Here is a 55029-nt window from a genome sequence, read left to right on the forward strand (position 1 = left end):
GTACTGCAGGGGGGACCCTGTGGGAGAGTAGGACGCCGCCGAACTCCTTTTACGGGAAAGCCCCGTGCCCTTGTGGCACGGGGCTTTTCTGCGTTTACCCCTCTTTGTTCTCAGGCGGGGCGACCAGGTGGGTGTCGTAGGCGATCTTGTCCAGGAGCGGCATGCGGTCGACGCTACGGAGCGGGCCCGTGGCGGGCGTCGGACCGGGGCGGGAGGTGGCGGGGCGTGTAACCGGGGTGCGACGCGCGGGTGTTCGGGATGCCCGGGGCCGTGAATTTTGTTTGCGCAGGTCAGGAGGGAGAGGCAGGATCGGCGGATGGAACATGTGATTCGAGCCGTGCGCGCCGATGAATGGTCCCTGGTCAAGGAGTTGCGGCTGGCGGCGCTGCAGGACCCGGCTGCGCCGGTGGCCTTTCTGGAGACGTATGCGCAGGGCGTGGTCCAGCCCGACGCTTTCTGGCAGGACCGGGCGCTCGGGGGGTCCGAGGCCGGGAGCGGTGAAGTGCGGCAGTTCGTCGCAATCGCGCCCGACGGGCGGTGGGACGGCACCGTCACCGTGCTGATCGAGCGGCCGGACGCGGAGGCGCGGTTCGGGGAGGCAGCCGACGTCTATCAGGCGCATGTGGTCGGTGTGTTCGTACGGCCCGAGGCGCGGGGCGAGGGCCTGGCCGAGGAGTTGTTCCGGGCCGGGACGGACTGGGCGTGGTCGCTGGGGGAGCCGCGGATCGAGCGGGTGCGGCTGTATGTGCACGAGGACAATCCGCGGGCTGCGGCGTTTTATCGGCGGGTCGGGTTTGTGGCTACCGGGCAGTCGGTGCCTGTGCCGGGTGACCCGTCTGCTCGGGAGCTCGAGTACGCGGTGAAGCGGCCGTAGGAGGACCGGGGTCGTCCGCGTCCGGTGTGTTCTGTCCTAGGTCGCCGGACGGGCTCTAATGTGTCGGGCTTGTGAGGTCTTGGGGCCAGCGGGCGCGGGCCTGTTCCTGGGAGCGGAGGAGGGCCAGGGTCGGAAGGCCCGCCGCCGGGCCGGCCGACAGCAGTTCCGGGAGCCGGGGGAGGGGCGCCACCGCGGCGATGTCGTCGAGTACGAGCGTCATTGGTGGGTCGAGCCGACCGTCGGTTGACCGTGCGGCCATGCGACGGCCGTGCTCGACCACGTGTGAGGCGAGTGCCGTGAGCAGGGGCATTGCTCCTGGGGCGGAGCGGGGATCCTCGATCGGTTCACCCACCACATAAAGGGTGCCCCCTTCGCCCGCGAAAGATGCCAGCGCGAGCGTATCGGCCCGGTTCGGTGTGCAGGCCTCGCGGATGTGGACCGAGGAGAGCGCGGCGAAGGCCCGTACCGTCAATTCCTGTGCCATCTCACGGCGTTCGACGTGCGCGGTGAGAGCGGACTCCAGCAGGCCTGCGAGTCCGGAGGCCGCTTTGGGGTGCGTACGGAGCAGGCGCACCGGCTCGTGGGCGTTGCCGCCGAGGGCCCAGCGGTGGACCTGGCGGAAGGGCCTGCCGTCGATGGCGGCGGCGTGCAGCCAGCACTGCAGGAGCGTTTCCGCGGTGTCGGCCGTCGTCGCGTCGATGCGGGCCTGCGGCCGGACCGGGGCCAGGAGCGCGGTGGAGCGGGCGGAGGCCGTGTCGGGCTGCTCGCAGCCGGCCGTGGGGGACCAGTGGAGGCGGGCCGGGGTGTCGCAGAGGTGGCCCGGGTCGTAGACGAGGACCGGGCCGAGCTTGGCGCGGGCGTCCTTCGTTTCGGCCCAGACGGTCGGGTCGGAAGTGACGACGAGCGCGGGCCCGTCGGCCTCCTGGATCGCCTGGACGACGGTGGGGCGGCGGGTGGCGGCCGACCCGTAGACGACGCGGGGGGCGCGGGTGGAGGGGAGGAGAACGGTCTCTGCCGGTGTGTGCTCCGTGGGAAGAGGGGTGGGGGCAGGTTCCGGGGCTGGGGGTGTCGGTCGGGAGGGCGTGGCTGCCGCGTGCTGGGGCGTCGGTTGTGGTTGCGGGTGTGAGTGCGGCTCCGGCTGTGGCTGCGGTGGGTTCTGGGTCTCGGGCCGGCGTTGCGGTGGGTTCTGGGTCTCGGGCCGGGCTTGCTGCTGAGACCGTACGGGCCCGTCCACGCCCACGTCCGCGTACCGTCCGCTGCGCTGCCGGGCCCGTACTGCCCGCCAGCGGGCCACCACTCCCAGCACGAACACCGTCAGCACCAGCACCACCATCAGTTCGCCGATGAACAGGCCCCAGAACAGCCCGTACCCGGAGAGTTCGCCCGCCGGGGTGTTCGGCCAGGCGGCCGGGAGGTCGTGCGGTGTGGTGGTGAGTTGACGTATGGCCAGGGGGGTCTCGGTGAGGGTGACCCCCTCGGGCCAGGCGCCGTGCGCGAACAGCCCGGCCAGGCCGGTGGCCGTCCACGCCAGGAGTGTCAGCCCGAGCAGGAAGGCCAGCAGGCCGATCAGCAGGCCGTCCGGGATGCCTCCGCTGCCGCCGGTACGTTCCTCGCCGCGCCCCGTCATGTCAGGCCACCGTTGACTCGGACGACTCGTTCAGTCGTTGTTGGTGCTCGATCCGTGCCGCGCGCTGTTCCGCCTCCAGGTCGGCGGCGCGTACGTCCTCCGGGAGGAGTTCGACCGCGGAGGACTCGGTCATCGCGCGGTCGGTGAAGACCAGGGGGCGTTCCGCTTCGGTGATCAGGTGTTTGACCACCTGGACGTTGCCGTTGACGTCCCAGACGGCGATGCCGGGGGTGAGGGTCGGGATGATCTCGACCGCCCATCGGGGCAGGCCGAGCACACGTCCCGTCGCTCTGGCCTCGTCGGCCTTCTGGGCGTAGATCGTGCGAGTGGACGCCATCTTGAGGATCGCCGCGGCCTCGCGGGCCGCCGCCCCGTCGACGACGTCGCTGAGGTGGTGGACGACGGCCACGAACGACAGGCCCAGCCGTCGGCCGAACTTCAGCAGGCGCTGGAAGAGCTGGGCCACGAAGGGTGAGTTGATGATGTGCCAGGCCTCTTCGACCAGGAAGATGCGTTTCTTCCGGTCGGGCCTGATCCAGGTGTGCTCCAGCCAGACGCCGACGATCGCCATCAGGATCGGCATCGCGATCGAGTTCCGGTCGATGTGCGAGAGGTCGAAGACGATCAGTGGGGCGTCGAGGTCGATGCCGAAGCTCGTCGGTCCGTCGAACATGCCGCGCAGGTCACCGTCGACCAGTCGGTCCAGGACGAGGGCGACGTCCAGGCCCCAGGCCCGTACGTCATCTATGTCGACGTTCATCGCCTCGGCGGACTCGGGTTCCGGGTGGCGCAGCTGGTCGACGATGTCGGTCAGGACCGGCTGGCGGTCGGTGATGGTCTCGTTCACGTACGCGTGGGCGACCTTCAGCGCGAAGCCGGACCGTTCGTCCAGACCGTGCCCCATCGCGACCTCGATGATCGTACGGAGCAGGGCGAGCTGGCCGGTCGTGGTGATCGCGGGGTCGAGCGGGTTGAGCCGGATGCCGCCGTTGAGCGCGGAGGTCGGGTCGAGGCGGATCGGGGTGAGGCCGAGCTCCTGGGCGATGAGGTTCCATTCGCCGACGCCGTCCTCGCCCTGGGCGTCCAGGACGACGACCTGGCGGTCGCGGAAGCGGAGCTGGCGGAGCACGTACGTCTTCTCCAGTGCGGACTTGCCGTTGCCGGACTCGCCGAGCACCAGCCAGTGCGGGGCGGGGAGCTGCTGTCCGTACAGCTGGAACGGGTCGTAGATGTAGCCCTTGCCGGAGTACACCTCGCGGCCGATGATCACGCCGGAGTCGCCGAGGCCGGGGGCCGCGGTGGGCAGGTAGACGGCCTGGGCCTGTCCGGTCGACGTACGGACCGGCAGCCTCGTCGTCTCCACCTTCCCGAAGAGGAAGGCGGTGAAGGCGTCCGACAGCGCGGACAGCGGATCTCGCATGGCGTGACCGACCTCCCTCTCGTTTCTCTCGGATATGTGCGGGCTAGCGACGGATGCCGGTGGCGAACGGCAGGGTGTTCACGAAGGCGCGGTGGTGCTCGCGGTCGCACCACTCCAGCTTGAGATACGACTTTCCGGCCGAGGCCCGGATCGTCCGTTTGTCGCGGGCGAGGGATTCCGGCGATCGCGACGACACGGTGATGTACCCCACCAGGTTCACTCCGGCCGCGCCGCTCGCGAGATCTTCACCCCGCTGGTCGAGCCGGCCGTGCGCGGCGAGGTCGCGCGGGTCGACGGTGCGGTTCATCTTGGCCTGACGGCTGGCTTCCGCCTCGTCGTTGGTCTTCTCGGTGAGCATCCGCTCGATGGCGACCTCGGTGGGTTCGAGGTCCATGCAGACCGCGACCGTACGGATCACATCGGGTGTGTGGACGAGGAGCGGGGCCAGGAAGTTGACGCCGACGGGCGTCATCGGCCACTCCTTCACCCAGGCCGTGGAGTGGCACCAGGGCGCGCGGGTCGCCGACTCGCGGGTCTTGGCCTGGAGGAACGTCGGTTCGACCGCGTCCAGTTCGGCCGGCCAGGCGTTGCGCTTGGTCATGGCCTGGATGTGGTCGATGGGGTGGTCAGGGTCGTACATCGAGTGCACGAGCGAGGCGAGGCGGCTCTGGCCGAGCGGCTGACGGACCCGGATGTCCGCCTCGGCGAGGCGGGCGCAGATGTCGGTGAGTTCGCGTGCCATGACGACGGCGAGGCCCGCGTCCCGGTCGAGCTTGCGTCCGGTCGCGGGGCGGGCCGCGCGGGCCATGGCGTTGGCCTCGGCGGCCAGCTCGCGGGTGTAGTGCATGCAGGCGACGAGGTAGGCGCGGTGCTGCTCGCTGGAGGTGGAGACCATGGACTGGAGCTGGTCGTAGGACTCCTGCAGCCAGCCCGGGGACGTCTTGTCGCCGCGCTGGGCGACGTCCTTGGCGTGGGCGTCGGGGTCGGCGGGGAGGGTGCGGGCCAGCATCTGAATGCGGGTCACGAAGCCGTCGCCGTTGGCGACATGCTTCAGCAGCGTGCCGAACCGGTCGACGAGGGCTTCCTGGTCCTCGCTGTCGCGCAGCCCGACGCCGGGGCCCTCGATCTCGATCGCGGCGGTGACGGTGCGGCGGTCGGCGTGCAGGAGTACGGCGATCTCGTCCGGACCGAAGGGGGCCGCGAGCCAGTTGATCCGGCCGATGCCGGGGGGCGGCCCGATCTCGACCTCGCGCCCGTCGGCGCCGACGCCCGCTTCCATGGCGGCGGAGCGGTAGGTCGTGCCGCGGCGCAGGGTGCGCTTGTAGCTGCGGTTGATCTCGAACCATTTGTAGAGGGTGCGGTGCTTGTACGGGAGGTACACGATCGCGAGGGCGAGGAGGGGGAAGCCCGCGAGCAGCACGATCCGCGGGGCCAGGTAGGGGACGAGCAGCCCGCTCATCATGCCGAGGAACGCACCGGCGATGATCAGCGCGATCTCGCCGGTCTCGCGGTTCTTGCCGACGATCGCGTTCGGCCGGGCCCGGCCGATGAGATACGTACGGCGGGGCGCGATCGTGTGGGACTGAGTCGTCAACGCCCTCCACCTCCCGTGCTGTTGTTACCTGAACTGCCTGATCCGCCACCTCGGGGGGAGCGGCTGCCGTGGGGGGTGCCGGAGGTCGGCGCCGATCCGCTGCGGGGCGAGGGTGCGGCGGGGACGGATCCGCCGCCGGCTCCGCTTCCGCCGCCGGAGTTGCGGGAGCTGTGCGCGGCGACACCGCCGCTGATCGGGTTGGCGGGCCGCCCCCCGCCGCTGCCGCTGTCGCCGCCGTTCTGGCCGCTGCGGCCGCTGTGGGTCTTGATGCCCTGGGAGACGAGAGCGGCAGGGGAGCTGATCATCGCGGCGGCCTGGGAGCCGTCGGTGGCCTGTTTGCGGTTGGTGCGGGCGCCCTGGATCTCGTCGCCGAAGCCGGGGACGAACCGGTAGATCATCGCGGAGGCGAAGATCGCGAGCAGGATGATGGCGAGACCGGACACGACGGCGGAGAACGCGTCCGGCCCGTCGTCCTCGGAGAGCGCGCCGGCCAGCGCGAGCACGACGACGATGACCGGCTTCACCATGATCACCGCGATCATGATGCCTGCCCAGCGGCGGACGTGGCCCCACATGTTCTTGTCGACGAGCCCCGCGTAGACGACGGTGCCGAGGAGGGCGCCGACGTAGAGCAGGGCGGCCCGGATGACGAGCTCCAGCCAGAGGATGCCCGCGGCGAGGATCGACACGAGCGAGACGACGATCAGCATGATCGGTCCGCCGCCGATGTCGGAGCCCTTCTTGAGCGCTTCGGCGAACGACCCGAAGAAGACGTCCGTCTGCCCGCCCGAGGATGTGGCGATGACTTCGGTGACGCTGTCGGTCGCGGAGACGACCGTGTAGAGGATGAGCGGGGTGAACGCCGAGGCGAGGACCGTCAGCCACAGGAACCCGATGGCCTCGGAGATCGCGGTGGTCAGCGGCACGCCACGGATCGCGCGCTTGGCCACGGCGAGCAGCCACAGGACGAGCGTCAGGATGGTGGAGGCGGCGAAGACGATCGCGTACTGCTGGAGGAACTTGGTGTTCGTGAAGTCGACGTTGGCGGTGCTCTGCACGGCCTCGCTGAGCTTGCCGACGATCCATGCGGCGGCGTCGGCGCAGCCGCGGGCGAGGGAGGAGAGGGGGTCCAGGGAGCTGTCGAGGGTGGGGGAGGGGCCGGTTTTGGGGGCGCCTGCGTCGCCGTTCTCGCAGTAGTCCTTGGCGGGGCCGACGATGAGGTCGCACTTGTCCTTGTCGGACGGTGTGGCCGAGGGGGTGGGCGTCGGTGCTGCTGCAGCACGAGTCGCCAGGATTACGGTGGTTGCCTGGACACTTGCCAGGACCGCACCGACCTTGAGTACGAGACGTGAACTAGCGGGCATAGGTGAACCCTCCGTACTCCTCGACTGCCTCGGCGATCTCGTCGGCGTTGGAGGCCGTACGGTCGGTGTTGACCGGTGCTGGTCCCTCCTTCTGGGAGAAGCTGTCGACCTTCCAGTCGTTGCCCTCCCACTGGAGTTTCAGCGTCATGGTGAACCAGTCGCTACTCACCGGGTTGGTGGAGCTGACACCGGCCGTGCCGAAGACCCCTGTGCACCAGACTTCCACGGTGGTAGAGGCGCCCGAGGACTCAGTCACTTTGGTTCCGACCGGAGCAGTCCGCGAGACATAGGTCATGCCAGCAGCTGCGTTGCCGTTCTCGTCAAGGCCGATCTTGCCGAGGAAGTCCTTGTTGTACGCCTGATTGAACTTGGCTTCGAGCTCGTCGACTCTGGCGGGGATGAAGATCTGGCGTACGATCTCGGCGCGCCTGGTCGGCTTGAGGATATCCGCAGAAACGAGCGCTACGGAGTAGTTCGCCGCAGCGCTCTGCGCACCCTGGTCGTCGTGGGCGAAGCCCGACGCGATGGTGCCGTTCTTGACGTCAACAGGCTTCGTCCCCGTAGCCGCCGTAGGCGCCGGCCCCGCCTTGCTCGCCCCGTTCTCCGGGCCGCCGCCCGTCTCTCCGCCTCCTCCGCCCATGTTCGCGAACGCGATAGCCGCGATCAGGAGGACGACCACGCCGACCACCGTGACGAGGGAGCGGGAGCTGCGGGCGGGGCGGCGCGGGGTGCCGTAGCTCTCGCCCTCGCCGTCGGGAAGGCGGGTACGGGTCTGGCGCGTACCGCCGATGGTGCTGTATCCATCGTCCGTATGACCTGAACCGCTGCCGTAGCCGTTCTCGTCGCCGAGACTCATGCCGCGTACGCTCCCTCAACCGTTTTCTGAACCGGGCAGTACGACGGTAGCCGTGCGGGTTTCCGCGTGGGCGCGGTGTGGTGACTCGACATCAGGGAGACGCAACCTCTGCCGGTGGGCGCGACGGGCGGATGGTGTGGGGGTGGGCGGGACTGCCCCTGGCGTGGGATGACGGCCGGTCAGACGGCCATCCCGTAGACGATGGTGAACAGAGTTCCCAGCGATCCAATGATGAACACACCGGTTAGACCGGCGACGATCAGCCCCTTGCCCTGCTCCGCGCTGAACGTGTCGCGCAGTGCCGTGGCGCCGATACGCTGCTTTGCCGCACCCCAGACCGCGATGCCGAGGCAGAGCAGGATGGCGATGGCCATCACCACCTCGATCATTACGCGGGCCTCGTTGCCCAAGGTCCCGAACGGGCCCCAGTTTGGGGCGATTCCGCCGATGATGGTGGTGATGTCGCCCTTTTCAGCTGCCAGGATCATGTAAGTCACCGCCCCTGTTGGGTAGTTCATTGCCCCTGCCACACGACATGGGTCGCTCTCTATCTTCGCTGATGAAACTGCTTTCGTGCGACGGCTTGACGGCCCTCTTTACTCGGATCTCGCACGTTTGACCGGTCCGACCGCCCTGACCTGCGGATCGAATCGGTGTATGACCGAATACGTATGGTTACTCTGTGTATCACGGGGGGTGACCCCGGGCAATGACTGTCATCCCGCCACCCTGGCCGAGACTCTCGCGCAGGGTCTGGTCAGCGCAGGGCCAGGTCAGAGCAAGGGGTGGCGTGGGGCGGGTGGCCGTGGAGGTGTCGTCCAGGTCGGCGGCGGCCTGAAATCGCACCAGGTGCCGTCGAAGGGAAACGTTCCGGCCTCGGCGAGCCGTGCGACCGAGGCGCCCTCGTTCCGGATGGCTGACGCTTCGTCGGCCGTCCAGTAGGCCGGGTGCCCGGTCTTCTCGGCGAAGGATTGCTCGTCCTTCCACTGCCAGGTCCGGTCCGGTGCCACATTGATGTCGAGTTCGTGGTCGGTGATGTCGATGTCGTCGCCGTGGTGGACCCGGTGCTCCAGATTTACGTACCAGCCACGGAACTTCTGTCTTCGGCCGAAGAGCCAGAGCACCGAGTGCGCGGCACCGGCCGGCTGGTAGAAGAGCGCGCTGCCCATCGGCCACCGGTCGGCGACCACCGGAAAGCCGTCGGCCGGGCGCTCGTGCGGGGCGATGTCCCGCAGGTGCGCCCCGCGCGGAAGTTTCGTACGCCACATCGGCGTGCCAGTCTCCATCCACACCAGCTGGCCCGCGTCGGTGCGCTCGACGAGGCGTACGGGCACCGAGGCGCTCAGGTGGCCGCCGATGAAGAAGTTCCAGTGGAGTATCCGGCCCGGCTTGTCGTTCATGCCGTTGACCATGCCCGGGGCGGGCCGGTCGGACACGTGGCCGAATATGCCGATGATGGCGGATGGGCGACTGATGACGGCGGGCGGGCGATCGACGGTGGCGTGCGGGCGACTGCCCCTGCCTTGGCCGCGCACCGGCCCGATGTGCTGACGCTCGTCGCGAACTTGGAGCTTGGGGCCGGACCGGGAGAGGCGATGTTCGGGCGGTTCAGGCCGATGCCGCCGTGCCTTGGTCGCCGTCTAGTTCTGCGAAGTGGTCGAACTCGCCAGCCATGACGCCCTTGGTGAAGGCGTCCCATTTCGTCTGGGTAGTCGTGACGATGTTGGTGGGGTCGCCGGTCTCGCGGAGGTATACGAGTTCGTCCGGGCCAAAGGCGATCTCGATCCAGGGGCCGGGGCCTTCCTCGCCCTCGGGAGCGGCGCGGATCCAGGTCAGGTTGGTGGGGACGTCAGCCATGGGGGTGGCTCTCCTTGAGGGTGCGTACGAGGGCGGCCCAGGCGGCGGGTGTGGTGCGGAGTATCGCGCCGGTGGGGTCGCCGGACTCGGTGAGGCAGACCGTGCCGGGGGCGGGGGCGGCTATGTGTACGCAGGAGTTGCCCTGGGCGCAGTACGAGGCCTTCTGCCAGGCGGGAGCAGGCATGGTGGGTTCCTTCACAGGTCGCGGGCGATGTTGCGGATGAAGTTCCTGGATTTGTCGCGGTCCAGCGCGGTGGCTTCCATGCGGCTGAGCAGCACCCGGTACTTCTCCAACTGGGCCTCGGCGTCGAGGAAAACGGGGCCGTGGGACTGATCCAGGTTGACGGTGTCGAGCTGCGGAACCGGTCCGAGGAAGTAGTAGATCGACTGACCTGACCCGGCAAAGGTTCCCGCGGAGAATGGGATCACCTGGAGAGTGATGTGCTCGCGTTCGCTCATGTCGAGAAGATGCTGAAGCTGTTTGCGGGTCACCGCCGGACCGCCGAACTGCATGCGCAGCGCGGCCTCATGGACAACGGCCTGGTGCGGCGTGGGTGATTCTTTGAAGAGCACGGCTTGTCGTTTGATACGGAACGAGATGCGGTGCTCGATGTCGGGAGGCGACAGTTCCGGCACGTCCTGGCGGAAGACTTCGCGTGCGTATTCCGCAGTCTGGAGGAGGCCGGGGATGTGAACGGTGACGGCCGTTCGCAGCCGGCGGGCGTGGTGCTCGATCTCCGCCAGGTCGAGGAGCGGCGTGGGCAGAATCTCTCGGTACTCCTCCCACCAGCCGCGTGTGCGTTCGGAGGTCATGTGCCCCAGCGCGGCAACCACGTCCTTGTCGGCGCAGTCGTATTGGCTGGCCAGAGCGCGTAGGCGTGCCAGGCTCACGCCGATTCGTCCGGCCTCCATGTTGCTGATCTGGTTCTGCTTCACGCCCAGGAGTTGACCGGCCTGGGTCGCAGTGAGTCCTGCGCGCTCGCGGAGTTTGCGCAGCTCACTTCCGAACCGAAGTTGACGACCCGTTGGATGGCTTCTCACGGGTTTATTCGCCTCCTTGAGCGGCTGGTCACCCACAAGGGTGTCAGATTATTGATTCACCAAGAATCGGTTAACACGTTAGCTGTGGGTCGCTACCTTGGATGTCAGGCCACCCGCCCGGAAGTACCCCGCTCGACGGAGCGGCCTCGTCACCGGGTATCCGAAAGCCCACGATTCAACTTCCCTCCGTGAACGGAGACTTCCATGGTCAGTGCCACGGTATCCCCGCCCTGGACGTACACCCTCCAACTCCCGCAGGATCCCCGCGCCCCCGGCGTCGCCCGCGCCACCCTCCGCACCATCCTGCGCGTCCACGGCATGCGCGAACTCACCGAGACCGCTGAACTGTTGGCGAGCGAGCTGGTCACCAACGCCTATCTGCACTCCTCGGGGGCGTACTCCCTGCGCCTGCGCGACGCCGGCCGCAGTCGTATCCGGCTGAGCGTCTGGGACACCAACCCGCACATTCCCGCCCCCTTCCAATGGAGTGCCGAAGCCCCGGAGGAGCTCGCCGAACGGGGGCGGGGGCTGTACCTCGTCACCCTCTACGCGGAGAGCTGGGGCGCTTACCCCATGCGCGGCGGACTGCCGGGGCAGGGCGGGAAGCTGCTCTGGGTGGAGTGTGCGGCGAAGGGGGAGGGCGAGGGGGAGTGCGGGCCGGGCGACAGATGTACGGGACCGGCATAGCCTCGTTGCATGGTGCGGAGCGAGGCGAAGGACGTGGCCGGGTATCTGGCCGAGGTGCCCGAGGAGCGCAGGGACGCCCTGACGAGGCTGCGGGAGTTGTGCCGGGCGGAGCTGGCCGGGTTCGACGAGGTCATGGCGTACGGGATGCCCGCGTACGAGCGCAACGGCACCGCGGAGATCGCGTTCGCCTCGCAGAAGCAGTACATCTCCTTCTACCTGATGCGCAGCGACGTGCGTGAGGCCTTCGCGGAGCGGCTGGCGGGGCAGGACATGGGGAAGGGCTGCCTGCGCTTTCGTAAGACGGAGGCGATCGACTACGAACTGGTGCGGGATCTGCTCCGGGCGACGGCCACGGCGGCGGCGGGGCCGGGTGCAGTCTGCTGAGCGGGTGCGCCATCACGCCCTTGACCGACGGAAATTGCATGGCGGTGCGTCGCGTGATCGCGTAGGAAGCTGCCATGAGTACCTCCACGCCTGTACCCTCGGTCGCTGCCCAAAACCCCGTCGACCGGCGAACCTTCGTCCGCGCCACGCTCGACCTGGGGGACGTGCTGTTGCGCCCGTGGTCACGGGAGGCCGACGAGCTGGATGCGATGCTCGACGGCCTGATAGCCGCCGCCGCGGACCCGCTGATCTCCCGCTGGAACCCCTTTCCGGCAGCTGATCGCACCGAGGCCATGGCGTGGCTGGAGATGCGCGAGGGCGGCTGGGACCGCGGTGCCGCCGCCACCTTTGCCGTACTGGGCGCGGCCGACGGCGCCCTGCTGGGCGCCGTCAGTCTGAGCTGGGTCGACCGCGCGGACGGCCTCGCAATGATCGGCTACTGGACACTCCCGGCCGCTCGTGGACGGAGCGTGGCCACCAGAGCGACCGGAGCGGTGACCAGTTGGGCCTTCGAGACGGCTGATGCCCGCCGGATCGAGATCGCCCACGCCACCGGCAACGAGGCCTCCTGCCGGGTGGCCCACCGCTGCGGCTACCTTCCCGAGGGCACACTGCGCGACTCCCACCGCTACGGCGACGGCGCGTACCACGACGAGCACCTGCACGCCCGCCTGGCCGCCGACCCGGAACCGGCCGACGTCGTGGCCTGACCACCGCGCGAGAGCATGCGGCGACGATCACTGCACAGGCCCAGGAATCAGCTCCTGAGGCACGCTCCTGGGTGAAGAACGCCACGTCGTTGTCGAAGGCGGCCACGAGATGGCCGTCGGAAACGGCGAGTGTGCGGCAACGATTCGCCAGCCGGATCGCCGTGGGCGCCGCGGTGGGTGCCGCGGTGGGCGTCGCCGTGGGTGCCGCGGTGGGACGCATCAGATCCCAGATCCGTACGGTGTTGTCGTGGGCGCAGGTGACGGCGACGGGGTGTCCGGCGACCAGGGTGCAGGCCACCGCCCCCACTTCGCGGGCATGACGGTGAGGATGTTGTCCATGGCCGGCGAGACACCGCTGCCGGTCCCAGTGCGGCTGGGCGGTAGCCCGTTCGAGTGAACTGCACGACCTGATGTTCCGGGCCTGTGGGGGTGTCGCGCCTTGAGGCGGGTGTGGGCACGGCGTGTCGCCAGCAAGCGATTTGGCACAGTGCCGCTCCACGAGCAAGGACGGAGCGGGGTGACCGTAATGGCAGTGGTGGGACAGCCGGGCGGCCGTCAGCGGCTGAGCGATCTGGCGGGCGGCGACGGGGACGTACTGAAGCACAGCAACGGGGTCTGGACGCGGGCCGCCCGGGGTGCGGAAGGAATGGTCACGCACCTCGGCCCGGTGAAGTCGGAACTGGAGACCGCGCATCAGGACCTGCTCGCGGGGACTGCCGGTCTGACCGCGCTGGCGGAGTTGGGGACCGTACGGGAGTCGTGGGAGCGACGGTTCGATGCCGCGCGGAGGGAGTGCGGGGCCCTGGCCGGGAAACTGCGGGCCGTCGCCCGGGCCCAGAGCGAGACGGACGAGACCGTGAGGGCGTCGTTCGCGCCGGTGGCGTCGACGGGTCGGGACGGGGTGCGATGACCCTCACCTGGGCGCAGTTACGGGACCTGAAGTGCGGCGAACTGGAAGGCGCGGCCGACGGGTGGGGGAAGGCGAGCAACCGCGCCGACGCGGGCCGGGACCGGATCGAGGCGCAACTCCTGAACGGTTTGCGCGGTACGCAGCGGGGCGCGGCGGCGGACGCGGCCGTCGTGCGTCTCAAACAGCTGAGCCGGAACCTGAGTTACGTCTACACGGAGTGCGGCCTGCTCCGTACGACGCTGAACAGCCTGGCCCATGAGCTGCGCATCCAGCAACGAGCGTTGCGGGAGGCGCTGGACGATGCGGAGGCCCTGAAGTTCACCGTGCACACGGACGGTTCGGTGACGTATCCGGCGGCGGGCGAGGGCCTGATCGACGGAAAGCCGCTGCCTGGCGGGACGGCGTCGGTGGGCGCGATGCCGGGCCTCCTGCCGCCCTCGGGACTGGTCGCGCCCAACCCGAACGTGGCGAAGGCGCAGGACATCGCGGACCGTGTGGCGAAGGCCGTACGGACGGCGGCCGAGATCGACTGGCGGTACGCCCGCATTCTGCGCAGGCTGAGGGCCCAGGAGGGCTTGAAGGTCCCCGACACCACGTGGACCGACGCGGCGGGCGACGCGACCGCGGTACGGGACGCGGCACGCGGCTACCTGAAAGACGACATCCCCCGCGATGCCTCGCCGGCCGAGCGGAAGGCCTGGTGGGCCGGGCTGACGGACGAACAGCGCGAGGAGTACCTGGCGGTGTACCCGGACCAGATCGGCAACTTGGACGGCATTCCGGCTGTGGTGAGGGACGCGGCGAACCGGGACAACCTGCAGCTGTTGATGGGAAAGCTGGAGGGGCGGGGCGACGCGAAGGCGGAGACGCAATTGGCGGGGCTGCGGGAGATCGACCGGCAGTTGCGGGAGGGGCGGCAGCCTCCGATGTTTCTGCTCGGCATTGGGGATGAGGGGAATGGGCGGGCGATCGTCTCGTTCGGGAATCCGGATATGGCTAGGAATGTTTCGGCTTATGTGCCGGGGTTGAATACTTCCCTGGATGAAGACTTTGCAAAAAATGATCTCAAGCGTGCCTGGGATACGGCGAAGGGTTCATCCAAGTACTCTCACTCAAGTGCGGCGATCGTCTGGCTCGGATATGACGCGCCACAGACGCCGGATGGACTGGCTAGCCTATCTGTTATGGGCAACGAAAGGGCTGAGAAGGGTGGGAACGCCTTCAACGGATTCATGGCTGGTCTCTCAGCAACCAACGAGACAGGAGACCCGCACCTGACGGCAATCGGGCACTCGTATGGTTCGCGCACAGTGGGGGCTGCAACGCAGTATGACGGTGGGATCCCTGGGGTTGACGACATCATTCTAGTTGGCAGTCCGGGGGTAGGGGTGGATCGGGCCGAGGACCTTGGCGTCGGCAAGGAGCACGTCTTTGTCGGTGCCGCCGAAAATGACGTGGTGACCAAACTTCCGTCCAAGCAGCAGAGCGCTGTGGGTGCGGTGGGGCTGATTGCCGGTGGGTCGAAGGTCGCTCGTGCAGCGGGAGATTTTGCCGATCAGGGAGACGACGACCTTTGGTTCGGCAAGGACCCGGCGAGTCAAGCATTTGGTGCGAGACGGTTCCATGTGAATGAAGGGCCGCCGCTGGTCAGTGGTGACAGCTTCTCTCTCGATGCCCACTCTCATTACTTTGACCCGGAGAGAGACGCTGTATCGGCAGACAGCATCGCGTTGATTGCCACAGGGAGATCTCGTGAGATCAAAATGGAGGAGCCTCGTTGAGGCATCAGTTTCGCGTGCTGGTATTAGCGATGGTGTTCTGTGCGCCACTATCTGGTTGCGCAAATAGCTTTACTTCATCGGATCGGGGGGAGCGAATCGACATGGATATGCAAGGTGCGGCAGAGCGTGCTGACCGGATTCTTGATGCAGTGCTGAAGGAGATCAAGCCAGAAGTCCAGTGGGCGCACGGGCCGACTAGTACTGGAAGTTGTGATGTGTCTCGCATGCGAGTAGTGATGACCGTTGTTTCTGAAGAGCGCAGGGGTAGCTTCCTCGGTGTGGTGGATCGCTTCTGGCGCAAGAGCGGATACAGGATCAAGGCCGTGAACAAAGATGTGGATGTCCCGGCGATCTACGCGCAAACGAAGGACGGTTTCGGTGTCAGCCTCAGTATCGGCGGCAAAGGCCAAGCCTTCTTCGAAGTCGACAGCCCCTGCGTGAAGGAGTCGGAAGTCGCCGAATCCACCACCCCACCGAACGGCCCCGCCTACGAAGGCGTCTACCCCCTTCCCCGCCCCAACGTCCGTTCCGACTTCTGGTCCGCCGGAGCTCCCTGACGTCGCGTCATCGTCCCCAATGACCCATATCAGGCCAGTCGGTGGGGGTAGGGGACAGGCTGTCCACCTGGGACTTTGAGTCCTGCATTGGGCCCTGGGGCCCATGCCGCGCCCGGTGTGGGTGTGGTCGCATGAAGAGACCGGTTGAACTGTCGCTGCGCCCACTCACCAAGCTGGGAGACTCGTCGTGTCTGGCATACGAGAATTAGCGGTTCCGGGTGGCGCCGATATGAGTGCTGCCGAAGTCCCTTCGGGCAGACAGTCGTTGTCGCGCCCTCTGCAGGCGGTGCTGATTCTCGTCCGGCTGCTCTTCGTCGTCACCGTCGTGGGTGTGATCGACGCGCTGGTCGTGGCCTCGTCCGTCGACGCGGTAGACGGCCGCCTGTTGGGCATGCTGCTGTACGCGGCACTGCCCGGCGTCACCGGATTCGTGCTGTCGCTGTACATGCGGACCGGTGGCGTCTGGATCTGGCGCGGGCTCCTCGCCGTACACGCCTGGCTCACCCTCGGCGCCCTGGCGGTGCTGGGTGAGGACACCGGCGGGCAGGGCGTGGCGCAACTGGTGATGCCGGTGGTCGTCGTCGTCCTGCTGCTCCGGTCCGGCTCGCGCGAATGGTTCGGGCTCAGTCCTGAACAGCGCGCCGAGCACCGTCCGTTCAGCATCGCGCGGATGATCAAGTGGCGTAGGGACGCCGGTCAGACCGCGATGGAATACCTGGGCATGATCCTCGTGGTCGTGGCCCTCATCGGTGGGCTCGTGGCGACGGGGATCGGTGGGCAGCTGACCGGGGAGATCCGGAACGCGATCTGCCAACTGACTGGAAGCGCCTGCCCCGCACCCGATGTCGACGTGGTCGCCGGCGAGGGCACGGATGCGGGTAGCGGCGGCACATCGACCGGGGGCGGATCCGATTCCGCCGGCGGTGCGGGCTCCGAGGGCTCGACCGTGACCGGGGGCACGGGATCCGGCGGCTCGGACACATCCGGCGGGTCCACCGCGTCCGGAGGATCTGACGCATCCGGCGGGTCCGACTCGGGCAGCTCCGCTGCGTCCGGCGGGTCCGACTCAGGCGGCTCCGCTGCGTCCGGCGGCTCGGATTCCGGTGGCTCCGCCGCATCCGGCGGCTCAGGCGGCACCGACACCGGCGGCACCGACACCGGCGGCACCGACACCGGCGGCACCGACACCGGCGGCACCGACAACTCTTCCGGCGACGATTCCTCTACGCAGGTCGACGCGGGTAGACGAAGCCCGGACGACAACTCCTCCCGTCCCTCGGACGGCAACTTCCTCACCGGAGTCGTCGGCGACGACGGCCTGTGGGGCGACGTCAGCGGCGTAGTCGATACGGTCCTTCACCCCGTCGACAGCGCCAAGGACATTGCCGACCAGATCGCCCAGGCCGCCCGGGGCGCGAGCGACAAGTGGAACAAGGGCGACTACGTTGCCGCCGCCTGGGACATGACCAAGGCATCCGGCGGGGGCGGCGGCGCGGTGGCCGGGCTGCCGGGCTCCGGTAGCCGCGTCGAGGGGGCGGTACGGGACGCGCAGCGCGACTACCTCAACGACCGAATTCCGGACCATGCGACTGCGGCCCAACGCAGGGACTGGTGGAACGGGCTGACGCAGCAACAACGCGATCAGTACCTGGAGCTGTCCCCGGACAAGATCGGCAATCTGGACGGCATCCCGGTGGCGGACAGGGACGCGGCCAACCGGAAGAACCTCCCGGACCTGATTTCGAAGCTGGAGGGGAAGACCGACTCCAAGTCGAAGGATCAGCTGGCGGCGTTGAAGGAGATCGACCGGCAGCTGCAGGAGGGGAGCCAGCCGCCGATGTACCTGATCGGCATCAGCGACGAGGGGAACGGGCGGGCCATCGTCTCCTACGGGAACCCCGACACCTCGGAGAACGTGTCGGCCTATGTGCCGGGGCTGAACACCTCCCTCGACGAGGAATTCGCGAAGAACGATCTCAAGCGTGCCCGTGACACGGCGATCGGCGCCCAGGGTTACGACCAGTCCACCGCGTCGATCGTCTGGCTCGGATACGACGCACCGCAGACGCCGGACGGGCTGCACAGCCTGGCGGTCGCGGGCACCGGCCGGGCGAAGAAGGGCGGTGCGGCGTACAGCGACTTCATGGGCGGCATCGCGGCCACCAACCAGAACAAGGACCCGCACATCACGGCCATCGGGCACTCCTACGGTTCACGCACCGTGGGCGCCGCGACGCAGCGAGACGGCGGCATTCCGGGGGTGGACGACATCATCCTGGTCGGCAGTCCGGGGGTGGGCGTGGACCGCGCCGTGGACCTCGGCGTCGGCAGCGGTCATGTCTTCGTCGGTGCCGCGGCCAACGATCCGGTGACTCAGCTCCCGTCCAAGACTCAGGCCGCCGTGGGTACGATCGGGATGATTCTGGGAGGGCCCGCCGGTGCATACTTCGCCGGAGACCTGGCCGACCCGGGCGACGACGACCTCTGGTTCGGCAAGGACCCGGCCAGCAAGGCCTTCGGGGCCACGCGGTTCCCGGTCGCCCCGGGCCAGCCCCTGATCAGCACCGACGGGGTGAGCTTCGATGCGCACTCCAACTACTTCGATCCGGTACGAGACGCTATGTCGGCGGACAGCATCGCTCTGATCGTGTCGGGCCACTCCGACAGGCTCAAGATGGAGGAACAGCGATGAAGCGAAGGTTCCAGATCGTTGCGGTGGCCCTGGCTGTCGGCTTCACCCTCTCCGGCTGCGGCAACGAAGACGCACGATCGAGCGGCAGCGAGAGCGTCGGCACCACCAAGAGCGCCGAGAGCACCAAGGATGGCGGCATGAACATGCAGGAGGCCGCCGAAACGTCCGACGGCATGCTCGACGCCGTGCTGAAGGAGATCGATCCCGAGGTGCAGTGGGCGCACGGCCCGACAACGACGGGCAGTTGCGATGTGACGCGCAGGCGTGCCGTGATGACCATCGTGTCGGCGGAGCGTCGGCAGAGCTTCCTGGACCAGGTCGAGAAGTTCTGGCTCAAGAGCGATTACCGCATCAAGGCGAAGAACAAGGACAAGGAGTTCCCGGCGGTCTACGCACAGACGAAGGCCGGCTTCGGCATCAGTGTGAGTTTCCGCGGCAAGGGGCAGGCGTTCTTCGAAGCGGACAGCCCCTGCGTGAAGGAGTCGAAGGTCGCCGACCCCGCCTCCAAGCCGAACGGGCCGTCCTACGAAGGGGTCTACCCCCTCCCGCGCCCGAACGTGCATTCCGACTACTGGTCCACCGGGGCCTCCTGATGGGCGGTCAGTGCGCCGGAATGGCCGATCAATGACCCTGACGATCCGGATGATTCGTACACACCCGCGAAACCGCTCATGAAACCGGCCCCGATGGGGGATGGTTGAGGGGTGCGTAAATTCTGGATGGTTGGTGGCATCGCTGTCGGCGTGGCCATGTGCTTCGTGGCGTTGCTCGTCGTCGGTACGTACTCCGCCGCTGCCGGACTCGTCGGTTCCGGCAGCAGCGGAGCCGTCGCGCTGGCGAAGGGGGCCGTGCCCGCGAAGTTCCAGCCCCTGGTGCAGAAGTGGGGCAACCTCTGCCCCGCGATCAATCCCGCTCTCCTGGCCGCTCAGCTGTACCAGGAGAGCGGGTGGAACCCCCGGGCCGTGAGTTCCGCCGCCGCTCAGGGCATCGCCCAGTTCATCCCGAGCACCTGGGCCGGACACGGGATCGACGGCGACAAGGACGGTGACCGGGACGTATGGGATCCGGCCGATGCGATTCCGTCCGCCGCCTCGTACGACTGTGAACTGGCCGGGTACGTGAAGAAGGTGCCGGGAGATCAGACGGACAACATGCTGGCCGCGTACAACGCCGGCGCGTACCGGGTGATTCGGTCCGGTGGGGTCCCGGACATCGCGGAGACGCAGAACTACGTCACCATCATCCGGTCCCTGGAGAAGAGCTTCGCCCGCCCCGTCGGACGGGTGCAGCCCTCGCAGCAGGCGGCCGGGGCGATCTACTTCGCGCAGAAGAAGCTCGGTACGAAGTACCTGTGGGGCGGCAACGGCACGCCCGAGCAGGGCGGGCGGTTCGACTGTTCAGGACTGACCCAGGCCGCGTACCGCACCGTGGACATCGAACTGCCCAGGGTGGCGAACGATCAGTACAACGCCGGACCGCACCCCTCGCGGGACGAGTTGCTCCCCGGCGACCTGGTGTTCTTTTCGGACGATCTCACCAACTCGCGGGCGATCCGTCATGTGGGGCTGTACGTCGGGGGCGGGTACATGATCAACGCGCCGTACACAGGGGCCGTGATCAGGTTCGACAAGATTGATACGCCCGACTACTTCGGTGCGACGCGCGTGACCAAGGACGGGGCCGCAGCCCTTCCGACCACCCAGCCGTCGTCATGACGCGAGGGCGGTGGTGGCCGGAACTCTCCGTGAAGCCTGGGCCCTGAGCTGCGACGATGAGTCACTCTTCGATAACGTCATGGTGATCATTCGGTGGAGAGTGGAACGCACGCCCGGGGCACGTCGTTCTCTGGGTGGGCGGCCCGCACGGGCAGAGCAGCCACGCAGTACCGATTCACGCGGCAGTGATCCGCGCAGTGATCGAACCGACACGGGGGTTCGTCAAAGCGGGGCACATGGGTGTGCCCCGCGGCAGCAGACAAGGCAAGGGGCCGCAGCAGATGGCTGGACTCGCACTGGATGGGTCGAACCCCGATGTCAGCCTGCTCTACGACATCAATGGGCTGGCGAAGTCCGCTCCCACCTGGTTCGACCGGGTCATGGAGTTCGTCGGTGAGTACGGGATCATGCTCGGCATGGTCCTGGTGGTCCTGTGGTGCTGGTGGAGCGTGCGCCGGCGCGGCACGGTCGAGGATTCGGTGACGGCGGTGGCCGGGATCGTCTGGGCACCGCTCGCCGCCGGAATCGCGTTGCTGATCAACATCCCGATCCGCGGATTCGTGGAGCGGCCGCGCCCGTTCCGGGACCACGAGGGGCTGGATGTCCTGGTGGACGGGAAGAACGACTTCTCCTTCGTGAGCGACCACGCCACGATGGCGATGGCTCTGGGCGTCGGGCTCTTCGTGGTCAACCGGAAGTTCGGCTTCGCCGCGATCGCTCTCGCCCTGCTGGAAGGCTTCTGCCGGATCTACATGGGCGTCCATTATCCGACCGACGTCATCGGTGGATTCGCGCTCGGCACGGCAGTCGCTCTGCTGCTCGCCCCGCTGGCGATGATGCTGCTGACCCCGTTGGTGGCGTGTGTCTCCCGTTCGGACCGGCTCGGGTGGCTCGTACGGTCGCGTCGGCCGGTGCCGCCGGCCATGTCCGGCGAGCGGGCCGGGGCGTTCGGGATTCCCGAGCCGCGGCCGGGGACGGGCGGCGGGGGCGGAGAGAAGGACCTGGCGGCGTAGAAGGCGGGCGGGACCAGCGGTGGCCGGGTCCGGGGCCGGCGCCGGGGTCCGTGGTCGTGTGCGGCGCCGTGACCATACGCAACAGTCCTGACCGTGCGTCAGAAGGCCTGCGGGAAAACGAAGAGGCGCCCGGGGTCGTACTGCTTCTTCGGACGGCTGGGAGGGGTCAGGGCGCCGAGTGGTGTTCCGCGGCGTCCGTGCGGGCCCGGTCCCGGGAGCGGCGGGCCGGACCGGACCAGCCGCAGCTGCAGCGGGCGGTGCAGAACGAGCCGCGTTCCACCGTCGTGGGTTCGTGCCCGGGGGACGTGGAGGTGGGGGGAGCCGACAGGACCTCATCGGTGCGTTGGACATACACCCGTCCACCGTACTGGCAGGGCCACCCGGCGGTGTGGCGTACGGGAGCGGCGTGACGGGGGACACGGGCCGTCGTTATGCGGAACGGATGGGGGGCTCGGGCAAGAGCGGTACGTCGTTGGGGGTTGGCAGGCGATGGTGGTGCAGCAGCGCAGGTCCGGAGGCGGGACGCGAGCTGTCTGCGCCCTTGCCGTGGTGGGCGTGATGGTGGCGACCGCCGGATGCTCGGGCGGCGGTGGTGGCGGCGGCGACCGTGCCATGGCCGATGAACGGGGCGGGGCCGATGAACGGAGCGGGGCCGGCTCCCTCGACGCGGTCCGCCGCGCGGCGGCGGTACTCGCGGGGACGGTGGCCGGGACCGGAACGGGGACGGTGACGGGAGCCGCCACCCCCGCTGCCGGATCCCGGTCCGTCGCCGGAAGCGCCGAGGTGCGTACATCGATGGAGACCGCGGCGGGCGGGACGCGGGTGACGATCAGGGGCCGGGGGACGTATGACTTCCGCCACCGGATGGGCCGCCTCACGGTCGTGTTGCCCAAGGACGCCGCCGGTGAGGACGAGCACCGTCCCATCACCGAACTGCTGGCCCCCGGCGCGCTCTACATGATGAACCGCGGCGCCGGAGTGCCCGCGGACAAGTGGGTCAGGGTCGACACGACGACCCTGGAGGACGGCAATCTGGTCACCGGCGGGGTGACCGATCCGATGGCCGCCGCCGAACTGCTGCGTGGTGCGCAGCAGGTGACGTACGTGGGAAAGATCGTGCTCGCGGGGGTGGCCGTGCGGCACTACCGGGGGACCTCGGACATCGGGCGGGCGGCGCGCGAGGCCTCGCCGGAATCGCGTGGGGCACTGGCCGCGGCGGCAAAGGGGTTCCGCACGGACACGGTGCCGTTCGACGCGTATCTGGACGAGCAGGGGCGGCTGCGCAAGGTGCGCCACCGGTTCAGCTTCGCCAACGAGGGGTCGGCGGTGGAGGTGGTGTCGACGCTGCTGCTGTTCGGATTCGGGGTGCCGGTCTCCGTGCGGCTGCCGGACGACCGTGACATCTACACCGGCAGGATCCAGCAGGGACAGACAGAGACGGCCGGGCGGTATACGGGCGGGGGCGAAGGGACGTAGGCATGCCGGTGGACGCGAAATGGTCCGTCCGTGCCATGCGCGGCGTGTGGCCCGCTCCCTACGCTAGGAAGTCGGCGACGGCAGTGAGAGGTGAGTGACGTGGTGACGCTCGGCACGCGGACCGTATCTGACCATGTGGCCCTCGCCGAGATCGAGCTCTGCGGTGAGCTGATGATCGCCGCGTCGGCCGCGATCGGGGAACGGCTCAGCGCGGACCGTATCGACGAGGTACTGAACGTCCGGGTGATCGCCGAACGGAACACCGTCCCCCGGCAGGCCGACCGCCGGGGGTGAGCGCGGGCCTTCGCCCCACGTCAGGCATCTCCCGGGTCAGGCATCCCCCGCATCAGGCATCCCCCGGATCGGATAGGCCCCGCATCGGATAACCCTGGTATCAGGTACGGAGCAGACGGGCGATGGCCTTCGTCGCCTCCTCGACCTTCGCGTCGACCTCCTCGCCGCCCTTGACCGCCGCGTCGGCGACGCAGTGCCGCAGGTGCTCCTCCAGAAGTTGGAGCGCGAAGGACTGGAGCGCCTTCGTGGACGCCGAGACCTGGGTGAGTATGTCGATGCAGTAGACGTCCTCGTCGACCATGCGCTGCAGACCGCGGATCTGGCCCTCGATCCGGCGCAGCCGCTTGAGGTGCTCGGCCTTCTGGTGGTGGTAGCCGTGTACACCCCGGTCGTGGTCGGTGACGACCGGTTCCGGCGCCGCAGTGGCGGCGACGGTTCCGGCGGCGGTTCCGGCGGCCTCGGTGGTCATTGCTGCCTCCCGTTTTCCCTTTGCCCTGGCGTTTATATATACCCCTGGTGGGTATATCCTAACTAATTCTGCCGAACCGTGACCTGGGGCCCGTGCTGATCGCTGTGCCCGATGCGCGACACTGAAGAAATGCCGGTTAGCCGTGGCCGGATGATGCGCCTAGCATCAGCCCGACCGAACCCAAAGCATCCCGAGGACCCCACGTGCGCTTTCGTCTGACCCCCAGGGAGACGAGCTTCTACGACATGTTCTCCGCATCCGCGGACAACATCGTCACGGGCTCGAAACTCCTGATGGAACTGCTCGGGGCGGACTCTGCCTCCCGAGTCGAGATCGCGGAGCGCATGCGGGCAGCGGAGCACGCGGGGGACGATGCCACCCACGCGATCTTCCACCAGCTGAACTCCTCTTTCATCACGCCGTTCGACCGCGAGGACATATACAACCTCGCATCGTCGCTCGACGACATCATGGACTTCATGGAGGAGGCCGTCGACCTGGTCGTGCTGTACCAGGTCGAGGAACTCCCCAGGGGCGTCGCGCAGCAGATCGAGGTACTGGCCCGGGCGGCCGAACTGACCGCCGAGGCGATGCCGGGTCTGCGGACGATGGACAACCTCACCGAGTACTGGATCGAAGTGAACCGGCTGGAGAATCAAGCCGACCAGATCCACCGCAAGCTGCTCGCACATCTCTTCAATGGCAAGTACGACGCCATAGAGGTGCTGAAGCTCAAGCAGATCGTGGACGTACTGGAAGAGGCAGCCGACGCGTTCGAGCATGTCGCCAATACGGTGGAGACCATCGCGGTCAAGGAGTCCTGAACCACGTGGACACCTTTGCGCTGATCGTGACCATCGGTGTCGCGCTCGGCTTCACTTATACGAACGGTTTCCACGACTCGGCGAATGCCATCGCCACGTCCGTCTCCACCCGTGCACTCACTCCACGTGCGGCGTTGGCGATGGCCGCGGTGATGAACCTGGCCGGTGCGTTCCTCGGCAGCGGTGTCGCCAAGACCGTCAGTGAGGGTCTGATCGCGACCCCCGAGGGCAACAAGGGGATGGGAATCCTCTTCGCCGCGCTCGTCGGCGCGATCATCTGGAACCTCATCACCTGGTACTTCGGGCTGCCGTCCTCGTCCTCGCACGCGCTGTTCGGCGGCATGGTCGGTGCGGCGCTCGCCGGCGGGACGCTGGTGCACTGGGACGGGGTGCTCGACAAGGTCGTCATCCCGATGTTCGTCTCGCCGATCATAGGTCTGGTCGTCGGCTATCTGGTGATGGTCGCGATCATGTGGATTTTCCGGAATGCCAACCCGCACAAGGCCAAGCGCGGCTTCCGGATTGCCCAGACGGTCTCGGCCGCGGGCATGGCGCTCGGTCATGGTCTGCAGGACGCGCAGAAGACGATGGGTGTCGTGGTGATGGCCCTGGTCATCGCCGATATCGAGAGCCCGAACGACCCGATTCCGGTCTGGGTGAAGCTCGTCTGCGCGCTGATGCTCTCGCTGGGGACGTACGCGGGTGGTTGGCGCATCATGCGGACGCTCGGCCGGAAGATCATCGAGCTGGACCCGCCGCAGGGGTTCGCCGCGGAGACGACGGGCGCGGCGATCATGTTCGGCTCGGCGTTCATGTTTCACGCACCGATCTCCACGACGCATGTGATCACCTCCGCGATCATGGGCGCGGGCGCCACGAAGCGGGTGAACGCGGTGCGATGGGGTGTTGCCAAGAACATCATCCTGGGGTGGTTCATCACGATGCCGGCCGCGGGGCTGGTCGCTGCCGCCAGTTATGGGGTTGTGGCGCTGCTGTTCGGGTGACGGGGCGGTACTCACCGGGCGTGCCCGGTGGCCGCATCGTCCACGATCTCCCCATGGCCTCCAGGTCATGGGGACCCCTGGACGGGCTTGATTCGTTTGTACGGGCTTGTTCCGATGTACGGAAATGGGGCCGCCCCCACTCCCTTCGAGGGAGCGGGGGCGGCCCCTTCGCCTTGTGGTGGCACCGCCATGCAGCACCTCAAGGCCATCCTGGGGCTATCCGAATCGGCCCGAGATGTAGTCCTCGGTCGCCTGGACGGACGGGTTGGAGAAGATGCGTTCCGTATCGTCGATCTCCACGAGCTTGCCGGGCTTGCCGACCGCCGCGAGGTTGAAGAACGCCGTGCGGTCCGAGACACGGGCCGCCTGCTGCATGTTGTGCGTCACGATGACGATCGTGAAGCGCTCCTTCAGGTCGCCGATCAGGTCCTCGATGGCGAGGGTGGAGATCGGGTCCAGGGCGGAGCACGGCTCGTCCATCAGCAGCACGTCCGGCTCGACCGCGATCGCTCGGGCGATGCACAGGCGCTGCTGCTGGCCGCCGGAGAGACCCGAGCCGGGCTTGTTCAGCCGGTCCTTGACCTCGTTCCAGAGGTTGGCGCCGCGCAGGGACTTCTCGACGATGTCCGACAGCTCGTTCTTCTTGTGCGAGCCGTTCAGCTTGAGGCCCGCCGCGACATTGTCGAAGATCGACATGGTCGGGAACGGGTTCGGACGCTGGAAGACCATGCCGACCGTCCGGCGCACGGTGACCGGGTCGACGTTCGCCCCGTACAGATTCTCGTCGTCCAGCAGCACCTTGCCCTCGACGCGGCCACCCGGGGTGACCTCGTGCATACGGTTCAGGGTGCGCAGGAAGGTGGACTTGCCGCAGCCGGACGGACCGATGAAGGCGGTCACGGAGCGGGGCTCCACGGTCATCGAGATGTCTTCGATGGCGAGGTGGGAGCCGTAGTAGGCGGACAGACCGCTGACGTCGATGCGCTTGGCCATCTGAATCACTGCTTCTTTCGTGCCGCGGTCAGCGGCCGGTCTTCGGGGCCTTCCAGCGGGCGATGCCGCGGGCCACCAGATTGAGGATCATGACGAAGGCGATCAGGACCAGAGCGGCGGCCCAGGCACGGTCGTACGACGCCTCGCTGCCGATCTTGTACTGCTCCCAGATGTAGAAGGGAAGCGAGGACTGTGCACCTTGGAAGGGGTTGGAGTTGATCAGCTGACTGCCGAAAACCAGCAGCATGATCGGCGCGGTCTCGCCGGCGATCCGGGCGATCGCGAGCATCACACCGGTGGTGATGCCGCCTATCGCGGTGGGGAGGACCACCTTCAGGATGGTGCGCCACTTCGGGATGCCGAGGGCGAGCGATGCCTCGCGGAGCTCGTTCGGGACGAGCTTGAGCATCTCCTCGGTGGAGCGGACCACGACCGGGATCATCAGGATCGACAGGGCCAGCGAACCCATTAGGCCGGACGGCTGAAGTTCCGCCATCAGCATGATCGACAGGATGAAGAGACCGGCGACGATGGACGGGATGCCCGTCATCACATCGACGAAGAACGTGACGGCCTTGGCGAGCGCGCCCTTGCCGTACTCCACCAGGTAGACGGCGGTCAGCAGGCCGATCGGGACGGAGAACAGGGTGGCGAGGCCGACCTGCTCCAGGGTGCCGATCAGCGCGTGGTAGACGCCGCCGCCCGGCTCGATACCGGGGACACCGGCCATGGAGTGGGTCAGGAAGTATCCGTCGAGGACCTTGGCGCCGCGGCTGACCGTCGTCCAGATCAGCGAGAACAGCGGGACGACGGCAAGGATGAAGCACACCCAGACGATGCTGGTGGCGAGCCGGTCCTTGGCCTGGCGCTGGTTCTCGACGACCGTCGTCGTGATGTACGAGATGACGACGAAGAGCAGGGCGGAGAACAGTCCCCACTGGGTGTGGCTGCGCCAGCCCGCCGCCGCGCCGATGCCCACGCCCAGCGCGATCGCGACGGCCGCGAAGGCGAGGGGGGCCCAGCGGGGGAGCGCCCGGCTGCTGAGGTTGGTCTTGGGCGCGGGCGCCATCGGGGTGGGCCGTTCCTGTATGCCGGTGTTGGTTGCCTGGCTCATGCGTTGGCCCCCGAGTATTCCTTGCGGCGGGCGATGATGAGCCGGGCCGCGCCGTTGACCAGAAGGGTGAGGACGAAGAGGACGAGACCGGAGGCGATCAGGGCGTCCCGCCCGAGCTGGTCGGCCTCGTCGAACTTCGCGGCGATGTTCTGGGCGAACGTTCCGCCACCCGGATTGAGCAGATGCCCGGAGATGACGAAGCTCGGCGACAGGACCGTGGCGACGGCCATCGTCTCGCCGAGCGCACGGCCCAGGCCAAGCATCGAGGCGGAGATCACGCCGGAGCGGCCGAAGGGCAGCACCGAGAGGCGGATGACCTCCCAGCGGGTGGCGCCGAGGGCGAGGGCGGCTTCCTCGTTCATCTTCGGGACCTGGAGGAAGACCTCGCGGCTGACGCTGGTCACGATCGGCAGGATCATGATCGCGAGCAGGATGCCGACGGTGAAGAGCGAGCGGGCGACGCCGACCTCGGTCTTGTCGAAGATGTACGTCCAGCCGAAGAACTGGTCGAGCCAGAGGTTCAGGCCCTCCAGGTACGGGACGAGGAAGAGGGCGCCCCAGAGGCCGTACACGATGCTGGGCACTGCGGCGAGCAGATCGACGACGTACGCGAGGGGTGCGGCCAGCTTGCGCGGCGCGTAGTGCGAGATGAACAGGGCGATACCGACAGCGACCGGGACGGCGATGACCATCGCGATGATCGAGCTGACGACTGTGCCGTAGAGGAGGACCGCGACGCCGAAGACCGGCGGGTCGCCGGCCGGGTTCCAGTCGAGGGTGGTGAAGAAGTTGCCTTCGTTCTCGGAGACGGCGAGCGCGGCGCGGTAGGTGAGGAACACGGCGATCGACGCCATGATCACGAGCAGCAGAATGCCTGAGCCCATCGAGAGGCCCAGGAAGATCTTGTCGCCCGCGCGCCCGGTCTTCGGCTTGGCGCGCTTGTCCACCGCCGGAGGTGCCGGCGGCGTGTCTATCGGTGTGGTGGAAGCCATGGTCTTTCCGGTCTGTGTGGGGGAGCGGCGTGGCCCCCCTGGCGGCGGTGCACCGGATGGGTGGTGGCGGGCCGGTCCGGAGGGGTGCACCGGACCGGCCTGCCGGGTGTCGCTGGTGTTGCTTGCGGTGTTACTGGTGGTGCTTGCGTGCGTCGGCGTGCGTGCCTCGGCCGCGTGTCCCGGTTACGAGAGGGAGTCGATGGTCTCGCGGACCTTGGCGTTGATCTCGTCCGGGATCGGCGCGTAGCCGGCGTCGGTGAGGAGCTTCTGGCCCTCGTCACTGGCGGTGTAGTTCAGGAAGGACTTGACCGTGGGCAGCGTCTCGGGCTTGTTGCCCTTGTCGCAGACGACCTCGTACGTCACCAGGACGATCGGGTAGGCGCCCTCGGCCTGGGTGGTGTAGTCGAGGTCGAGCGCCAGGTCCTTGCCGGTGCCCTTGATCTTGGCGGCGGCGATGGCCTTGGAGGCGTTCTCCGGGGTGGCCTCGACCGGGGCGGCGCCACCGGTGTCGATGTCGACGGTGGAGATCGACTGCGAGGTGGCGTAGCTGAGCTCGAAGTAGCCGATCGCGCCGTCCACCTGCTTCACCTGGGAGGCGACACCGGAGGAGCCGGACGCGGCCTGGCCACCGGGGGCCGGCCACTTCTTCTCGGCCTCGTACTTCCAGTCGTTCGGTGCGGCTGCGCCGAGGTACTTGCCGAGGTTCTGGGTGGTGCCGGAGTCCTCGGAACGGTGGAAGGCCTGGATGTCCTTGTCCGGGAGCTTCGCGTCGGGGTTGAGCTTGACGATCGCCGGGTCGTTCCACTTCTTGATCTTGCCGTCGAAGATCTTGGCGAGGGTGGGGGCGTCCAGCGTGAGGTCGTCGACGCCTTCCAGGTTGTAACCGATGGCGACCGGGCCGCCGACCATCGGGAGGTTGATGCCCTGGCCGCCCTTGCAGACCTTCTTCGATTCGGCGACCTCCTCCGGCTTCAGCGCCGAGTCGGAACCGGCGAAGCCGACCGTGCCCTGGTTGAAGGCGACGATGCCTTCACCGGAGGAGGACGACTTGTAGTTGACCTCGACGCCCGAACAGGCGGCCATGTAGTCCTTGATCCACAGGTCCATGGCGTTCTTCTGCGCGCTGGAGCCGGAGGCGAGCAGCTGGCCCTCGGCGTCGTCGCACTTGATGTTCGACGCGGCGTTCGTCTTGCCGCCGTTCCCGCCCGTGGCCCCGTCGCCGCTGTTGTTGTCCGAACCGCACGCCGTGAGGACCAGGGCGCCGGAGACGGCGAGGGCACCGAGCGCGGTGGCACGAAGCCGGTTCTTGCGCTGAAGCTTCACTTTCGGGTGTTCCTTCCAGGAGCCGCCGAGGTCTATTTCGTTCTACGACGGCGCGCGATGTGGTGGGTGCTGCGGCGTTGCGCCGCACACCGTGTACTGCCGAAGTTAGGCAGAACAGGTGAAGTGGCCTACGGGGGCGGGTGAACGGAAGGTGAACCGTGTCGGGCGGCGCGGTTTCCGGGCCCCGGTCAGGTGCTCGGCAGGCCGGCGAGCAGGGCGTCCAGCAGATCCCGGTCGTGGGGCTGGGTGAGGCGGGCCCTGGCCGTGGCCGGGGGGAGCCAGCTCAGCCGGTCGACCTCCGCGGTCGGTATGAAGGAGCCACCGGTCGCCTCGGCCGCCCAGTAGGAGACCTCCTTGGGGTGCCCGTTCACGACGTACCGGACCGTGGGGAGCGCGGCGCCCGGTGAGCAGTGGTGGCCGGTCTCCTCCAGGACCTCGCGCCGGGCGCCGTCCAGTGCCGACTCGCCGTGCTTCAGCTTGCCCTTGGGATGCGACCAGTCGTCGTAACGAGGCCGGTGGACCAGACAGATCTCCAGCTCGCCGGAGCGCTCCGACCGACGCCACAGCACGCACCCGGCGGCGAGCACGAGGCCGCTCATGGTGCGATCACCGCCGTGGCGTACGGCCAGTTCTCCCGGAACACGCTGCGTGCCGCCTCCACCTCGTGCCGCTGGTCGGCGTGGAGCACCCCCAGGGCGTACGCGGTCGTGGGCGCGATCCGGGGCGTGCGGGCCGCCGATGCCGCCGCCGCGGCCGCCTCCGCCGCGTCCCGGTGCAGATCGAGCGCGTGCCCGGGCGCGGCCAGGACCGGGTCGGGGGCGCCCCGTACCACCTCGCGGGCGTACCGGTGCAGCCGCAGCAGCAGCCGGGTCCGGTGCCAGGGCGCGTCCTGCGCCTCGTTGTACGGCTTGACCGCCTCGTCCGAGGAGAGCGTGGCCACCGCGCCGAGCAGCTGCTGTTCGGCCCGGTCGGCGGGCCCGTGCAGCATCTCCTCGGCCGGAGCCGCGGCCGCCGCGGCGAGCGGGACATCGGAGGCGAGCAGCGCGACGGCGTCGGCGACCGCGTGGAAGCGGGAGGAGCCGAGCGCCTGGAGCGCCGCGGAGTGGGCGCGGGTCCGGGCGAGGGTCAGCTGCCGTTCGAGGAGCGCCCCGGCCCGGGCCGCGCCGACGCCGAGGGCGGCGCGCTCCTTGTCGTCGGCGCCGGCCCCGGACCCCGTACGGGCGGTGGGCGGCGCGGTGCCGGACAGGGCGTGCAGCGCTTCGAGGAGCCGGTTCAGCCGGGTCGCGTAGGCGTGCTCCCGGGCCAGGGTGCCCGAGAGCCAGGCCAGTTCCGTACGGAGCTGCTCGGCCCAGGCCGCGTCCAGCGCCGCCCGGAAGGTGTGCAGCGTGCCGCTGATCCGGCGCGACGAACGGCGCAGCGCACCGGCGGCCTCCTCGGCGGCGTGGGTTCCGGCGTCCGTGGGGGCGCTTTTCTCGCGGTGCAGGCGCAGGCTGCGCAGAAATTCTGCGGCCTGTTCCTGCAGGTAGGGCGCGAGCACCGCCCCTGCCGTAACGTCTGCCTGCATCGTCTGGTGGTCATGGCGTCGCACGCCGGCGCCTCCGGGCGTCAATGAGCATTTCCTGTACGTGCCGCAGCGGTTGGCCGTCCGTGTCCGTGGCGTGCCGGGTCCAGTTCCCGTCGGAACCGAGGTGCCAGGAGGAGGTGGTGTCGGCCATGCCGGTCTCCAGGAGCCGGCTGAGCGCGGCGCGGTGGGCGGGGTCGGTGACCCGGACCAGTGCTTCGATCCGGCGGTCGAGGTTGCGGTGCATCATGTCGGCGCTGCCGAACCACACTTCGGGATCGCCGCCGTTGCCGAACGAGAAGACCCGGGAGTGTTCGAGGAAGCGGCCCAGTATTGAGCGGACCCGGATGTTCTCGGAGAGGCCGGGGACGCCGGGGCGGATCGCGCAGATGCCGCGTACCCAGACGTCCACCGGTACGCCCGCCATCGCGGCCCGGTAGCAGGCGTCGATGATCGCCTCGTCGACCATCGAGTTGACCTTGATGCGGACGTAGGCGCTCCGCCCGGCCCGCTGGTGCGTGATCTCCTTGTTGATGCGGGAGATCAGCCCCTCGCGCAGGGATCTCGGGGCGACCAGGAGGCGGCGGTAGGTCTCGCGGCGGGAGTAGCCGGAGAGCCGGTTGAAGAGGTCGGAGAGGTCCGCGCCGACCTGCGGGTCGGCGGTCAGCAGGCCGAGGTCCTCGTACAGCCTGGCTGTCTTGGGGTGATAGTTGCCGGTGCCGACGTGGGCGTAGCGGCGCAGTGTGTCGCCCTCCTGGCGGACGACGAGGGAGAGCTTGCAGTGGGTCTTGAGGCCGACCAGTCCGTAGACGACATGGCAGCCGGACTCCTCCAGCTTGCGTGCCCACTTGATGTTGGCCTGCTCGTCGAAGCGGGCCTTGATCTCGACGAGTACGAGGACCTGCTTGCCGGATTCGGCGGCGTCGATGAGTGCTTCCACGATCGGCGATTCGCCCGAAGTCCGGTAGAGGGTCTGCTTGATGGCCAGGACGTCGGGGTCGCTCGCCGCCTGTTCCAGGAACGCCTGGACGGAGGTGGAGAACGAGTCGTACGGGTGGTGCAGGAGTACGTCGCGTTCGCGCAGGGCGGCGAAGATGTCGGGCGCGGAGGCTGATTCGACCTCGGCGAGATCACGGTGGGTGCCCGCGATGAACTTGGGGAACTTCAGCTCCGTCCGGTCCAGGGAAGCTATGCCGAAGAGCCCGGTGAGGTCGAGCGGTCCGGGCAGCGGGTAGACCTCGGCGTCGGACACCTTCAGCTCGCGCACCAGCAGGTCCAGCACGTACGGGTCGATGGACTCCTCGACCTCCAGGCGGACCGGCGGGCCGAAGCGGCGCCGCATGAGCTCCTTCTCCAGGGCCTTGAGGAGATTCTCGGCGTCGTCCTCCTCGACCTCCAGGTCCTCGTTCCTGGTGACCCGGAACATGTGGTGGGCGAGGACCTCCATGCCCGGGAAGAGCTCTTCGAGGTGGGCGGCGATGACGTCCTCTATGGGCACGTACCGCTGCGGCGACGCCTCCAGGAAGCGGGTCAGCAGCGGCGGCACCTTGACCCGGGCGAAGTGGCGGTGGCCGCTGACCGGGTTGCGTACGACGACGGCGAGGTTGAGCGAGAGACCCGAGATGTACGGGAAGGGGTGGGCCGGGTCGACGGCGAGGGGGGTCAGCACGGGGAAGACGCGCTGCCGGAAGAAGGTGAACAGGCGGGCCTGTTCCTTCTCGGTCAGCTCGGGCCAGCGGATCAGCTGGATGCCCTCGTCGGACAGGGCGGGGGCGATGTCCTGCTGGTAGCAGGCGGCGTGCCGGGCCATGAGTTCGCGCGAGCGGGTCCAGATCAGGTCGAGGACTTCGCGGGGCTGGAGTCCGGAGGCGGAGCGGGAAGCGACACCCGTGGCGATGCGGCGCTTCAGTCCGGCCACCCGGACCATGAAGAACTCGTCCAGGTTGGAGGCGAAGATGGCGAGGAAATTAGCTCGTTCGAGGAGGGGGGTCGCCGGGTCCTCGGCCAGCTCGAGAACCCGTTCGTTGAACGCGAGCCAACTGCGTTCCCGGTCCAGGAATCGGTCGTGCGGGAGTTTGTCGCCGTCGGCATCGGGCTCGTAGACGTCGACGTCGGCGTCGAGGTCGGGATCGAGTTCGGCCCGGGTGGACAGCACGGCGCTGTTGGATGCCGACGAGGCGATGGCGTGCGGCCGGTGCGCGGCGAGCGAGCCGACCGACGGCTGCGCGGCGGGCTGGACCGGGACCTCGGAGCTGGGCTGCTGGCTCATGGCCCTATTCTTCCGCGTCGGCGGCTCCGGGGGCGCGCCGGAGAGGGCAGAGATCGCGGGAAACTCACATTCCGTGTGGTTCGCGCGGTTTCCGCCGGGGTTTCTCCCGTTGCGGGGGGTCGGCACAGCTGGCTGCATCCTGAGAGGGTCCCAAGCCCTTCTGAATGGCCGGTAACGGGGACATGACATGCAGGAAGCGGTGCGCGGTGGGTGGATCGGTCATATAAGCAGTGTCCGGGCCCGTCGAGGGCCCGGACACGGTGCGTGGGCAGGGTCTCAGCCGTGGTGGCGGCGCAGCGCCCGGAAGTGTGCGTGCCGCAAAGAGGGGCGGCGTCAGAAGAGGGGGGCGGCGTCAAGTGACACCGCCCCCTGTGTGCGTTGTGCCCGCTGTTGTGCCGGTTCAGGACTCCGTGCGGTACATCAGGTCCACCTCGTGCGTCGCGAAGCCCATCCGCTCGTAGACGGACAGGGCCGCCTTGTTGTCCGCGTCGACGTAGAGCATCGCGGTCGGCAGCCCCTCGGCGGCCAGGTGGCGCAGCCCGATCGCGGTGAGCGCCTTGCCGAGGCCGCCGCCCTGTGCGTTGGGCCGGATGCCGACGACGTACACCTCGCCGAGGTGCTCGTCGGCGTGCACCTTCGTCCAGTGGAAGCCGATCAGCTCGCCGTCGCGCTCGGCCAGGAAGAACCCCTTCGGGTCGAACCAGGGCTCCGCCTTGCGGTCGTCCAGGTCGCGCTGGGTCAGCGAACCCTGTTCGGGGTGGTGAGCGAAGGCGGCACGGTTCACGGAGAGCCAGGCGGCGTCGTCCTCGCCGGGCACGAAGGTGCGGACGGTGACGCCGGGCGGCAGTACCGGATCCGCGATGTCCAGCGGGCTCAACGGGCGGCGCAGCTGGCGCAGTTCGCGGAAGAGGGAGAGGCCGAGGACCTGCGCGAGATGCCGGGCCGCGGACTTCCCGCCGTGCGCCCACACCCGCAGCCGCTTGCCCGTGACGGCGAGCAGCGCCGCGCCCAGCGCGCGCCCGTGCCCCTGTCCGCGGTACGCCGGATGCACGACCAGCTCGGCGGCCGGTGCCTCGACGGGGTCGGTGTCCTCCAGCTGCGCGTAACCGACCAGGACCGACCCGCTGGTGAGCAGTAGATGCCGCACCCCCTCACGCTGCCCGCCCCGCAGCTGCAGCCGCCCCTGCTCGGACACGGCCTGCCTGCCATCGGACCGGGCCGCCTCGGCGAGCAGACCGGATACGGCTTCGGCCTGTTCGGGGGAGAGCGCGTCGAGTGTCTGGATCTCGCGTCCGGGGGCGGGGAGAGGTACGTCAGTCGTCATGTGTACGAGCGTACGGGGGGTGGGGTGGGGGTGGGAGTGTTGCGGGGGCGGAGGCTGTCGAACGGGCGCCGAACGCAGTATTCGGGCGGGTCACTCGGCTTCGGACGGGGTGTGCAGCACGTCGTCCGCGATGCGGGCCGTGACGTTCCTGCCCGCCTATGTACGCCATACGGGTGACATGCGGAAATCGGCCCCGATTCCGACCGCATGGCAACCAGTTCGTAACCCCCGAACACCTGTCGCGCTACGCGCGTTGACCCTAGGCTGCGGCACGAAGTCTCCAGACTCACCACCACCCTCAGACCTCCCGCTGAACTCACAAGGGGACCGATGTCAGCGACACCGCAGAAGAACCGCGCGTCCCGGCGGGTGCTCACCGCCGCGGCCGGGCTCGCCACCGTCGGCGCGCTCGTCGCCGCGATGCCGGCCGGCGCCCAGGACCGCAGCCACGGCCACGGCCACGGCCACGGCCACGGGCACGGGCACGGCCACCACAAGCCGGCCCGTACCGTCGACGTACAGCTGCTGTCCTTCAACGACCTGCACGGGAACCTGGAGCCGCCGGCCGGCTCGGCGGGCACGGTCACCGAGACGCAGGCCGACGGCACGACCAAGGCGATTCCGGCCGGTGGCGTCGAGTACCTCGCGTCCTCGCTGCGTACCGCGCGCAAGGGCCACCCGTACTCGATCACTGCGGCCGGTGGCGACATGGTGGGCGCGAGCCCGCTGCTGTCCGGTCTCTTCCACGACGAGCCGACCATCGAGGCGCTCAACAAGATCGACCTCGATGTGACGACCGTCGGCAACCACGAGTTCGACGAGGGCGCCACCGAGCTGGCCCGCCTCCAGAACGGCGGCTGCCACCCGGTCGAGGGGTGCTACGAGAAGGACAAGGAGTTCGAGGGCGCCGACTTCCCCTACCTCGCCGCCAATGTGAAGAACGAGAAGACCGGCAGGCCGATTCTCAAGCCGTACACCGTCTGGAAGAAGAAGGGCGTCAAGATCGGCTTCATCGGGGTGACCCTGGAGGGCACGCCGAACATCGTCACGGCCAACGGCGTCAAGGGCCTGAAGTTCCACGACGAGATCGAGACGGTCAACAAGTACGCCAAGGAGCTGGACCGCCAGGGCGTCAAATCCATCGTCACGCTGATCCACGAGGGCGGGGCCCCGGCCTCCACCTCGTACAACTACGACTGTGACAGCTCCGGCGCCGGTGACGGCATCTCCGGGCCGATCACCGAGATCGCCAAGGGCATCACGCCCAAGGTCGACGCACTGGTCACGGGCCACACCCACCAGGCGTACGTCTGCACGATCCCGGACCCGGCGGGCAACCCGCGCATGGTCACCTCGGCGTCGTCGTTCGGCAAGCTCTACACCGACACGACCCTCACGTACGACCGCCGCACCAAGGACATCGTCCGCACGTCGGTGAAGTCGGCCGGCGCCTCGAACCCGAAGTCGGCGAACCATATCGTCAGCCGGGACCAGCCCAGGGCCACCGACATGACGGCCCTGATCTCCCGCTGGAACACCCTCGCGGCGCCCATCGCGAACAAGCCGCAGGGCTACATCACCGCGGACATCAACGGCCGCGGCTCCACGGCCCCTGAGAAGCCGCTCGGCAACCTGATCGCGGACGCCCAGCTGGAGGGCCTGGCCCCGGCGGACAAGGGCGGGGCGGTCGTCGCCCTCATGAACCCGGGCGGCATTCGGGCGGACCTGGTGTACGCGTCGGCCGACGGCAAGTCCGACGGGGTGGTGACGTACGGGGAGGCATTCACCGTGCAGCCCTTCACCAACATGATGAACGTCGTCGACCTGACCGGCGCCCAGCTGATCACCGCGCTCCAGCAGCAGGTCAGCGGCTCCAACGAGGCCAGCCCGAAGATCCTTCAGGTGTCCAAGGGCCTCACGTACACCCTCGACATGACGAAGACGGGCGCGGCCCGCGTGGTCACCGACACCATCGAGCTGAACGGTGAGGCGATCGACCCGACGAAGACCTACCGCGTCGCGATGAACGAGTTCCTGGCAGGCGGCGGCGACGGCTTCGCGGCGCTCGGCCAGGGCACCAACAAGCTGGTCGGCGCGTCCGACCTGGACCTGTTCAACGCCTACCTGGCGGCCCACTCGACGGCCGCCGCGCCGCTGGCCCCGCCGGCGGCGGACCGGATCACAGTCATCCGGTAACTCCTGTACGCGGGTGAGCGGGGCGGTGGGCCGGCGGGCCCACCGCCCCACTGCGTGTCCATGCCCGCCTGCGAGTGCCCTCACCGAACCCCGGTGACCCGCTTCAGGACCTGTTCGAGCTCCTGGCCCGGGGCCGGCCGGGAATTCCACATCGGGTGCAGGTCGTCGCCGTGCCGGCGCGGCACCACATGGGTGTGGAAGTGGAAGACCTCCTGCGAGGCGGCCTCACCGGTGGAGTGGACGATGTTCACGCCGTCGGGAGCGAGGGCCGTGTTCAGCAGAGCAGCGACTCGGTGCACCATGCGGGCGACATGCCCGTGCGTGGCCTCGGAGATCTCCCAGACGTCCCGGGCGTGCTCGCGCGGGACGACCAGGGTGTGGCCCGGAGAGGCCGGCGCGATGTCGAGGAACGCCACGGTGTGATCGTCCTCCAGGACACGGTGGGAGGGCAGTCGGCCGGAAACGATCTGGCAGAAGATGCAGGTTCTCATCCGGCTGATGATGGCACCGGTCCCCTGCGAAAGTATTGAAAACTGGGCGGTCCTATGCGGTTGTCGCTGGTCACTGGTTGTGCTCCTCATCCGTGCCTGCGTTGAGGGCCAGTATCTACTTCCGTCGGCTGTCCTATACGAGGGCCGTCAACCGGACCTGATTGTTCCCACGGAGGTCGCCGAACGCAGGAACCAGAAGGAGTTCCTTCGTGCCTGAGCACGCATCGCACAGGTTGCGTTCCCTCCGCCGTCGGCAGGGCGGTCGACGCGGCGTGGTACCGGCCGTGGCCGCCGACATCACGGTGACCACGGTGCCGAGCGACGAAGCCGAGCATCGCATGGAGGTCGACGTGGACAAGGCCCTGTGCGTTCGACTGCGCCGGTCGGGCTGACCCAGGAACCCGCGCGTGCCATCGGCAGCGGTCTACGGACGTGAAGGGTGTCCTGATCTGCTGCGGGGGAGCGCCGCCGTACGTTGCGGAGTTCCGTCGCCGGCTCCGCGCCCGGCTCCGGGCCGGGCTCAGAGCCCCGGCGGCGGCTGCGGTGCCCCCGGCAGTTTGATCGACGCCACCGTGCCGTCGCCGTCCGCCGGGCGCAGGGTGACCTCGCCGCCCGACTGCTGGACCGTGCGGGCGACGATCGACAGGCCCAGGCCCGAACCGGGGAGCTGGCGGGCGGACGGGGAACGCCAGAAGCGTTCGAAGACGTGGGGGAGGTCCTCGGCGGGGATGCCGGGGCCGTGGTCCCGTACCGTCAGTACGCCGTCGCGCAGTACGACCTCGATCGTGCCGCGGGGCGGACTGAACTTGACCGCGTTGTCCAGGACGTTGACCACCGCCCGCTCCAGGGCGGCCGACTCGGCCCGTACGTACCAGGGCGTCAGGTCCGCCCGGATCGTCAGCTCGGGGCCGCGCAGGCGGGCGCGTTCCAGGGCCGTGTTCGCGATGTCGTGCAGGCCGACGACCTGGAGCGGGCCGGGGTTCGTCGCGTCGGGGCGGGCCAGTTCCTGGAGGTCGCCGATGAGCGAGGCCAGCTCGGTCATCTGCGCCTTGACCGACTTCATCAGGGCCTTGCGGTCGTCCGGTGGGATGGCCCGGCCGGTGTCGTCGCTGCGGGCGAGGAGTTCGATGTTGGTACGGAGGGACGTCAGCGGTGTCCGCAGTTCGTGGCCGGCATCCGTGATCAGCTGGGCCTGACGGTCGCGGGAGCTGGCGAGTGAAGCGGTCATCGAGTTGAAGGAGCGGGACAGCCGGGCGATCTCGTCCTCGCCCTCGACCGGGATGCGGACGGTGAGGTCCTCGGTGCGGGCGACATGCTCGACCGCCTCGGTGAGCTCGTCGACGGGGCGCAGGCCGGTACGGGCGACCCAGAGGCCGGCCGCGCCGGCGCCGATCACGCCGATGCCGGAGACGACGAGGAGCACCCAGGCGAGGGCGGAGAGCGGCTTGTCGACCTCGCTCATCGGGCGGGCGATGGACACGGCGATGCTGCCCGACGTCACCCCGGGGGCCAGCGGGTAGGTGTAGACCCGCATCTCCTTCCCGTTCTCGGCCTTGGCCGAGTGCAGGGCGTAGTTCTGCTGCCCTTCGGCCACTGCGATGTCGGCCGGGCTCACGGGGAGCGCCGATTTCTTGCGGGCGGTGCACACCGTGCCCTGGGAGTCGACGAGCTGAACGGTGTATCCGCTGGTGAACGGCGGGGGCGGCACCGGGGTGGTGCCCCGGCAGTAGGAGTACAGGTCTGCCAGGTAGGTTCTGTCGACCTTGGAGCTGCGCAGCGAGTTGTCCATCTGCTGGTTCAGCTGCGCCTTCGTCACGAACCAGCAGGACGCCGCGACCGCCGCCACCGCGACCGCCACCGCCGTCGCCACCAGCAGCGCGAGCCGGGTCCGCAGCGGCAGGGCGCGGAGCCGGTGCAGGGTCTTGGTCATCCGTCACCGCCGCCGGAGCGGAGCGCGTAACCGACCCCACGCACCGTGTGCACGAGCCGGGGTTCGCCGCCCGCCTCCGTCTTGCGGCGCAGGTACATCACGTACACGTCCAGGGAGTTGGAGCTCGGTTCGAAGTCGAAGCCCCACACCGCCTTGAGGATCTGCTCGCGGGTCAGCACCTGCCGCGGGTGTGCCAGGAACATCTCCAGCAGGGTGAATTCGGTACGGGTCAGCTCGACCCGGCGCATGCCCCGGGTGACCTCGCGGGTGGCCAGGTTCATCCGCAGATCGGCGAAGGCCAGCACATTGTCGTCGGGGATGGCGTCGCCCGCCGCGGCCGTGTACGAGCTGCGGCGCAGCAGGGCCCGGATGCGGGCGAAGAGCTCGTCCAGCTCGAAGGGCTTGACCAGGTAGTCGTCGGCGCCCGCGTCGAGACCGGTGACCCGGTCGCCGACGGTGTCGCGCGCGGTGAGCATCAGGATGGGGGTGGTGGTGCCGGCGGAGCGGAGCCGGCGGGCCGCCGTCAGGCCGTCCATCCGCGGCATCTGGATGTCGAGGACGATGAGGTCGGGGTCGTACGACTCGGCCCTGGTGAGGGCGTCGAGACCGTCGACGGCGACCTCGGTGCCGTACCCCTCGAACGCGAGACTGCGTTGCAGGGCCTCACGCACGGCGGGCTCGTCGTCGACGATCAGGATGCGCTGCGGATCGTCTTCGGCGGGGCTCATCGCTCGTTGTCCTTTTCTCGTGCCGGGCTGCGGGGGCGGGCCGCGGGCCCGCCGTGCTCTCAGCCTCGCACGGCCGCGGTACGTCGTCGCGCGGCCCGGCGCCTGCGGGCCGCGGTACGGGCCTCCGGGGTGTGGGCCTCAGGGGCGCGGGTCTCCGGGGCCGCAGGCCTCAGGGCCACGGGGCCTTCCGTGCTCTCAGCCTCGCGCGGCCGCGGCACGTCGCCGCGCGGCCCGGCGCTTGCGGCTCCCGGTACGGACCTCCGGGGTGCGGGACGTCCCGGCAGTCTCGCGCGCGGCCGGTTCCGGGGTCAGTTCCGCGACGAGCGCGAGGGGCAGGGCCAGGTCGGCCGGGCCGGTGGGGGTGTCGGTGGGGTGCTGCATGGCTGTCTCCTCAGGAGCTGTTGCCGGCCCGCAGGGTGTCGAGGTCGGCCTTGAGTGTGTTCACCGGGATGGCGAAGCCGAGACCCACGCTGCCCGCGTCGGCGCTGCTGGATCCGTCTGGCGAACTCGCCGAGTACATCGCGGAGTTGATGCCGATGACTTCGCCGTCCATATTGATGAGCGCGCCACCGGAGTTACCGGGGTTGAGCGAGGCGTCGGTCTGGATGGCCTTGTACGTGGTCGTGGAGTTGCCGGTGTCGCCGTTGAACTGCTGGCCGCCGAACTCGAACGGCCACTCCTCGCCGCCCCACCAGCCCTGTCCCTGGCCGCTGCTGTCGTCCTTGGCGACCGTGACATCGCGGTCGAGCGCGGAGACGATGCCACTGGTGACGGTGCCGGTGAGACCCTCCGGAGAGCCGATCGCGACGACCTGGTCGCCGACCGAGACCTCCGAGGAGTCGCCCAGTGTGGCCGTCTTCAGCCCGCTCGCATCCCGGAGCTTGATGAGGGCGAGGTCCTTGTCGGGGTCGGTGCCGACGACATCCGCGGTGTACGTCTTGCCCGTGCTGAGCGTCACCTCGATCGAGGAGGCGCCGGAGATGACGTGGTTGTTGGTGACGACCTCGCCGTCGGACGTGATGACCACGCCGGAGCCGGTGGATGTGCCCGTAGGCGAGGTCGCGTTGACCTCGACGATCATCGGCGTGACGGCCTCGGCGACACCGGCGACGCTGCCCTTGCTGCTCTGCGAGACGGTGGTGCCCGGGATGACGCCGCCGTCCGTGCCGTTCGCGCCGTTGCCGGTGAACTGGTTGATGACGGTGGCGGTGCCGCCGCCGACGACCGCCGCCACGATCGCCACGGTCGCCAGGAGGGCGACCGGCCGTCCGGCCCGCCGGGGCGCGGCCGACTCGGGGGCGGACTGCGGGAGGTCGGAGGCGTAACCGCCGTCCTCGCCGTTGTCCCCGTTCCCGCCGTCGTGGTGCCCGCCGGCGCCGCCCTGGCCGGGCCACACGGTGGTTCCGGGGCCCGTCGCGATCGGCTGCGTGGGCTCGTAGGACGGCGGCTGCGGGTAGGACGCATCACCGTTGCCGTACGAGGGGTACATAGGGTACTCGCCGCTCGGGCGCTGGCTCTTTGTCATGTCTAAGAGCGTGTCCGGCGAAGATGAGAGAAACCTGAGCGCCCGCTGAGAAGCCCGGTAGAACCTCGTATGCCCGATATAAGGGAGTGCGGCGATATATAGGGAGTACGGCGGAGGTGCGGCCCCGACCCGACAGAGAATGCGGCCCCGACCCGACAGAGAATACGGGGAAACGGCCCGACCGGGCCTATCGCGCCCCGACCGTGGGCTCCCCGCACCCGCACGACCGCCGCACCACGAGCGCCGACGGGAACTGCTTCAGCCGCTCCCGCCGCGACCCCGACACCCGCAACGAGTCGTCGAGCACCAGGTCCACGGCCGCCCGTGCCATCGCCGGGCGGTCCGAGAAGACCGTCGTCAGTGGCGGATCGGTCAGACCGGCTTCCTTCACGTCGTCGAAGCCCGCCACCGCGAGATCCCCGGGCACATCGATCCGAAGCTCGCGGGCGGCCCGCAGCACACCGATGGCCTGGTCGTCCGTCGCGCAGAAGATCGCCGGCGGCCTGTCCGGTCCCGCGAGCAGTTCCAGCGCCACCTGATAGGCGTCGTAACGGTTGTACGGGGCCTGGAAGAGCCGGCCCTCCGTCGAGCGCCCCGACTCGTGCATCGCACGGCGCCAGCCCTCGACGTGGTCGGCGACCGGGTCACCGACCGACGGGGTGGACTCCATGCCGCCGAGGCACGCCACGTACTCGTTGCCGTGTTCGAGGAGATGCCGGGTGGCGAGCTGGGCGCCGCCGATGTCGTCCGTGACGACCGCGACATCGTCGATCGCCTCGGGCCGTTCGTGCAGCAGCACGACCCGCGCGTCCCATGCCTCTATCTCGGCCGCCGCCCGCTCGCTGGGGCCCTGGCTGACCAGGATCAGCCCGGAGACCCGCATGCCGAGGAAGGCCCGCAGATAGTGGACCTCGCGCTCGTCCCGGTAGTCGGAGTTGCCGACGAGCACCATTTTTCCGCGCTCGGCGGCGGCCTGTTCGACCGCGTGCGCCATCTCCGCGAAGAACGGCTGCCGGGCGTCCGGCACGATCATCCCTATGAGGTCGGTCCGCCGTGAGGCCATCGCCTGGGCAACCCGGTCGGGCCGGTACCCCAGCTCCTTGATCGCGGCGAGTACCCGCTCGCGCGTGGCCGGGGCGACCGGCCTGGGTCCGTTGTTGATGACGTAGCTGACGACTGCGGTCGACGTACCCGCCAGTCTCGCCACATCGTCCCGCGTCACCTTGGCCACGCGCGGCAGTCTACGCGGATGGATCTACCTGTTGGCAGCTCGGACCGGGGCTTCTTTCACGACCTCGGCCGCCGTCGGTTGCGCCGAACGGGTTACGGGTTCGGCGGCTGCCTTCGCCGCTGCCTTCGCCACGGCCTGCGCCTTGGCCTCCTCGGCGGCTCGCTCGACCTTCTCCGGTACGACGAAGCGGTAGCCGACATTGCGGACCGTGCCGATCAGCGACTCGTGCTCGGGGCCGAGCTTGGCGCGCAGCCGCCGCACATGGACGTCGACCGTTCGCGTACCGCCGAAGTAGTCGTAGCCCCAGACCTCCTGGAGCAGCTGGGCGCGGGTGAAGACCCGGCCCGGGTGCTGCGCCAGATATTTGAGCAGTTCGAATTCCTTGAAGGTCAGGTCCAGGACCCGGCCCTTCAGCTTCGCGCTGTACGTCGCCTCGTCGACCGACAGATCGCCGTTACGGATCTCCATCGGGGAGCCGGCGGAGCTGATCTGCTGTCGGCCGGTGGCCAGCCGCAGCCGGGCCTCGACCTCGGCCGGTCCCGCCGTGTCCAGCAGTACGTCGTCGATGCCCCAGTCGGCGGTGACGGCCGCGAGACCGCCCTCCGTCACGACGAGGATCAGCGGACAGCCCGGTCCGGTGGACCGCAGCAGTTGGCACAGCGACCGCACCTGCGGCAGATCGCGGCGGCCGTCGATCAGGATGACATCGGCACCGGGGGTGTCGATGAGAGCGGGGCCCTCGGCCGGTGCCACCCGCACGCTGTGCAGCAGGAGACCGAGTGCGGGGAGCACCTCCGTCGACGGTTGAAGGGCATTCGTCAGGAGCAGCAGTGAACTCATCGCCGCCCACCTGCCTGTGTCCTCGGTCGGTGATCGTGCACGGTTCGCTCGCCCATTACGTCGGTCCTCCTCGTTCCCTGCGAGAGGGGCACTCCCGGGCTTGGGCCCGGGGGAGTATGCGGCACTGCTTCGTACGTTTCGTGCTGGCTTTCGCACTGGTGCGGTCCCGGGGCCCGGGACCGCTGAGCTTGTGGAAACGTCGTCGTAACAACGTTTGGAAAGCACAAAAGGATCCGGGGGCTGCTTTGCCCGGATCCTCTTCCCAGCAGAATAGCCCACATGAGTTCTGTGTCCGAGGGGCAATTTCGGAGTTCCTCTGTTCCCTTGATCACGCCCGGTCCTCTGCGCAGCACATTGCGGACCGATGACGGGGTCCGTATCGAGGCGGTGTACAAGCCGTGTACGGCAGATTCCGGGTCCGGTGCGGAAACATCCTTCGACGGTACTGCGGTCGTGGTCGCGCACGGTTTCATCGGCTCGGTGGACCGGCCCGCGATGCGGCGCGCAGAACGCCGCCGACGAGAGCTTGCTCACCCGCATCGGCGCCTGGGCGGCGGCGTCGTGATTCATGATGGACAGCTGATGCGAGACAAGAGGAGTGCCGCCATGCCTGCGGGAACGATCCGCTACTGGGCCGCCGCCAAGGCCGCCGCCGGGACCGCGGAGGAGCCGTACACAGCTGCGACCCTCGCCGAGGCGCTCGACGCGGTGCGTGAGCGGCACCCCGGTGAGCTCACCCGTGTGCTGCAAAGGTGCTCGTTCCTCATCGACGGCGACCCCGTGGGGACCCGCAGTCATGAGACCGTACGCCTTGCCGAGGGCGGCACGGTCGAGGTGCTCCCGCCGTTCGCAGGAGGGTGAACCGCAGAACATGAGCAGCAACGATCAGCAGCATCCGTACGGACAGGACCAGGGCCAGGGCTACGGGTACGGGCCCGGGTACGACCCGCTGAACGGCCAGGAGCCGCAGCCCGCCCAGCCGTACGGACAGCAGCAGCCCTCGCCGTCGTACGGGCAGCAGTCCTATGGCGACCAGTCCTATGGCGACCAGTCCTACGGCGCGCAGTCCTACGGCGACCAGTCCTACGGCGCGCAGTCCCATGGCGACCAGTCCTACGGCGCGCAGCCGTACGCGGACCAGTCCTACGGCGTCCGGGCGTCCGGTGGCCAGTCCTACGACGGCCAGGTGTCCGGCGACCAGTCCTACGGGCGGCAGGCGTACGGGGACGCCTCCTACGGGGACGCCTCCTACGGCACGCAGTCGTACGGTCAGCAGGTCCCGTACGGAGCCCCGCAGCAGGCACACGGCCCGTACGACCCGAACCAGGCGTCACAGGTGAACCCCGGGCCCGTGTGGCCGACCGGGCACATGCAGGAGCCCTCACTCGCGGCCCATGACCCGCAGGACCCCGGTGTCACGCAGACCTGGGAGGGCCAGACCTGGGACACCCAGTACCAGCCGACCATCCAGGCCGCCCAGCCCGTGCAGCCCGCTCAGCCCGCTCAGCCCGTGCAGCAGCCCGTGCAGTCAGTTCCGGCCGCCGCCGAGACCGCATATCAGCCGCCCCATCCGCAGCCGCGGGGCGCCTCCGGCTCCTACCCGCTGCCTCCCGAGACCCCCGCCGGACCCGTCGCCGCCGAGCCGGTCCGGGCTGCCGTACGCGCCGACGCTCCCTCTGCCGCCGCTCCGTCCGCGCACGACGCCGCCGGATACAGCGCACCCACCACCCTGGGCAACAGCCGCATCACCGACACCCAGCGCGCCCGGGCCGAGGGCCGCTCGCCGATCATCGCGCCGGGTATGCAGCCCGCCGGGATCACCGCGGGAATCGGGCTGCTGCTCGCCCTCGGCGCCGCGATCGGGCCGTACGCCCTGCTCGTACCGCTGGTGCTGCTCCAGGCCGTGACCGCGGCCGGCTGGTTCCGGCTCAACGGTATGTGGCCGGCCCGGCAGGGCATCGCGCTGGCGTTCGCCGGCGGCCTCGTCGCCGACATCGCGCTGCTCGCCGCCGGCCGGGAGAACGCACCGGCCGCCATCCTCGGCACCCTCGGCATCTGGGTGCTGCTCACCGTGGTCCTCCAACTGCGCAGCCACGCGGGCGCCGACGAGCGGATGCAGGGGCTGATGGCCACCGTCGCGTCGGCCGCCCTCTCGGTCCTGGCCGCCGGGCAGCTCGCGGCGGTCCCGGACGCGGTGACGGTGGGCGGGGTGGCCGTCGCGGTTGCCGTGCTCGTCCGCGCGCTGCCGTTGCTGGGACCGGCGTCGGTCGTGGTGGCGCTGCTCGCCGCCGCGGGCGCCGGTGCCGTGGCGGGGGCATTCACCGATTTCGGTATGAAGGGTGCGCTGCTCGGCGTCGCGGCGGGCGGTTGCGCACTGATCGGGCTGCGGGTGGCGAGCTACGACTATCCGTCACGATTCGTCCACATGACGGCGGGGGTGGCACTGCCGCTCACCGCCGCGACCCCCGCCGTCTATCTGATCGGCCGCGCGATCTCGTAGCGCGGACCGGTACCGCTCCCCGGGAACCGAAGGGGGGTGCCCGTTCGTCGATCATCCTGGGCGCGCTGTGCATGCACAGTGGACGCACAGGCGCCAGGGGTCCGGCCGGATGCAGGGTGGGGGAAGAGCGGGCATGCGTGCACTGCGAGTGCTACTGGTCATAGTGGTGGTTCTGGGCGGGATCTTCATCGCCGTCGACCGGGCGGCGGTGTACTTCGCCGAGTCGGAGGTCGAGGGGCGGGTCCAGGTCACCGGCGCCACGACCGGCTCGACGGACGTCTCCATCAAGGGATTTCCGTTCCTGACGCAGGTTGCCGGATCGCAGCTCGACGAGGTGGACGTCAAGATCACCGGCATAGAGACCGACGCCGACGGCCGCAGGATCCGGATCAGCCGGATGAACGCCGCACTGCACGAGGTGAAGCTGGCCGACGGCTACTCCAGTGCCACCGCCGCCCGCGCCACCGGCTCCGCGGTCATCTCCTACGAGGACCTGACCAAGGTCGCCAGCGACGGCGTCGTCGTCGAGTACGGCGGCAACGGCAAGGTGAAGGTGACCGGCACGGTCGACGTCCTCGGCAACCCGCTCTCGCGCACTGTGCTCTCCACCGTCACCCTGGTCGACGGCCACACAATCAAGGTGCGCGCGGACGAGGTGCCGGGTGAGGGCATCCCCGGGCTGGAGGACATGGTGCGCCAGAAATCCGACTTCGAACGGGAGATCGGCGGCCTGCCCAGCGGTCTGGAGCTGCAGAAGGTCCAGCCGACCGCCGACGGCCTGGAGATCTCGGTGGCCGGTACGGACGTACTGCTTGCTGGATGAGCCCTGCCGCGGGCGGGTAGGGCTTCAACGACCCTGTTCAACGATCCAGTTCAACGACCTGTGCGCCACATATTGAGACGGCTGCGTCCGATCCGTAGATGGCCGAGGGGCGCCGACGGCGAGAGGGCGGCGCGAGGGGTGTCGCGACCTCACTCATGTCTCGCATCGCGGACGATAGCTTCTCAGGATGCGACACGGCGGTGACACGTCCGCCCGTACCTCCCTACGATCGGTCCCATGCAGTGCTCTATTGGCGGTCTCCCACAGCGGGGACGGGCGGATCTCACGAAGCGGCGGGCAGTGGACCTGTGCCGCGTCGCCGCCATGCTCTGTCGCACTGTCTGAGCGGGAGCCTTCGGCCCACCCCGCATTCACCCGGCCCTTCGGCCGAAGTCAGGGCCCATCCCGTTCGTGCACGTGTGCCGCGCCCTGCGCCGCCCGTACATCCGCATCACGCACCGTCTCGCATCATCTCGCCGCATACTGCCCCGGAGGAGAACAGAATGAGCCGCAGTGACGTCCTGGTAGACGCCGACTGGGTCGAGGCCCACATCGACGACCCGGAGATCGCTCTCGTCGAGGTCGACGAGGACACCTCGGCGTACGAGAAGAACCACATCAAGAACGCGATCCGGATCGACTGGACCAGGGACCTCCAGGACCCGGTCCGCCGTGACGTCGTCGACCAGGCCGGCTTCGAGAAGCTGCTGTCCGAGAAGGGCATCGGCAACGACACCACTGTCGTCCTGTACGGCGGCAACAACAACTGGTTCGCGTCCTACGCGTTCTGGTACTTCAAGCTCTATGGCCACCAGGACGTTCGCCTGCTCGACGGCGGCCGCAAGAAGTGGGAGCTCGACTCCCGCGACCTGGTCGACGGCGACCAGATCGCATCCCGCCCGGCCACTGAGTACAAGGCCCAGCCACAGGACGAGTCGATCCGCGCCTACCGCGACGACGTCGTGAAGGCGATCGGCAACCAGAACCTGGTCGACGTGCGTTCGCCCGACGAGTTCAGCGGCAAGCTGCTCGCCCCGGCGCACCTGCCGCAGGAGCAGTCCCAGCGCCCCGGCCACGTGCCGACCGCCCGCAACATCCCGTGGTCGAAGAACGCCAACGACGACGGCACCTTCAAGTCGGACGACGAGCTCAAGGCCCTCTACGAGGACGAGCAGGTCGACCTGGCGAAGGACACCATCGCGTACTGCCGTATCGGCGAGCGCTCCGCGCTCACCTGGTTCGTGTTGCACGAGCTGCTCGGCCAGGAGAACGTCAAGAACTACGACGGTTCGTGGACCGAGTACGGCTCCCTCGTGGGCGTGCCGATCGAGCTCGGCGCCAACAAGTAACTCCGCACGCCCCGGACCAGGACGACCTCCGACCCCCGACCCAGAAGGACAGAACACCATGTGTGGAGCAAAGGCCGGCGGCCCCGACGCTTCGACCATCAAGCCCGGTGAGACCACCATCCAGGGCAGCGTGACCCGCGACGGCGAGCCCGTCACCGGTTACGTGCGCCTGCTGGACTCGACGGGCGAGTTCACCGCGGAGGTCCCGACCTCGGCGACCGGACAGTTCCGCTTCTACGCGGCCGAGGGGACGTGGACGCTGCGCGCCCTCGTCCCGGGCGGCAGCGCCGACCGCACGGTCGTGGCGCAGACCGGCGGCCTCTTCGAGGTCGCCATCGCCGTCTAGTGCCGTGACCGGCAACGTTTGCCCGACGGGGCAAAGCTTGCCGGGAGGGGCGCCGGTTCCGAACGCGGCCTCGCGCCGCCTTGCCGGCCGAAGGGCCGTACCCCGGGGCGGGACGCCTTCTGATGCGGGGTACGGCCCGTTCGCGCCGTTAGCGTGGGCGGGGAACGGGCCTACGCTTGAATCATGTACGCCCGACGCCGTCGCGTCTATTTCCTGATGATGGGCGGCTGCATCGTCCTCTTCGTATCGGCCTGGGCCTTTGTCAGGCTGTGGTCGATGCCCGCTGCCATAGCGATGTGCCTCGTCGCCATGGTCATCCCGCCCATCGCGGCCATGGTCGCCAACCGGCGGGGCCCGGAGGACCGCTGGTGGGACGATCCGTCCGGCGACCCGCAGTCCGACGAGTGGTGGGACGAGCTCGACGGCAAGAAACGGCAGTAGTGGGTACGGGCGCGGGCGCGTCAGTAGACAAGGGCCTGGACGCCGTCGGCCATGGTCTCGCTGACGAACACCTGGGCGCCCGCGATGCGTACGCCCTCCAGGACGTCCTGCTCGGTGATGTCGCGACGGGCGGCACACTGCGTGCAGAGGGTGATCTGCCCGCCCGCCTGGATCGACTCGATCAGATCCGGCAGCGGCGCGGCATGCGGCAATTCGAACTCGGCGGCGCGCCCCGGCAGCGCGAACCACGAGGATTCCCCGGTCAGCCAGAGCGAGACCTCCACGCCGCTGGCGACGGCGACCGCGGCCACCGTGAACGCCTGCGAGCAGCGCTCGGCTGAGTCGGCACCGGCAGTTACCTTGATCACGAGCTTCTTCGGCATATGCCGAACTGTAATCGTCGGGTGGGCAACCTCATGGCCTCGGTGAGTGTCAGCTGTGTGCGCGGATAACGGAATCTGCGCCTCAGGTCTCGTGGGGGGACCCCTTTTGAAACCGAAAGACACCATTCCTGACGGGCAGGTCGAGCCGCCCGCCGAGGAAGAGGCACCGACCGCGCCGCAGAGCCGCCCATGCCGGTGACCGCGCCCGTGCCTGCGGTCGAGCCGGAGTCCGCGCCCGTGCCTGCGGTCGCCGCTCCCGTCACGAAGCGCCCGCGTGGGCGTACGACCCTGCTGATCGCCGCTGCCGCGGTGCTCGGTATCGCCGGCGGCACCGCCGTGGGCTACGACGTGCAGGCCGGGCGCGCCCCGACACCGCTGCCCGCCCTGTCGCAGCCCGATCTGGCGTATCCGGCGAAGGCGCTGCCCGCGGGCAAGGTCCCGGACCCGCTGCCCGCGTCCCAGGACCGTCGGGTCAGGACGGACGGCGACCTGCGCAAGCTGCTCGCCGACAGACCCGCGGGCTGGAGCGACGACAAGTCGTTGCTGGGTTTCCGCGACGGCTGGCTGGCAGTGGACGAGTACGCCCGCTCCTTCGAGGAAGAGGGCTCGATGTACGAGTACTTCCTGGAGATCGACGTGCGCCGGATTGCGGGCGCCGTCTGGAAGCGCGGGCAGCACCGCACCGCCGAGACCTATCTCGTGCAGTTCCGCTCGGGCGTCGACCAGGGGGCCGTGGACTTCGCCGAGGGCCAGCTTTCGTACATGCCCGGCACCGAGATCGGCGCGGGCAACGAAGGCGATCCGCTCAAGGGAAGCGGCAACGGCCGCTACTACGTCTACGAGGCCGACCGGAAGCCGGGCTATCTGCCGTCCTACCAGGCCAGGGCCATCGTGTACCGCGGCGACATCATGGTCGACATCCACATCTACGACACCGTACCGATCAGCAAGAAGGACCTCCGAACGCTGGCCGAGCGACAGCTGGAGCGCCTGTGAACGACGTGACCGCGCCGGTGACCACGCCCGACGAGAACGCCGCCGCTCCCCTTCCCCCGACCGCCCCCGGCCGGGCACGCCGGGTGATCCTCACGGCGCTTCCCGTCGTGCTGGTGATCGCCGCGGTCGGCGGCGCAGCCGCGTACACCAAAACCACGGTGGACAACGCCGACCGCAGCGCCAGGACCGGCCTCTGGCAGAAGCCCGCGCACAAGCCGGGCAATGATCCGGCCGGTGATGTGGCCCGGGGCAGGGCCTCCACCGAGCTCAGCAAGCTGCTGCTGCCGGTCCCGAGCGGCTACCGGCTCGGCCCCGACATCGGGGAGAGCGGCAACGACAGCGAGCAGAGTGGCAAGAAGGCGTCCGCAGCGGTGAAGGAGACAGCGCACGGTCTCGCGGGCAAGGAGCGCCGGGCCTACGAAGAGCGGATCGACAAGCTCCGTATCGAGGGCACCGCCGTCCGTTCCTATGTGGCGGACGGAAACGATCTGCTGGTCGACACCCAGATCATGCGGATGAAGGACAAGAAGGCCGTCCGGAACCTCTATGACGTCAGGTCGGATCTCTTCGAGGCCTTCGGCCTCTTCCGCCAGGGGCCGAAGATCCAGGGGCACACGAGGAACGCCAAGTGCTTCCTCCTGCGCAAGGACAGCAAGGACTCCATCGAGTCCATGGAGTGCATGGCGTACGACGGCGAGCTGAGCATCAGCGTCTCGGCGTCCGGCACCGCGCCCTTCGACAGGGCGGCCGTTGCCGAGCTGCTGAAGGACCAGCTCAACCACATCACGTCTCCGGGGGAGTACGTATGACCGAGCAGACGACGGAATCGACCGCCGCGCCGGACGAGTCCGCGCCCACCGAGACCGTGTCCGAGGAGTCCGCACCCACCGAGACCGTGCCCGCGGAGACCGTGCCCGCGGAGACCGTGCCCGAGGCGTCCGCGCCCACCGAGACCGTGTCCGAAGCAGTCGTGCCCGACGAGACCGCGCCCGCCGGAGCCGAGTCCGCACCGCAGGTGCCCGAGCCTTCCCTGTCCACGCCGTCGGCGCCCGGGCCGCCGCGGCGGGTGCTGCGGGCCGTCGCCCGGTGGACCGTCGCCGCCCTGGTCCTCGGGGGTCTCGGTGCCGGTGCGGCCTTCGGTATCACCTCGATGGAGCGCACCGACGTGCCCGGTCTGGCCACCGAGAGCGACGGCCGCTGGGACTATCCCGAGCTGAGCCTGCCCGCGCTCCCGGCCGGTTCGCCCCGGCCGTTCAGCGACGGCAATGTCGCCGAGATCCACCACGCCGATCTGCGGCGTCTGCTGCTGCCCGCCCCGGCCGGCGCAACCGTGGACGAGAAGCTCGACGGCGGCTGGGTGAGCACGGAGCAGTACCTCTCCGAGTATGTGAAGGGGGAGCGCTCCGACATCACGCAGGTACTGAAGGACTCCGCTCCGCGCCACGTCGCCGCCCGCGGCTGGACCATGCCGGACGGCACATCGGCCCGGATCTATCTCGTCCAGTTCAACTCGACGGCCTTCGCCCAGTACTTCAGGGACTCGATCGTTGACGGCACCCTCTCCGGGGTGCCGCTCGTCGGGACGTCCGAGACGTCCGGGATGGTCCTCGACGAAGGCTGGAACGGCGCCGGCAAGGTGGCGGGCACCGCGTCGTACGTGTACGGCGAGGGGAAGCCGTACGGCGCGGCGCAGGTCCGCCAGGGGTACCTGCTCGCCGGCGACACGCTCGCCCTCGTCGTCCAGTCCCGCAAGGGCAAGGAGGGCACGGAGAGCGTTCCGTTCCACCAGACGCTGATCCTGCAGAACCAGCTGCTGGGCTGACCTGCTCCTTCGGCGGCCCCCCGGGCAAACCCCGAACCGACGGACCGGGCCCCAACCCATTAGGCTGGGGCCCGGCGCCGTACTGCTGCCATACCGATCGTTCCAAGGAGTTCCCGTGCTTGAGGCATTCTTCTCCGCCCTGCTGGTCCTGGTCTGCGTCGGCGTCATCGCCTTCGCCGGTGTGACCGTGAAGAAGCTGTACCAGGGTCAGCGCTGATCCCTGCCCCCTCGCCTCCGTCCGCGCGGGTACCCCCCGTCACGGCAATGTGACACTCACGCCTCGATGTGTCACGTTCGAAGCCACCCCCACCACCTCACAGATCGTCTGAGCCGCTCATGATCGAGATCCCGTCCGACCTCCACCCGGACCTCGTCCCGCTGGCCTTCCTCCTCGGCAACTGGGCGGGCGCGGGTGTCTCCGACTTCCCCGGCGCCGAGCAGTGCAACTTCGGCCAGGAAGTCTCCTTCAGCCATGACGGCCGGGACTTCCTGGAGTACGTCTCGCACACCTGGGTGCTCGACTCCGAGGGCAAGAAGGTCAAGCCGCTGGAGTCCGAGTCCGGCTACTGGCGCATCGACAAGGACCGCAAGGTCGAGGTCGTCATGGTCCGCGACCAGGGCGTCATCGAGATCTGGTACGGCGAGCTGGCCGACCAGAAGCCGCAGATCGACCTGGTCACCGACGCGGTGGCCCGGACCGCGGCCTCCGGCCCGTACAACGGTGGCAAGCGTCTCTACGGCTATGTGAAGAGCGACCTGATGTGGGTCGGCGAGAAGGCCACCCCCGAGGTGGAACTGCGCCCGTACATGTCGGCGCATCTGAAGAAGGTCGTCACCCCGGAAGAGGTCGAGGCCATGGCGAAGAGCCTCGGCAACCTCCCGGACGACGGCATCGCCTTCTTCAGGTAGGCCGGCCCGTTCACGGAGTCCTCTCGCGCAAAACTGCGGACAGGTGCTCGCCCGGACCTACACTGGGCCTGTGGTGAGCACCGACTGGAAGACCGATCTCCGACAGCGCGGCTATCGGCTGACGCCGCAACGGCAGCTTGTCCTGGAAGCCGTCGACACGCTGGAACACGCGACGCCCGACGACATCCTCTGCGAGGTGCGCAGGACCGCGTCCGGCGTGAACATCTCCACCGTCTACCGGACGCTCGAGCTCCTGGAGGAGCTGGGGCTGGTCAGCCACGCCCATCTGGGGCACGGGGCGCCGACGTACCACCTGGCCGACCGCCACCACCACATCCATCTGGTCTGCCGCGACTGCACGAACGTCATCGAGGCCGATGTCGATGTCGTCGCCGATTTCACCGCGAAGCTGCAGGGCACCTTCGGTTTCGAGACGGACATGAAGCACTTCGCGATCTTCGGCCGCTGCGCCGACTGTACGGCGAAGGCGGCGTCCGAAGGTGCGGCAGGGACGGCGGACGCGGCCGATCCCAAGCCGTAAATCGCGTCGTACGCTGGTCGCATGAAGAGCCCCCTGCTGTCCCTGCCCGGTGCTGTCCCCGCCGAAGGCCGCGACGAAGGTGTCGCTGCGCACTACGGTGACCTGTTCCGTGAGCAGCGCGCCCTCGCCGACGGCTCCGGTCTCGTCGACCTCTCGCACCGCGCTGTCGTCACCGTCACCGGCAGCGACCGGCTGGCCTGGCTGCATCTGCTGCTCACTCAACATGTCAGCGAACTCGCCCCGGGACAGGCGACCGAGGCCCTGATCCTCACCGCGAACGGACACATCGAGCACGCTCTCTATCTCGTCGACGACGGCGAGACCGTGTGGATGCATGCCGAACCGGGAACGCAGGGCGATCTCGTCGCCTACCTGGAGTCCATGAAGTTCTTCTACCGGGTCGAAGTCGCCGACCGCACCGAGGACTTCGCCGTGGTGTATCTGCCGGCCGGTTCCATCGCGGAGGTCCCGGACGGTGTGACGGTACGGGAGACGGCGTACGGCCGGGACCTGTTTCTGCCCCGCGCCGACCTGGAGAGATACGCGGCCGGGCACGGCCCCGTCGCCGGCGTCCTGGCATACGAGGCGCTGCGCGTCGAGGCACACCGCCCGCGCGTCGGTTTCGAAACCGACCACCGCACCATCCCGCACGAGCTGGGCTGGATCGGCACGGCCGTCCACCTCCAGAAGGGCTGCTACCGAGGCCAGGAGACCGTGGCCCGGGTGCAGAACCTGGGCAAGCCGCCGCGGCGGCTGGTCTTCCTGCACCTCGACGGCAGCGAGGTCGTCCTGCCCGGACATGGCACGCCGGTACGGCTCGCCGCGGACGGCGCCGAGGGCCGGCAGCTGGGCTTCATCACCACGTCCGCCCGCCACCACGAGCTGGGGCCGATCGCACTGGCCCTGGTCAAGCGGAATGTCGCGGTGGACGCGGAGCTGCTCGCGGGGGACACGGCCGCCGCCCAGGAGACGGTCGTGGAGCCGTAGCTCTTCGGCCCAGATTCTCTACGCGCGACCGTCTGCGCTGTCCGCATCGTCCGCTCCACCTGCCCCAGGGCTGACTCGGACCCGGCTCAGACCTCGACGATGACGGTGAACGGGCCGTGGTTCGTGAGCGAGACCCGCATGTCCGCTCCGAACCGGCCCGTCTCCACCTGCGCCCCCAACGCCCGCAGCTGCGCCACCACCTCGTCCACCAGCGGTTCTGCGATCTCGCCGGGCGCAGCCGCGTTCCAGGTGGGCCTGCGGCCCTT

The 55029-nt window shown here is 68.9% G+C and carries 60 protein-coding genes (1 of these 60 only partly in view); 31 read left to right on the plus strand and 29 right to left on the minus strand.

The window, feature by feature from the left end:
* Positions 1–316: 316 nt before the first annotated feature.
* Entirely contained in the window at positions 317–874 is a 558-nt protein-coding gene (locus ACZ3IC_RS29180; protein WP_467420943.1) for a GNAT family N-acetyltransferase, read from the plus strand.
* 55 nt (positions 875–929) lie between these two features.
* Here the strand turns inward: ACZ3IC_RS29180 and ACZ3IC_RS29185 are convergent, their stop codons facing one another.
* From ACZ3IC_RS29185 to ACZ3IC_RS29230, 10 genes are all read right to left on the minus strand, one after another.
* A complete protein-coding gene (locus ACZ3IC_RS29185) occupies positions 930–2501 on the minus strand; it encodes a P-loop NTPase family protein (RefSeq protein ID WP_467420946.1) in 1572 nt (523 codons plus the stop codon).
* A 1-nt stretch (position 2502) separates the two neighbouring features.
* Entirely contained in the window at positions 2503–3921 is a 1419-nt protein-coding gene (locus tag ACZ3IC_RS29190; RefSeq protein ID WP_467420947.1) for an ATP-binding protein, read from the minus strand.
* A gap of 43 nt (positions 3922–3964) precedes the next feature.
* Complete coding sequence (locus ACZ3IC_RS29195) at positions 3965–5515, minus strand: SCO6880 family protein (RefSeq protein WP_467420949.1); 1551 nt, start codon at positions 5513–5515, stop codon at positions 3965–3967.
* Positions 5512–6879, minus strand: coding sequence for a hypothetical protein (locus ACZ3IC_RS29200; protein WP_467420952.1), 1368 nt, complete (start codon positions 6877–6879; stop codon positions 5512–5514). The genes ACZ3IC_RS29195 and ACZ3IC_RS29200 overlap by 4 nt, the downstream gene beginning before the upstream one ends.
* A complete protein-coding gene (locus ACZ3IC_RS29205) occupies positions 6869–7735 on the minus strand; it encodes a DUF8175 domain-containg protein (protein ID WP_467420954.1) in 867 nt (288 codons plus the stop codon). The genes ACZ3IC_RS29200 and ACZ3IC_RS29205 overlap by 11 nt, the downstream gene beginning before the upstream one ends.
* A gap of 179 nt (positions 7736–7914) precedes the next feature.
* Entirely contained in the window at positions 7915–8223 is a 309-nt protein-coding gene (locus tag ACZ3IC_RS29210; protein ID WP_018101695.1) for a hypothetical protein, read from the minus strand.
* A gap of 285 nt (positions 8224–8508) precedes the next feature.
* Positions 8509–9147, minus strand: a complete 639-nt coding sequence (locus ACZ3IC_RS29215) for a ribonuclease FAU-1 family protein (RefSeq protein ID WP_467421094.1) — start codon at positions 9145–9147, stop codon at positions 8509–8511.
* 196 nt (positions 9148–9343) lie between these two features.
* Complete coding sequence (locus ACZ3IC_RS29220; protein ID WP_467420956.1) at positions 9344–9592, minus strand: DUF397 domain-containing protein; 249 nt, start codon at positions 9590–9592, stop codon at positions 9344–9346.
* Positions 9585–9776 (minus strand): DUF397 domain-containing protein, encoded by a 192-nt coding sequence (locus ACZ3IC_RS29225; RefSeq protein ID WP_467420958.1) that lies wholly within the window; start codon positions 9774–9776, stop codon positions 9585–9587. Before ACZ3IC_RS29225 ends, ACZ3IC_RS29220 begins: the two co-directional genes overlap by 8 nt.
* A gap of 11 nt (positions 9777–9787) precedes the next feature.
* Positions 9788–10633 carry a helix-turn-helix domain-containing protein gene (locus ACZ3IC_RS29230; RefSeq protein ID WP_467421096.1) on the minus strand — a complete coding sequence of 282 codons (846 nt, stop codon included), beginning with the start codon at positions 10631–10633 and terminating at the stop codon, positions 9788–9790.
* Positions 10634–10837: 204 nt separating this feature from the next.
* Here ACZ3IC_RS29230 and ACZ3IC_RS29235 point away from each other — a divergent pair, with 204 nt between their 5' ends.
* From ACZ3IC_RS29235 to ACZ3IC_RS29285, 11 genes are all read left to right on the plus strand, one after another.
* Positions 10838–11320 carry an ATP-binding protein gene (locus tag ACZ3IC_RS29235; RefSeq protein WP_467420960.1) on the plus strand — a complete coding sequence of 161 codons (483 nt, stop codon included), beginning with the start codon at positions 10838–10840 and terminating at the stop codon, positions 11318–11320.
* A 9-nt stretch (positions 11321–11329) separates the two neighbouring features.
* The gene (locus ACZ3IC_RS29240; protein ID WP_467420962.1) at positions 11330–11704 is read left to right on the plus strand and encodes an iron chaperone; all 375 of its coding nucleotides are present in this window, start codon (positions 11330–11332) and stop codon (positions 11702–11704) included.
* 74 nt (positions 11705–11778) lie between these two features.
* Positions 11779–12414 (plus strand): GNAT family N-acetyltransferase, encoded by a 636-nt coding sequence (locus tag ACZ3IC_RS29245; protein ID WP_467420966.1) that lies wholly within the window; start codon positions 11779–11781, stop codon positions 12412–12414.
* A 247-nt stretch (positions 12415–12661) separates the two neighbouring features.
* Positions 12662–12811: a hypothetical protein gene (locus ACZ3IC_RS29250; protein WP_467420968.1), complete on the plus strand. Its 150-nt coding sequence runs from the start codon at positions 12662–12664 to the stop codon at positions 12809–12811.
* Between the two features lie 129 nt (positions 12812–12940).
* Complete coding sequence (locus tag ACZ3IC_RS29255; protein WP_467421098.1) at positions 12941–13324, plus strand: hypothetical protein; 384 nt, start codon at positions 12941–12943, stop codon at positions 13322–13324.
* A complete protein-coding gene (locus tag ACZ3IC_RS29260; RefSeq protein WP_467420970.1) occupies positions 13321–15105 on the plus strand; it encodes an alpha/beta hydrolase in 1785 nt (594 codons plus the stop codon). The genes ACZ3IC_RS29255 and ACZ3IC_RS29260 overlap by 4 nt, the downstream gene beginning before the upstream one ends.
* Positions 15102–15662 (plus strand): hypothetical protein, encoded by a 561-nt coding sequence (locus ACZ3IC_RS29265; protein ID WP_467420972.1) that lies wholly within the window; start codon positions 15102–15104, stop codon positions 15660–15662. The genes ACZ3IC_RS29260 and ACZ3IC_RS29265 overlap by 4 nt, the downstream gene beginning before the upstream one ends.
* A 229-nt stretch (positions 15663–15891) precedes the next feature.
* A complete protein-coding gene (locus ACZ3IC_RS29270; RefSeq protein ID WP_467420974.1) occupies positions 15892–18354 on the plus strand; it encodes an alpha/beta hydrolase in 2463 nt (820 codons plus the stop codon).
* Positions 18351–18947 (plus strand): hypothetical protein, encoded by a 597-nt coding sequence (locus tag ACZ3IC_RS29275; protein ID WP_467420976.1) that lies wholly within the window; start codon positions 18351–18353, stop codon positions 18945–18947. The genes ACZ3IC_RS29270 and ACZ3IC_RS29275 overlap by 4 nt, the downstream gene beginning before the upstream one ends.
* A gap of 126 nt (positions 18948–19073) precedes the next feature.
* Positions 19074–20069 carry a C40 family peptidase gene (locus tag ACZ3IC_RS29280; protein WP_467421100.1) on the plus strand — a complete coding sequence of 332 codons (996 nt, stop codon included), beginning with the start codon at positions 19074–19076 and terminating at the stop codon, positions 20067–20069.
* Between the two features lie 281 nt (positions 20070–20350).
* Positions 20351–21082, plus strand: a complete 732-nt coding sequence (locus tag ACZ3IC_RS29285) for a phosphatase PAP2 family protein (RefSeq protein WP_467420977.1) — start codon at positions 20351–20353, stop codon at positions 21080–21082.
* A 166-nt stretch (positions 21083–21248) separates the two neighbouring features.
* Here ACZ3IC_RS29285 and ACZ3IC_RS29290 read toward each other — a convergent pair whose 3' ends face one another.
* The gene (locus ACZ3IC_RS29290; protein ID WP_467420980.1) at positions 21249–21437 is read right to left on the minus strand and encodes a hypothetical protein; all 189 of its coding nucleotides are present in this window, start codon (positions 21435–21437) and stop codon (positions 21249–21251) included.
* Positions 21438–21571: 134 nt separating this feature from the next.
* On the opposite strand from ACZ3IC_RS29290, the gene ACZ3IC_RS29295 reads away from it, so the two are divergent.
* Positions 21572–22558: an SCO4651 family lipoprotein gene (locus ACZ3IC_RS29295; protein WP_467420981.1), complete on the plus strand. Its 987-nt coding sequence runs from the start codon at positions 21572–21574 to the stop codon at positions 22556–22558.
* A 99-nt stretch (positions 22559–22657) separates the two neighbouring features.
* Complete coding sequence (locus ACZ3IC_RS29300) at positions 22658–22852, plus strand: hypothetical protein (RefSeq protein ID WP_467420983.1); 195 nt, start codon at positions 22658–22660, stop codon at positions 22850–22852.
* Positions 22853–22952: 100 nt separating this feature from the next.
* Here ACZ3IC_RS29300 and ACZ3IC_RS29305 read toward each other — a convergent pair whose 3' ends face one another.
* Positions 22953–23321, minus strand: a complete 369-nt coding sequence (locus ACZ3IC_RS29305) for a metal-sensitive transcriptional regulator (RefSeq protein WP_467420986.1) — start codon at positions 23319–23321, stop codon at positions 22953–22955.
* 203 nt (positions 23322–23524) lie between these two features.
* On the opposite strand from ACZ3IC_RS29305, the gene ACZ3IC_RS29310 reads away from it, so the two are divergent.
* Complete coding sequence (locus ACZ3IC_RS29310) at positions 23525–24145, plus strand: DUF47 domain-containing protein (RefSeq protein WP_467420988.1); 621 nt, start codon at positions 23525–23527, stop codon at positions 24143–24145.
* A 5-nt stretch (positions 24146–24150) separates the two neighbouring features.
* Positions 24151–25149, plus strand: a complete 999-nt coding sequence (locus tag ACZ3IC_RS29315; RefSeq protein ID WP_467420990.1) for an inorganic phosphate transporter — start codon at positions 24151–24153, stop codon at positions 25147–25149.
* Between the two features lie 216 nt (positions 25150–25365).
* Here the strand turns inward: ACZ3IC_RS29315 and pstB are convergent, their stop codons facing one another.
* From pstB to mshD, 8 genes are all read right to left on the minus strand, one after another.
* Positions 25366–26142, minus strand: coding sequence for a phosphate ABC transporter ATP-binding protein PstB (gene pstB, locus ACZ3IC_RS29320; RefSeq protein WP_467420993.1), 777 nt, complete (start codon positions 26140–26142; stop codon positions 25366–25368).
* A 28-nt stretch (positions 26143–26170) separates the two neighbouring features.
* Entirely contained in the window at positions 26171–27256 is a 1086-nt protein-coding gene (gene pstA / locus ACZ3IC_RS29325) for a phosphate ABC transporter permease PstA (RefSeq protein WP_467420995.1), read from the minus strand.
* Positions 27253–28248: a phosphate ABC transporter permease subunit PstC gene (gene pstC, locus ACZ3IC_RS29330; RefSeq protein WP_467420997.1), complete on the minus strand. Its 996-nt coding sequence runs from the start codon at positions 28246–28248 to the stop codon at positions 27253–27255. The genes pstA and pstC overlap by 4 nt, the downstream gene beginning before the upstream one ends.
* Before the next feature lie 183 nt (positions 28249–28431).
* A complete protein-coding gene (pstS, locus tag ACZ3IC_RS29335) occupies positions 28432–29571 on the minus strand; it encodes a phosphate ABC transporter substrate-binding protein PstS (protein ID WP_467420999.1) in 1140 nt (379 codons plus the stop codon).
* A 188-nt stretch (positions 29572–29759) separates the two neighbouring features.
* Positions 29760–30170 carry an NUDIX hydrolase gene (locus tag ACZ3IC_RS29340; protein WP_467421002.1) on the minus strand — a complete coding sequence of 137 codons (411 nt, stop codon included), beginning with the start codon at positions 30168–30170 and terminating at the stop codon, positions 29760–29762.
* Positions 30167–31135: a CHAD domain-containing protein gene (locus ACZ3IC_RS29345; protein ID WP_467421004.1), complete on the minus strand. Its 969-nt coding sequence runs from the start codon at positions 31133–31135 to the stop codon at positions 30167–30169. Before ACZ3IC_RS29345 ends, ACZ3IC_RS29340 begins: the two co-directional genes overlap by 4 nt.
* Positions 31136–31145: 10 nt before the next feature.
* Entirely contained in the window at positions 31146–33401 is a 2256-nt protein-coding gene (locus ACZ3IC_RS29350) for an RNA degradosome polyphosphate kinase (protein ID WP_467421005.1), read from the minus strand.
* 400 nt (positions 33402–33801) lie between these two features.
* Complete coding sequence (mshD, locus tag ACZ3IC_RS29355) at positions 33802–34725, minus strand: mycothiol synthase (protein WP_467421007.1); 924 nt, start codon at positions 34723–34725, stop codon at positions 33802–33804.
* Positions 34726–35055: 330 nt separating this feature from the next.
* Here mshD and ACZ3IC_RS29360 point away from each other — a divergent pair, with 330 nt between their 5' ends.
* Positions 35056–36921, plus strand: a complete 1866-nt coding sequence (locus ACZ3IC_RS29360) for a bifunctional metallophosphatase/5'-nucleotidase (protein ID WP_467421009.1) — start codon at positions 35056–35058, stop codon at positions 36919–36921.
* An 80-nt stretch (positions 36922–37001) separates the two neighbouring features.
* On the opposite strand, the gene ACZ3IC_RS29365 is transcribed toward ACZ3IC_RS29360, so the two are convergent.
* Positions 37002–37412 (minus strand): HIT family protein, encoded by a 411-nt coding sequence (locus ACZ3IC_RS29365; RefSeq protein WP_467421011.1) that lies wholly within the window; start codon positions 37410–37412, stop codon positions 37002–37004.
* A 209-nt stretch (positions 37413–37621) separates the two neighbouring features.
* Between ACZ3IC_RS29365 and ACZ3IC_RS29370 the strand changes: the two genes are divergently transcribed.
* The gene (locus tag ACZ3IC_RS29370; protein WP_467421014.1) at positions 37622–37804 is read left to right on the plus strand and encodes a hypothetical protein; all 183 of its coding nucleotides are present in this window, start codon (positions 37622–37624) and stop codon (positions 37802–37804) included.
* Between the two features lie 128 nt (positions 37805–37932).
* On the opposite strand, the gene ACZ3IC_RS29375 is transcribed toward ACZ3IC_RS29370, so the two are convergent.
* From ACZ3IC_RS29375 to ACZ3IC_RS29400, 6 genes are all read right to left on the minus strand, one after another.
* Positions 37933–39342, minus strand: a complete 1410-nt coding sequence (locus tag ACZ3IC_RS29375; protein ID WP_467421016.1) for a sensor histidine kinase — start codon at positions 39340–39342, stop codon at positions 37933–37935.
* A complete protein-coding gene (locus ACZ3IC_RS29380; protein WP_467421018.1) occupies positions 39339–40070 on the minus strand; it encodes a response regulator transcription factor in 732 nt (243 codons plus the stop codon). Before ACZ3IC_RS29380 ends, ACZ3IC_RS29375 begins: the two co-directional genes overlap by 4 nt.
* Positions 40071–40265: 195 nt before the next feature.
* Positions 40266–40451, minus strand: coding sequence for a hypothetical protein (locus tag ACZ3IC_RS29385; protein ID WP_467421021.1), 186 nt, complete (start codon positions 40449–40451; stop codon positions 40266–40268).
* A 10-nt stretch (positions 40452–40461) separates the two neighbouring features.
* The gene (locus ACZ3IC_RS29390) at positions 40462–41595 is read right to left on the minus strand and encodes a S1C family serine protease (RefSeq protein WP_467421023.1); all 1134 of its coding nucleotides are present in this window, start codon (positions 41593–41595) and stop codon (positions 40462–40464) included.
* Between the two features lie 187 nt (positions 41596–41782).
* Positions 41783–42826 (minus strand): LacI family DNA-binding transcriptional regulator, encoded by a 1044-nt coding sequence (locus tag ACZ3IC_RS29395; protein ID WP_467421026.1) that lies wholly within the window; start codon positions 42824–42826, stop codon positions 41783–41785.
* A gap of 24 nt (positions 42827–42850) precedes the next feature.
* On the minus strand, positions 42851–43666 hold the full coding sequence (locus ACZ3IC_RS29400; protein ID WP_467421028.1) for a response regulator transcription factor: 816 nt from the start codon (positions 43664–43666) through the stop codon (positions 42851–42853).
* A 606-nt stretch (positions 43667–44272) separates the two neighbouring features.
* On the opposite strand from ACZ3IC_RS29400, the gene ACZ3IC_RS29405 reads away from it, so the two are divergent.
* The 7 genes from ACZ3IC_RS29405 to ACZ3IC_RS29435 all read left to right on the plus strand — a co-directional run bounded on the left by ACZ3IC_RS29405 (position 44273) and on the right by ACZ3IC_RS29435 (position 49125).
* A complete protein-coding gene (locus ACZ3IC_RS29405) occupies positions 44273–44527 on the plus strand; it encodes a MoaD/ThiS family protein (RefSeq protein WP_037695845.1) in 255 nt (84 codons plus the stop codon).
* Between the two features lie 10 nt (positions 44528–44537).
* Positions 44538–46166, plus strand: coding sequence for a hypothetical protein (locus ACZ3IC_RS29410; protein ID WP_467421031.1), 1629 nt, complete (start codon positions 44538–44540; stop codon positions 46164–46166).
* Between the two features lie 133 nt (positions 46167–46299).
* Positions 46300–46989: an LmeA family phospholipid-binding protein gene (locus ACZ3IC_RS29415; protein ID WP_467421033.1), complete on the plus strand. Its 690-nt coding sequence runs from the start codon at positions 46300–46302 to the stop codon at positions 46987–46989.
* A 237-nt stretch (positions 46990–47226) separates the two neighbouring features.
* A complete protein-coding gene (locus ACZ3IC_RS29420; RefSeq protein WP_350983699.1) occupies positions 47227–47334 on the plus strand; it encodes a putative leader peptide in 108 nt (35 codons plus the stop codon).
* A gap of 158 nt (positions 47335–47492) precedes the next feature.
* Positions 47493–48338: a sulfurtransferase gene (locus ACZ3IC_RS29425; RefSeq protein WP_467421036.1), complete on the plus strand. Its 846-nt coding sequence runs from the start codon at positions 47493–47495 to the stop codon at positions 48336–48338.
* A gap of 58 nt (positions 48339–48396) precedes the next feature.
* Positions 48397–48684 (plus strand): DUF1416 domain-containing protein, encoded by a 288-nt coding sequence (locus ACZ3IC_RS29430; protein WP_351200601.1) that lies wholly within the window; start codon positions 48397–48399, stop codon positions 48682–48684.
* A gap of 183 nt (positions 48685–48867) precedes the next feature.
* Positions 48868–49125 (plus strand): DUF3099 domain-containing protein, encoded by a 258-nt coding sequence (locus ACZ3IC_RS29435; RefSeq protein ID WP_467421040.1) that lies wholly within the window; start codon positions 48868–48870, stop codon positions 49123–49125.
* 20 nt (positions 49126–49145) lie between these two features.
* Here ACZ3IC_RS29435 and ACZ3IC_RS29440 read toward each other — a convergent pair whose 3' ends face one another.
* The gene (locus ACZ3IC_RS29440) at positions 49146–49508 is read right to left on the minus strand and encodes a DsrE family protein (RefSeq protein WP_451091811.1); all 363 of its coding nucleotides are present in this window, start codon (positions 49506–49508) and stop codon (positions 49146–49148) included.
* A gap of 189 nt (positions 49509–49697) precedes the next feature.
* Here ACZ3IC_RS29440 and ACZ3IC_RS29445 point away from each other — a divergent pair, with 189 nt between their 5' ends.
* From ACZ3IC_RS29445 to ygfZ, 6 genes are all read left to right on the plus strand, one after another.
* Complete coding sequence (locus tag ACZ3IC_RS29445) at positions 49698–50504, plus strand: hypothetical protein (RefSeq protein WP_467421044.1); 807 nt, start codon at positions 49698–49700, stop codon at positions 50502–50504.
* The gene (locus ACZ3IC_RS29450; protein WP_467421046.1) at positions 50501–51313 is read left to right on the plus strand and encodes a hypothetical protein; all 813 of its coding nucleotides are present in this window, start codon (positions 50501–50503) and stop codon (positions 51311–51313) included. Before ACZ3IC_RS29445 ends, ACZ3IC_RS29450 begins: the two co-directional genes overlap by 4 nt.
* A complete protein-coding gene (locus ACZ3IC_RS29455; RefSeq protein ID WP_467421048.1) occupies positions 51310–52326 on the plus strand; it encodes a hypothetical protein in 1017 nt (338 codons plus the stop codon). The genes ACZ3IC_RS29450 and ACZ3IC_RS29455 overlap by 4 nt, the downstream gene beginning before the upstream one ends.
* Before the next feature lie 336 nt (positions 52327–52662).
* Positions 52663–53235 (plus strand): heme-binding beta-barrel domain-containing protein, encoded by a 573-nt coding sequence (locus ACZ3IC_RS29460; protein WP_467421050.1) that lies wholly within the window; start codon positions 52663–52665, stop codon positions 53233–53235.
* 70 nt (positions 53236–53305) lie between these two features.
* Positions 53306–53776 carry a Fur family transcriptional regulator gene (locus tag ACZ3IC_RS29465; RefSeq protein ID WP_467421052.1) on the plus strand — a complete coding sequence of 157 codons (471 nt, stop codon included), beginning with the start codon at positions 53306–53308 and terminating at the stop codon, positions 53774–53776.
* A gap of 21 nt (positions 53777–53797) precedes the next feature.
* A complete protein-coding gene (gene ygfZ, locus ACZ3IC_RS29470; protein WP_467421054.1) occupies positions 53798–54763 on the plus strand; it encodes a CAF17-like 4Fe-4S cluster assembly/insertion protein YgfZ in 966 nt (321 codons plus the stop codon).
* An 86-nt stretch (positions 54764–54849) separates the two neighbouring features.
* On the opposite strand, the gene dtd is transcribed toward ygfZ, so the two are convergent.
* On the minus strand, positions 54850–55029 hold the 3' end of the coding sequence (gene dtd / locus ACZ3IC_RS29475) for a D-aminoacyl-tRNA deacylase (RefSeq protein ID WP_467421057.1). 270 nt of this gene lie beyond the right edge of the window; only the last 180 of its 450 coding nucleotides appear in the window; the start codon falls outside the window, past its right edge; the stop codon is at positions 54850–54852.

This window comes from Streptomyces sp. NPDC002958 (assembly GCF_055563255.1).

Coding starts and splice junctions, on each gene's coding strand:
- ACZ3IC_RS29180 (WP_467420943.1), top strand. CDS start 317: ATGGAACATGTGATTCGAGCCGTGCGCGCCGATGAATGGTCCCTGGTC.
- ACZ3IC_RS29185 (WP_467420946.1), bottom strand. CDS start 2,501: ATGACGGGGCGCGGCGAGGAACGTACCGGCGGCAGCGGAGGCATCCCG.
- ACZ3IC_RS29190 (WP_467420947.1), bottom strand. CDS start 3,921: ATGCGAGATCCGCTGTCCGCGCTGTCGGACGCCTTCACCGCCTTCCTC.
- ACZ3IC_RS29200 (WP_467420952.1), bottom strand. CDS start 6,879: ATGCCCGCTAGTTCACGTCTCGTACTCAAGGTCGGTGCGGTCCTGGCA.
- ACZ3IC_RS29205 (WP_467420954.1), bottom strand. CDS start 7,735: ATGAGTCTCGGCGACGAGAACGGCTACGGCAGCGGTTCAGGTCATACG.
- ACZ3IC_RS29210 (WP_018101695.1), bottom strand. CDS start 8,223: ATGATCCTGGCAGCTGAAAAGGGCGACATCACCACCATCATCGGCGGA.
- ACZ3IC_RS29215 (WP_467421094.1), bottom strand. CDS start 9,147: ATGGTCAACGGCATGAACGACAAGCCGGGCCGGATACTCCACTGGAAC.
- ACZ3IC_RS29220 (WP_467420956.1), bottom strand. CDS start 9,592: ATGGCTGACGTCCCCACCAACCTGACCTGGATCCGCGCCGCTCCCGAG.
- ACZ3IC_RS29225 (WP_467420958.1), bottom strand. CDS start 9,776: ATGCCTGCTCCCGCCTGGCAGAAGGCCTCGTACTGCGCCCAGGGCAAC.
- ACZ3IC_RS29235 (WP_467420960.1), top strand. CDS start 10,838: ATGGTCAGTGCCACGGTATCCCCGCCCTGGACGTACACCCTCCAACTC.
- ACZ3IC_RS29240 (WP_467420962.1), top strand. CDS start 11,330: ATGGTGCGGAGCGAGGCGAAGGACGTGGCCGGGTATCTGGCCGAGGTG.
- ACZ3IC_RS29245 (WP_467420966.1), top strand. CDS start 11,779: ATGAGTACCTCCACGCCTGTACCCTCGGTCGCTGCCCAAAACCCCGTC.
- ACZ3IC_RS29255 (WP_467421098.1), top strand. CDS start 12,941: ATGGCAGTGGTGGGACAGCCGGGCGGCCGTCAGCGGCTGAGCGATCTG.
- ACZ3IC_RS29260 (WP_467420970.1), top strand. CDS start 13,321: ATGACCCTCACCTGGGCGCAGTTACGGGACCTGAAGTGCGGCGAACTG.
- ACZ3IC_RS29270 (WP_467420974.1), top strand. CDS start 15,892: ATGAGTGCTGCCGAAGTCCCTTCGGGCAGACAGTCGTTGTCGCGCCCT.
- ACZ3IC_RS29275 (WP_467420976.1), top strand. CDS start 18,351: ATGAAGCGAAGGTTCCAGATCGTTGCGGTGGCCCTGGCTGTCGGCTTC.
- ACZ3IC_RS29280 (WP_467421100.1), top strand. CDS start 19,074: ATGGTTGGTGGCATCGCTGTCGGCGTGGCCATGTGCTTCGTGGCGTTG.
- ACZ3IC_RS29285 (WP_467420977.1), top strand. CDS start 20,351: ATGGCTGGACTCGCACTGGATGGGTCGAACCCCGATGTCAGCCTGCTC.
- ACZ3IC_RS29295 (WP_467420981.1), top strand. CDS start 21,572: ATGGTGGTGCAGCAGCGCAGGTCCGGAGGCGGGACGCGAGCTGTCTGC.
- ACZ3IC_RS29305 (WP_467420986.1), bottom strand. CDS start 23,321: ATGACCACCGAGGCCGCCGGAACCGCCGCCGGAACCGTCGCCGCCACT.
- pstB (WP_467420993.1), bottom strand. CDS start 26,142: ATGGCCAAGCGCATCGACGTCAGCGGTCTGTCCGCCTACTACGGCTCC.
- pstA (WP_467420995.1), bottom strand. CDS start 27,256: ATGAGCCAGGCAACCAACACCGGCATACAGGAACGGCCCACCCCGATG.
- pstC (WP_467420997.1), bottom strand. CDS start 28,248: ATGGCTTCCACCACACCGATAGACACGCCGCCGGCACCTCCGGCGGTG.
- ACZ3IC_RS29340 (WP_467421002.1), bottom strand. CDS start 30,170: ATGAGCGGCCTCGTGCTCGCCGCCGGGTGCGTGCTGTGGCGTCGGTCG.
- ACZ3IC_RS29345 (WP_467421004.1), bottom strand. CDS start 31,135: ATGCAGGCAGACGTTACGGCAGGGGCGGTGCTCGCGCCCTACCTGCAG.
- ACZ3IC_RS29350 (WP_467421005.1), bottom strand. CDS start 33,401: ATGAGCCAGCAGCCCAGCTCCGAGGTCCCGGTCCAGCCCGCCGCGCAG.
- mshD (WP_467421007.1), bottom strand. CDS start 34,725: ATGACGACTGACGTACCTCTCCCCGCCCCCGGACGCGAGATCCAGACA.
- ACZ3IC_RS29360 (WP_467421009.1), top strand. CDS start 35,056: ATGTCAGCGACACCGCAGAAGAACCGCGCGTCCCGGCGGGTGCTCACC.
- ACZ3IC_RS29365 (WP_467421011.1), bottom strand. CDS start 37,412: ATGAGAACCTGCATCTTCTGCCAGATCGTTTCCGGCCGACTGCCCTCC.
- ACZ3IC_RS29375 (WP_467421016.1), bottom strand. CDS start 39,342: ATGACCAAGACCCTGCACCGGCTCCGCGCCCTGCCGCTGCGGACCCGG.
- ACZ3IC_RS29380 (WP_467421018.1), bottom strand. CDS start 40,070: ATGAGCCCCGCCGAAGACGATCCGCAGCGCATCCTGATCGTCGACGAC.
- ACZ3IC_RS29385 (WP_467421021.1), bottom strand. CDS start 40,451: ATGCAGCACCCCACCGACACCCCCACCGGCCCGGCCGACCTGGCCCTG.
- ACZ3IC_RS29390 (WP_467421023.1), bottom strand. CDS start 41,595: ATGACAAAGAGCCAGCGCCCGAGCGGCGAGTACCCTATGTACCCCTCG.
- ACZ3IC_RS29400 (WP_467421028.1), bottom strand. CDS start 43,666: ATGAGTTCACTGCTGCTCCTGACGAATGCCCTTCAACCGTCGACGGAG.
- ACZ3IC_RS29405 (WP_037695845.1), top strand. CDS start 44,273: ATGCCTGCGGGAACGATCCGCTACTGGGCCGCCGCCAAGGCCGCCGCC.
- ACZ3IC_RS29410 (WP_467421031.1), top strand. CDS start 44,538: ATGAGCAGCAACGATCAGCAGCATCCGTACGGACAGGACCAGGGCCAG.
- ACZ3IC_RS29415 (WP_467421033.1), top strand. CDS start 46,300: ATGCGTGCACTGCGAGTGCTACTGGTCATAGTGGTGGTTCTGGGCGGG.
- ACZ3IC_RS29420 (WP_350983699.1), top strand. CDS start 47,227: ATGCAGTGCTCTATTGGCGGTCTCCCACAGCGGGGACGGGCGGATCTC.
- ACZ3IC_RS29425 (WP_467421036.1), top strand. CDS start 47,493: ATGAGCCGCAGTGACGTCCTGGTAGACGCCGACTGGGTCGAGGCCCAC.
- ACZ3IC_RS29430 (WP_351200601.1), top strand. CDS start 48,397: ATGTGTGGAGCAAAGGCCGGCGGCCCCGACGCTTCGACCATCAAGCCC.
- ACZ3IC_RS29435 (WP_467421040.1), top strand. CDS start 48,868: ATGTACGCCCGACGCCGTCGCGTCTATTTCCTGATGATGGGCGGCTGC.
- ACZ3IC_RS29440 (WP_451091811.1), bottom strand. CDS start 49,508: ATGCCGAAGAAGCTCGTGATCAAGGTAACTGCCGGTGCCGACTCAGCC.
- ACZ3IC_RS29445 (WP_467421044.1), top strand. CDS start 49,698: ATGCCGGTGACCGCGCCCGTGCCTGCGGTCGAGCCGGAGTCCGCGCCC.
- ACZ3IC_RS29455 (WP_467421048.1), top strand. CDS start 51,310: ATGACCGAGCAGACGACGGAATCGACCGCCGCGCCGGACGAGTCCGCG.
- ACZ3IC_RS29460 (WP_467421050.1), top strand. CDS start 52,663: ATGATCGAGATCCCGTCCGACCTCCACCCGGACCTCGTCCCGCTGGCC.
- ygfZ (WP_467421054.1), top strand. CDS start 53,798: ATGAAGAGCCCCCTGCTGTCCCTGCCCGGTGCTGTCCCCGCCGAAGGC.